Here is a 55,814-nt window from a genome sequence, read left to right on the forward strand (position 1 = left end):
CGTTCGCGCTGGACCAACTGGCCACGGACGCCGCCGCGCGGGCCCACGCCCTGCTCACCACGGGCCGTGACCCGGTCGGGCGGCTGACGCTCTGGGAGGACGCGGTCCGCCTGGCCGCGGCCCGCCCCGGCTCGGGGCTCACCGCGGGCACCCGGGCGCTCTACTCCTCCCTCGCCTCCGCGGCGGGACGTACCCCGTCCGAGCTGGCCCGTGCGGTCGCCGCCTGGCGCCAGGGCGGACCGGAGGGCCTCGCCGTACTGGAGGAGCCGTGGGACCCGCCGGCCGGCCGGTTCGACCGGGCCCGGCCGCTGCTCCTCGCCGCCGACCTGCCCGCCTTCCGCCCCTGGCGCAACCACCTCACCCACCCCCACGGCCACGTCCAGCTCCGCCTGGGCCGAGACGGCCTGTGGTACGCCTACGAGTCCGAGCCGGGCCACGAGGACTGGTGGCCCAGAGGCACCCCCGACCTGGACCCGGTCGGGGCCCTGACGGGCCTGGGCATGGCGAACGATCTCTGAGGGGCCGCTGAGATCTCGCAGCAGCCGCGGCTGTCGGAGTGGACCGTGGTCAACCACGGCCGACAGGTCATGCGCCGCTTGGACGTGCCCTCCCGCATCCATGTCGCGCAGTGGGTCATGGACCGCCAACGCCGCAACGACCTGGGAAGGGCGCGAACCGAACGGCGGCCGCACCCCAGTCACGAACGCCGGCCGCGGCCCGGCACACACGAGGCCGGGCGCCGACAGACCGTCCAGCGCGCTCGGAGCCGACCGCCGACCCCCGTTCGACAGACGCGGCGGGGCACCGGCTGCCACTGAGCACGCGCGGGGCCCAGGTGCGGGGGGCCGGGGGTACCAGCCGCTGCCGTCCGGCGGGCGGTCTCGGCCCGGCTCGGCTTGTCGCCCACCGGTGCGGCCGGACATAAGCGCACAGTGCCTTGACCGTCTCTCGGGGGACAAGGAGTTCTCATCCGTCGTCGGGGCGGATGCGGTTCACGACATTCCTTTCTTCTGCAGTCTGCCGGGCACCGCACGACGAAGGCGCCGACCGCGGTGTGTCATGCCTTCAAGCCTGGAAGGGCGGCCGCCTCGCGCCCATCCGGCAACTGTCGGGTCCACCCCCGCCTAGTGGCTGAAGAAGATCGTCGTCCGGTCGCGCCGGACCGGCCTCGCCCTGCCCTGGTGCGACTGGGCGCCAGGACGCTCGCCATCACCGCGGCCGCCCTCGCCCTCGTCACACCGTGGCTGGCCTTCGCCCTGAACTCGCTGCTGACCCAGCCGATCCAGCAGAGCATCAACGCCTACGACCCGCTCCACCGGCTCAGCGACATGGGAGTGCTCGATCTGCTGCTCGCCGGCTTCTACCCGACGATCACGTGGATGTCGTTCGTGATCACCGGTATGGCGCTGGCCCGCCTCGACCTGTCCCAGGCCGCCGTTCAGCGGCGCCTGGCCGCACTCGGCGCCGCCCGCCGCCAGTGCCACGGAGACTCATCATGTGGAGTGCGTTGCCACCCCGGCCTCCGGGGGTGGCAACGACTCCCGTGCCCGGCCTCGATGCCGGCGAGACCCCGACCGGAACCAGGGCGTGCTGCCGGGCTGTGGTTCAGGCGTCGATGATGACGGGGATGATGAGGGGCTTGCGGCGGTGGGTGCGGAACGCCCAGTTCGCCACGGCGCGGGCGAGGAGTTGTTCGAGTTGGCGGGCGTCCCCGACGCCTTCCTCGGCCGCGGTGGCCAGGGTCTTCTCGATGACGGGGATGACCGGCTCGAAGGTGGTGTCGTCGTGGACGAAGCCGCGGGCCAGGAAGTCGGGGGCCTCGGCCAGGGCGCCGGTGTCCGCGTCGACGATCGCCACCACCGTGACCACGCCCTCCTCGGCGAGGGTGAGGCGGTCCTTGAGGGACGCTTCGGTGGCGCCTCCGACCTCCATGCCGTCCACGTACACGTTGCCGGCGGGGACCTTGCCGGTGATGGACGCGCGCCCGTCGACGAGGTCGACGACGACACCGTCCTCGGCGATGACGACCCGGTCGGGGTCGACGCCGGTACGGATGGCGAGGTCGGCATTGGCCCGCAGGTGGCGCCATTCGCCGTGCACGGGCATGACGTTGCGGGGCTTGACGACGTTGTAGCAGTAGACGAGCTCGCCGGCGCTGGCGTGCCCGGAGACGTGCACCTTGGCGTTGCCCTTGTGGACCACGTGGGCGCCCCACCGGGTGAGGCCGTTGATCACCCGGTAGATGGCGTTCTCGTTGCCGGGGATGAGGGAGCTGGCGAGCAGGACGGTGTCGCCCTTGCCGATGCGGATCATGTGGTCGCGGTTGGCCATCCGTGACAGCGCGGCCATCGGCTCGCCCTGGGAGCCGGTGCACACCAGAGTGATCTTGTGGTCCGGGAGCTTCTCCAGCTCTTTCGTGCTCACGACCAGACCGGACGGGACCTTCAGGTAGCCCAGGTCACGGGCGATGCCCATGTTGCGGACCATCGACCGGCCGACGAAGGCGACCTTGCGGCCGTGCTCGTGGGCGGCGTCCAGGACCTGCTGGATGCGGTGCACATGGCTGGCGAAGCTGGAGACGATGACCCGGCGCGGAGCGGTGCGCATCACCTGCTCGATCGCCGGGTTCAGCTCGCGTTCGGAGGTGGTGAAGCCGGGAACCTCGGCATTGGTGGAGTCGGTGAGGAACAGGTCCACGCCCTCCTCGCCGAGGCGGGCGAAGGCGCGCAGATCGGTGATGCGGTCGTCGAGAGGGAACTGGTCCATCTTGAAGTCGCCGGTGTGCAGCACCATCCCGGCTCCGGTGCGGATCGCGACCGCGAGGCTGTCCGGGATGGAGTGGTTGACCGCCACGAACTCGCAGTCGAAGGGACCGAAGCCGCGCCGGTCGCCCTCCCGCACCCGCACCGTGCGCGGCCGGATGCCGTGTTCCTTGAGCTTGGCTTCCAGGAACGCCAGCGTCAGCTTGGAGCCGACGACGGGAATGTCGGACCGCTCGCGCAGCAGGTACGGCACGCCGCCGATGTGGTCCTCGTGGCCGTGGGTGAGTACCACGGCCACGATGTCGTCCAGACGGTCCCGGATCGACGTGAAGTCCGGCAGGATCACATCCACGCCGGGCTGGGTCTCCTCGGGGAACAGCACGCCGCAGTCGACGATGAGCAGCTTGCCGGCGTGCTCGAAGACGGTCATGTTGCGGCCGATCTCCCCCAGGCCGCCCAGGGCGACGACCCGCAGCCCTCCTGCGGGAAGGGGCGGGGCGGCTTTGAGCTCGGGGTGCGGATGACTCATACCTTGACGTTACCCCGAGAGCGGGACGGGGTGATCCAGTGCCTGTGGAAACCGTCCGGCGGCGTCCAGTAGATCCAGGACATCGGCGTAACGCCAGGTCAGGGCTTCATGGTCGGGGGGACTCCGCAGAGTCGGTGCTGTTTGTGTGCCCGGCTTCGTCAGTGTTCGGAAGGCCATCGAAACCGTGCGAAAGATCTACGTGATCTCTGCAACTCGTGGCTTGCCCAGTAGTACAGAGGGCGGCTGAGGCCGTGAGGTGCAACCACGCGCAGTCGGGGGGCTGCGCGTCGTGACGTGGAGGACACCGTCTTGCCGTGGGGGTCAGGGCGCGGCGACGGCGGCCGGTGCGACACCGAGCGCCTGGGCCGGCAGGGCGCGCGAGTGGGCGCGGGCCGCCGGGTCGGCGACGACCTCCTGGACCATGACCCCCTGGACGCCGGTCGCCTTGGTCATCTGCTCGATCTGGTCCCGGACGGTGGTGGGACCGCCCGCGAGCAGACGGGGCCGGCGTCCGTCGATGACCGTGAGGGTGTCCTTCTCGGCCTGGGTCGGCTCACGTGCGGCCACGTCCACGGTCGGCACGTCCGGGGCGGCGCCGGTGCGGGCCAGGCAGGCGAGCAGGGTCCGCGTCGACCAGCTCAGCCGCCGCGCCTCGGCGTCGGTGTCCGCCACGACGGCGTTGACCGCGAGGATCGACCGGTGTCCGGCCAGCCCCTCAGGGCCACCGGCGAAGGACGCACGGTGGCGCAGCAGGCCCGGGAGGCCATGTCCGGGTTGATGAAACCGGCGAACGCGTGCCCCAGACCGCACCTCCCGGCGAGCGTGGCGCTGCTGCCCGAGGAGCGAAGCAGCCACACCTCCGACCGGGTCGGGATGCCGGCACGCGGGTTCAGCCGCGCGAAGGGACGGTCTTCCGGGAAGTCGCCGTGCAGGCCCCGATCCCAGCCGAGCTGACACCTCGCCACATCGAGGATCTGCGCGGCCCGGCCGGCCTCTACCTGCTTCCCGGCCCGTCGTCTTCCGGCTGCTCACCGCCCGCCGGGCGTGGGGCTCCACCGTGCATTCCGTGCATGCGGATCACCGCGTACGTCTCTCCGTTCCCGGGCGGCCGCGTCCACGAGCGGGTGACGAACGTGTGCAGCCGCCCCTCAACGAGGGCATGACGCGGCAGACAGGCACTGAACTCCCCGGCCACCGCTGCCAGCAGCGACCGTTCCGTCCCGACGCCGTCCACCACGTCACCGAAGAACCGGCTCGGATCCAGCGCCCGCGGTATCTCCCCGCTTGAACGGACCTCTCCGTCCGCGTACGTGAACGCGTACTGCTCGGTGCCGTCTCGCGCTACCGAAAGGTGGAAGAACGGTTCCCCGTGCCATGTCCTCAGGCCGCTCCACACCACCACCGCGCGGGTGCCCGTGCTGGCAGCCTCGGCCGGCGAGACGAACCGCTGCCGGTGGAACGGGGCGGGGTCGCCGTCGAAGGCGAAGCTCCAGCCGGTGCCGGCCCGGCCGATCGCCATGAGAGCCCTGTCGTCGTAGGACGAGAACTCTCTTCGGTCGCGCAGCGAGTGGTGGCGTGCCTCCCAGAAGGTCATGGGTTCGTTCAGTACCGTGCCGTCCCCGTCCGCGAGCCGTCCGGGCAGCTCCTCCGGACCCACCCCCTCCACCAGGACGAACCGATACGACGTGCGGTTGTTGCCCGGGTCCGGCTCCGCGAGCCACGCCAGGCCGCCCGGGTCGAGCCCGGCCGTCGGTGTCGGTGCCTCACCCGCCTGCCCGCCCCTCGGCGTGGACAGTAACTCGCGGCCCCGCTCCGGGGTCAGCAGCGGCCCGAGGACGGGGTCGGCAACCCACCCGAGCGGCGCCAGGTGGTCAGGTCCCAGCGGCTCCCACAGGGGCACAGCGTCCTTCAGCGTCCGCCACGCCCTGTCGGTGTCTCCCCACCGCGCCAATTCCCGCGCCCGCTCGACCGCTTCCCCGAAGGGTCCCGCCGCCGCGTACCGGTACGTGCCGTTCCTGACCTGATCCAGCGTCGCGTGAGCCAGTGACACCACGTCGTCGCCGGCGCCCCGCAGATGGAACGTCAGCGTGGAGTCGTCCCGGTACGAGTGCGCCGCGTGCTCGGCGACCAGCGGCGGCAGCAGATCGGGCGCGTACCGCGGATCCGTCACCAAGTCCTCGAAGTAGACCATGTAGGTCTGTCCGAGCAGGCGGCGTATCTGGTCGCCCAGCCCGGCGGCCCGCGGTCTGCCGTACCCCTTGGCCTCGTCCAGCGCCTTCCCGGCCCGCTCCCAGCCGCCGCGCAGCGCCTCCAGCCGGGCCTCCGCCACGAGGGAGTCCAGCTTTTGCGTCGTGTCGTTGACGAACACCGGCTCCTCATCGCTCCGTTGGGCGCGCAGGCTGTGGAACTCCCGGTGCATGTCCCGCATGAACTCGAGGAAATTCGCGTGCCGCTCGGGTGGCTCGGCCAGCCAGCTCGCCCACGTGTAGACAGCCCACTCGCCGTCCTCGTCCACGTCCTCGGGATCCATGAGGACGTGGGTGGCGTCGGACTCGACGTCGAGCTGCAGCCCGCGCCGCCAGATGTCCGCCTCCCGCCGCTCCTCGGGCCCGGCGTCCTCGTCCAGGTACTCCTCGAACGTGTCCGCGAGTCCCGACTCGTTGTTGTGCCAGTGCGCGTCCTCGGTCCCCGCCAGCAGCCACACGAACCCGCCCGCGTGCCGCCACCCGTCGCTGACCTTGAGGAACTCCCGGTACGACGGCGGCATCCGCCGGCCGAGGCGTTCTTCCATGGCTGCGATCCGCTCTTCGGAGGCGGGTGGGAACCCCAGCCACCGCGCCCGCCGGGCGGACTCGTCGTCCTCGCCCCGCGTCTCGCCGTCCGGCAGGGAATCCGCCCACTCCCCGCTCCACCTGAGCAGGAAGGACCGCCAGTCGAATGCCGTGGTGTCCGTCATACGTCCGATGTTGCCACCCGCCACTGACAGCGCCCCGCCGCTCGCTGCGGCGAGCGGGACCCTCTCGGAGTGTGTGTCACGTCACGCACTCCGGGGCTGTCTAAGTTGCGTGCATCACAGCGGAAATGTCCATTTGGCGTCCATGCTCGACGCGGATTCGACGCCCGAAATGCAGCGAACCGGCATCGACTTGGATCCGAAGTGCCGAAGTGATCCATGACACAGCACTCGTGATGTTCCCCCTTGATTCCCCTTAGAAAGGTGCCCATTATGGCCGCTTACCTCTGCCCTCCTGCCGTGATACACGGCGAACACGCCGTGCAGACCAGCCAGATCGTGGCGGAAGTGAGCGGCCGGCACCCGGACGCCGCGTGGGCGCCGCGGATCGAAGGCATCGCTGCCGGCACGGGCATCGAAACCCGCGGGTGGATGCTGCCGCTGGAGACCGCCGTCGCGCCTGGCGACGGGAGCGGCCTGCGGGCTGCCGGCATCGTGCCGGCCCGCGAGGCGCTGGCCCGCGACGGGTTCACCGAACAGGACGTGGACCGCGTGATCGCCGCCCTCGAGGCGATACCCGCGCCGCAGACCGTCCAGGAGCGCACCGCGCCGGCCTGGGCGGCCGTGCAGTCCTACGGGGAGCGCGCGGCACGCGGGGCCCTGCAGATCGCCGGGCTGGACGCCGCAGACGTCGACTGCTTGATCACCAGCCACTCCACCACTCCGGCGCTGCCGGGGCTGGACGTCGCCCTGGCCAACCAACTCCCGCTGCGCAACGACGTGATGCTGCTGCCGGCCACGCAGTGGGCCTGCGTCGCCGGGACCCGCTCCCTGGCCCTGGCGGCGGATCTCGTGGCCGCGGACCCCGACCGGGTGGTCCTGGTCGTGATCGCGGAGGCGCTGAGCACGACCTACCAGCCCGCGGACGACACTCTGGAGTCCCTGATCGTCCGGTTGCTGTTCGCGGACACCGCGGTCGCCGCGGTGGTCACGGGCCGCCCGAGGCCTGAGTCGGTGCTGCGGCTGGACGCCGCCTGGCACCACACTCTGCCCGGCACCCGGGACCTGCACCGCCTGGAGACCAGGGCGGACGGCGCCCACTTCGTGATGGACCGGCGCGGGCCGCGCGCCGTACAGGAGACGGTCACCGCGATGTGGGAGTGGTTGCACCTCCGCTACCAGGACGACCCCGACTCCTGGCACCCCGACGTTCTGCTCGCGCACCCCGGCGGGACCCGGGTGCTGGAGTACATGGAGCAGACGATGCCCGACGGGTGGCCGTCGGGGCTGCTGGACTACAGCCGGGACAGCTACACCAGCGGCAACCGCGGAGGCGCCGCCGTGTTCGACATCCTGCGCAGGGCGCACGACGCCGGGCAGAAACCGGGCGATCGTGCCGTCCTGTACGCGGCGGCCCCGGGCCTCACGGCCACCGCCCTGCAGGGGGAGTGGCTGTAGCGCGAGCTCGCGCCACCGGCACCAGCGGATGGGCGGTCCGTACCAGCGGACGGGCGGCCCGTACCAGCGGTTAGACCGCCGGCCGCATGCACCACCGGGTGTACCGCCGCTGACCCCGCTTGCCGAACGCACGCCGCCCGACCCACCCGCGGCCCCGTTACGTCCCGACTGCCGCCCAGACCACTTTGCCGGTGTCCGTCCACCGCACCCCCCACCGGGTGGTGAGTCTGTGCACGACGTGCAAGCCACGACCACCGTCGTCGAGGAGCCCGCCCGGGCCCAGCCGCGGCCTGCCGTTGCCGGTGTCGCCCACCTCGCACAGCAGCCCGTGACCGGCCCTGATCAGCCGTACCGTGATGGGGCCGCCGGCGAAGCGGACCGCGTTGGCGACCAGTTCGTCGACCACCAGCACCACCCTGTCCCGGGTGTCGGCTCTGGTGTGCCATCGCTCCAGCAGTGCGGAGACCAGGGCGCGGGCCCGGGGGGCGGCATCGTCGCGGGCGGGCAGCCGCCAGGTCGCGGTGTCTCCCTTGCGGTAGCCGAGCATGCGCGCGAGCAGCAGGGTCACGTCGTCGCGCCGGCGCACAGGCGCCAGCTCGGAGACCACACGCCGGGCGGCCTGCTCCAGGGCGTCCCAGGGGTGCACCGTGGACACGGCGTCCGCCAGCCTGCCGATGCCCTCGTCGATCGATGCGGCGGGATCCTCCACCAGGCCGTCGGTGTAGAGGGCGAGCAGCGAGCCCGGGGGTGCGGCGAACGCCTGCACGTCGAACGGCTCCCGCAGCGCGAACTCGGTGCCCAGGCCGGGGTGGGTGCGGACTGCGAGCGGGCCGGCGGGCCCGTCCGGGGGCACCAGGACCGGGGGGAGGTGGCCGGCGCTGGACAGCGCCACGCGGTGGCTGACCGGGTCGTATACGGCGATGCAGCATGTCGATCCGAGGGCGCTGTAGCCGGCCGCCAGCCCGGACTCCGCGTCGTCCAGCAGCGACACGGTCTCGTCCAGGTGCTCCAGTACCTCGTCGGGCGCCAGCCCCGCGGACAGCAGCGCACGGGCCTCCATACTCAGCTGTCCCATGGTCGCCGCGGCTCCCAGACCGTGGCCGACGACGTCCCCGACCATCAGCGCGGTACGGCCGTCCGGCAGCGGAAAGCTGTTCACCCAGTCACCGCCGACGCCCGCGCTGTCGGGGGTGGCCGGCTGGTAGACGCTGGCGGTCTCGATGGTGTCGCCGCCGGTCCGTGGCAGCAGCCGGCGCTGCAACGCGAGCACCTGCGTGTGCTCGCGCTGGTGCTGACGGGCCAGGTCGACGTGATGAGAGGTCCTGGCCACCAGTTCCTGCAGGTCGAGCAGCTCGCTGTCACCGAAGGGGCGGCCCGCCCTCCGCCAGACCTCCGCCACCCCCAGGACGACGGGCGGCGTGCCGTCCAGCACCAGCGGTATGCACGCCACGGCCGCCGCCCGGTCACCGGGCACCAGGGTACGGACCAGCCGCGGACTGCCGAGGACCCGTTCGATCGCCTCCCGGTCGGGTATGACGATGGCCTGAGCCGCATCGTCACGCCGTATCGCTTGCGACAGCAGGCGACTCGCATCGCTGGGAAGATCGTCGCCCGGAGTCACGTAGCCGTCGGGCCACGCCCGGTCCGGCACCAGGGCCGCCCGCCGCAGCCGGACGCGCCCCTGCTGCTGCCCGGTGACCCCCTCGCCCGTCCACACGGCGAAGTCGAGGTCGATGGCGGCCACGTCTCCCCAGGCCAGCAAAGACTCCGCCAACGACTGCGCGGTCTCGCCGATGTCCAGCGAGGTGCCGATCGCGGTCTCGGCGGCGTACAGGTGCAGCCTCCTGGCCATGGCGATCAGGGAGACGGTCAGGCCCTCCTGAGGCGCCGCGGCGGTCAGGATGCTCATCGAGACCACCAGCTCCGACCCGTCGCCGCGCCGCAGGCGCTGGACCCGGGCGACGTGCGGCTCACCGGTCTCGAGGACCTGCCGCAACCGCCGTGTGACCGTCGGTACGTCCCCGGGGGGCAGAAGATCGACGAAAAAGCTCCCGGTCGCGGCGTCCAGCCCTGTGAAAACGGGGGCGTCCAGGTTGCAGCGGATGATCCTCAGATCCCGGTCCAGGTTGACCGCACCGAGAATCTGCTCCTGACGGCCGGGCGCCGGGTTGGCCGGCACGCGTGGGCGGGCGGCGCGGTCGCCCTGCGCGCCGGCGGCCTCCGCCGCTCCGCAGCGCGGGATGTACTGCCCCAAGGCGCTGCTGACCATGTCGAACGGCGACGAAGACGAGGGTGAGGATGTGGCGTCCATGCGGCTCTCTCAGCTCGCTCGCCAACCCCGGCACGGCGCCGGGGCCCGACCAGAATCCGTGCGACAGGGTCCTCGGATTCCTGACCGCACACCTCATTCAATAACACCCGGGGCCCCTTCGCCCACGCCGGCGGATCTGGGGCCGTCCGGCCACGGCACCGTCTCCTACCAGGGAGCCGTCAGGTTCGGACCGGCCGTGCGAGATCCCGTGAGAGATGAGAGGGACTGACGGGGGAGCGAGACACCACCGAACACCCTGCACTACCGCTCGCCCGGCGGCACCTGCCCGCCGAACTCGGTTCGTTCAAGACCGCCCACAGGCGCTTGATCAGATGACTGCGCGGGTGGCCAGGTCGAGCCAGCCAGCCAGCCTGCCAGCAGCCTGTCGGCCAGCCGGCGAGGCAGAGCCAGCCCGCGCCGGTCGGGATGTACGTGATGTCGCCGGCGATCTTCGTGCCGGTGCGGTCGACGTGGAAGTCACGCCCGATCAGCTCAAGGCGAGGTGGATGACGGTGATCTCGTGCGCGAGCGCCTCATCGGCCCGGTAACGGGCCTCGCGCCCGGCAGCGGCCGCGACCCGGCGCGTCCGCGCTCAACCCGCCCGCCGTCGGCGTGGACCACCTGGCTGGGCCTCCCTGGCCTTGTTCACTCAACCGCGCACGCTCTGGGCGCACCATCGTGCCCGAGCAAGTCCCCACCTGTGGTGATTTACGCGTCGGAGTCGAGCTCAGCGAGGCACCGGATCTTCCGAGGCGGGCAGCGGTTCTGCGGTCTTCGGGACCAGCGCGCGGATGGAGGGGGTGGCGACCATGGCGAGGGTGGCGAGCAGGATGAGCGCGGCGGCCGCGTAGAGGGTGGCATGGAGGCCGAGGAAGAGTACGGCGGGTCCGGCGGCGAACTGGGCGAGCGGGAGCGCGAGGTAGGAGCCGAGGTCGTCGTAGGCGTAGACGCGGGCCAGGCGGCCCTCGGAGATCTGCTCGTTGAGGGTCGAGTACCAGGCGACGCCGGCCTGCTCGACACCCACGCCGGCCACGAAGTTGGCCACGACCAGCACCCAGGTGTACGGGGCGAGCGCGAGCAGCAGCGGGGTCATCGCCGTCAGGCCCATCAGCGCGCAGCCGACCAGGATCGCCCGCCGGGGCCGCCAGTGCAGCGACAGCACGCCGCCGGCGACCGCGCCGAGCGAGGACGCGGCGACGGCCAGGCCCCAGCCGGTGCGGCCGATCCCGGTGGTGTCGGCGACGGCCGGGCCGAGGACGGTGAACGAGGCGGTGATGCCGGCGTTGAGGAAGCAGAAGGCCACCACGATCACCCACACCCAACTGCGGGAGGTGAACTCCTGCCAGCCGACGCGCAGTTCATGCACCAGGCCGGGGCTGGGCGCGGGCGGCGCGACCTGGACTCGGACGAGTGCGAAGGACGCGGCGGCGAGCGCGAAGCTGAGCGCGTCGACGGCCAGGCCCCAGCCGGGGCCGACCGCGGCGACCAGTACGCCGCCCAGCGAGGCGCCCACGATCATCGCACTGCTGCCCGCGATCCGGGAGAGCGCGAGGGCGGCCGGCGGGACTCGGCCGGCACGGACTGGGGCAGCAGGGCCTGGGCGGCGGGCTGGTAGCAGGAACTTGACGCCCCGTTGACCGCGGCGAGCACCATGAGCAGCGGGATGGCGGCGCTGTGGGTGAGGACCAGGCCGGCGACCACCGCCTGGCTCACGGCGCTGACCACGCTGCTGCCGACCAGCAGCGGGCCACGCGGCAGCCGGTCCGCCAACACCCCGCCGAACAGCAGGAACAGGATGCTGGTGARGGAGTGGGCGCCGACCACCAACCCGAGCGAGCCGACCGAGCCAGTGGCGTCGAGCACGGCGAAGGCCAAGGCGATCGGCGCCACGGCGTTGCCGAGCAGGTTGGCCGTCGTACCGATGAAGAGGTGACGGAATGGGTGGTGACGCAGAGGCGCCAGGGCGGCAGACACGCGCCTGATCGTTGGGGCTGGGCGGCGCGCCCGTCAACGGATTATGGAACGGGCACCGGCCTTGCACCCCGAGCACCGCGCCCCTCGCGCCAAGCCGGGGGGTGTGTCCGGTGTCGGTGGACGTCTCAGAACATCGCCTGGATGATCCCCACGGTGCGCGTCAGGTGCGGCTCGGCGCGGTCGGCGCGGTGGGCGACGGCCAGCTCCACGCGTGCGTCGGGCCCGGCCAGCGGCAGGTAGGCGACGCCGTCGAGCGCCAACGCGGTCACGGGCTCGGGCACGACCGCGACGCCGAGGCCGCCGGCCACGAGCGTGACCAGCGTCGAGGTCTCGCCGACCTCGTGGCGGATGTGCGGCTCGACGCCGGCGTCGCGCAGGAGGCCCAGGACGACGTCGTACATCACCGACCGGCGGCCGGCGGAGTGCACGATCAGGTCAGCGCCCGCCAGGTCCGCTGCCCGCAGCCGTTTCCGGCGGGCGAGCGGGTGGTCGACCGGTGCGGCGACGACGAGCCGGTCCCGGCGCAGGGTGTGCACGGTGAGGGAGAGGTCGGCCGCCGGAGGGCGCAGCAGCGCGACGTCGATCGCGCCGGTGCGCAGCGCCTCGACCTGGTCGGGCGCGAGCATCTCGCCCCGGAAGGAGAAGTCGACGCCGGGAAGCTCCTCCGTGAGCCGCCGCGAGAGCGCGGGCAGGAGGCTGTACGTCGCCGAGCCCACGCACCCGATCGCGAGGTGGCCCACCGCGCCGGCGGCGACGAGCCGTGCGTGGTGGGCGGCCTCGTCGACGTCGGCGAGGATCGCGCGCGCCCGCTCGAGGTAGGCCCGGCCGGCCTCGGTGAGGTCGACTCGGCGTGTGGTGCGGTGCAGCAGTGCGACGCCGAGTTCGGCCTCGAGCCGGCGGATCTGCGTGGAGAGCGGCGGCTGGGCCATGTGGAGCCGCTCGGCGGCGCGACCGAAGTGGCGCTCCTCGGCCACCGCCACGAAGTACCGCAGGTGGCGCAGATCCATATGCTGTCCGTATCAATAGGCTCGGATATGCGTACTTCAGAATATCGTGGCCCGGGATTAGCGTCGCTGCCATGAGTGCTTTCATCTACGCCGCGACGCGGACGCCGTTCGGCCGCTTCAACGGTGCGCTGGCCGGCGTCCGCCCCGACGACCTCGCCGCCGCCGCGATCACCTCGACGCTCGCCCGGGTGCCGGGCCTCGACCCTGCCGCGATCGACGACGTGGTGTGGGGCAACGCCAACGGCGCCGGCGAGGAGAACCGCAACGTGGGCCGCATGGCGGCGCTGCTCGCCGGACTTCCGGTGAGCGTGCCCGGCACCACGGTCAACCGGCTGTGCGGCTCCAGCCTCGACGCGGCGATGACGGCCGGCCGGACCATCGAGTCCGGCGATGCCGAGGTGGTGCTGACCGGCGGCGTGGAATCGATGACGCGTGCGCCGTGGGTGCTGCCCAAGGCGGCGAAGCCGTTCCCGGCCGGCGATGTCACCGCGGTCTCGACCACGCTCGGCTGGCGGCTGGTCAACCCGCGCATGCCGAAGGAGTGGACGGTCAGCCTCGGCGAGGCCAACGAGCAGCTCCGGGAGCGCTTCGGGATCTCCCGCGAGCGGCAGGACGAGTTCGCCGCCCGCTCCCACCAACTCGCCCAGGCGGCATGGGAGTCGGGCTTCTACGACGACTTGGTGGTGCCGGTCGAAGGCGTCGACCTGACCCGGGACGAAGGCATCCGAGCCGGATCGACACCGGAGGTCCTGGCCGGTCTCAAGCCGGTCTTCCGCACGCCGGAGCAGGGCGGCACCATCACCGCGGGCAACGCCAGCCCGCTCAACGACGGCGCCTCCGCGGTGCTGCTGGGCAGCGAGAAGGCCTCGGCCACGATCGGCGCCGACCCGATCGCCCGCATCGCCGGCCGAGGCGTGATGGCGCTGGAGCCCCAGGCCTTCGGATACGCCCCCGTCGAGGCCGCCAACCGTGCGCTGGCCCGGGCCGGCATCGGCTGGGACCAGGTGGGCGCGGTCGAACTCAACGAGGCCTTCGCCGTGCAGTCGCTCGCCTGCCTCGACGCGTGGAAGGTCGACCCCGGCATCGTCAACCAGAAGGGCGGCGCCATCGCGATCGGGCATCCGCTGGGCGCCTCGGGCGGCCGCATCCTCGCCACGCTGGCCAAGGTGCTGCGCGAGACGAAGCAGCGCTACGGCGTCGCCGCGATCTGCATCGGGGTCGGTCAGGGGCTGGCCGTCGTACTCGAGAACTGCGACGTCACGGAGTCGGCCCAGTGAGCCGGGCGGAGATCGTCGAGAGCGCGGATGCGGCGGTCGCCGGGATCGAGGACGGCTCCACCGTTCTGGTCGGCGGCTTCGGCCTGGCGGGCATGCCGTTCGATCTGATCGACGCGCTCATCCGGCAGGGTGCGAAGGACCTCACGATCGTGTCCAACAACGCCGGTAACGGCGATGTCGGGCTGGCCGCGCTGCTGGCCGCCGGCCGGGTGCGCAAGGTGCTCTGCTCCTTTCCGCGCCAGGCCGACTCCTGGGTCTTCGACGGCCTCTACCGCGAGGGGAAGATCGAGCTGGAGGTGGTGCCGCAGGGCAACCTCGCCGAGCGGATGCGCGCGGCCGGTGCCGGCATCGGCGCGTTCTACTGCCCGACCGCGGTCGGCACACCGCTCGCCGAGGGCAAGGAGGAGCGTGAGATCGACGGTCGCAAGTACCTGCTGGAGTACCCCATCAGGGGCGACTACGCGCTGATCGGCGCGCACCTCGCGGACGCGATGGGCAACCTCGTCTACCGAAAGACCGCCCGCAACTTCGGACCGGTCATGGCCACGGCCGCGACGACGACCATCGTCCAGGTCGACGAGGTCGTCGAGCCCGGAACGCTCGACCCCGAGGCCGTCGTCACCCCGTCCATCTACGTCGACCGGGTCGTCCAGGTGGCGGCCCGTCACTACACCGTGCAGGGGGCCCGATGACCACCACGTCAACCGCCACGTCATCCGCCACGTCGAGCGGCCAGGCGTATGCCGGAGCGCCGAGGAGCGCCGAACACCGGCTCTCGATGGACGAGCTGGCCGCCGTCATCGCACGCGACATCCCGGCCGGTTCCTTCGTCAACCTCGGTATCGGGCAGCCCACCAAGATCGCAGACCATCTGCCGGCCGACTCCGGGGTGGTGCTGCACACCGAGAACGGCATGCTCAACATGGGCCCCAAGGCCGAGGGCGACGCGGTCGACCCCGACCTGACCAACGCCGGCAAGGTCCCGGTGACCGAGCTGCCGGGGGCGGCGTACTTCCACCACGCCGACTCCTTCGCGATGATGCGCGGCGGGCACCTCGATGTCTGCGTCCTCGGGGCCTACCAGGTCGCCTTCAACGGCGACCTCGCCAACTGGCACACCGGCAGGCCCGACGACATCCCCGCCGTCGGCGGCGCCATGGACCTCGCCATCGGCGCCAAGGACGTCTACGTGATGATGACGCTCTTCACCCGCTCCGGTGAGCCGAAGCTCGTGCCGCAGTGCGCCTACCCGCTCACCGGCGTCGGCTGCGTCAGCCGCGTCTACACCGACTGCGGCGTCTTCGACGTCGGCCCCGACGGCGTACGGATCAGGGAGACGTACGGCGTCAGCGCCCACGAGCTCGCGGAGGGACTCGGCATCACGCTGTCTTAGGGGGCCTTGCTTCGAGGGCGCCGAGCGCCGAGCCGAGGGCGTCGCGGTCGCCGTCGGTGAGGGTACGCAGCGCGGACGCGAGCTGCGCCGCGGCGATGTTCCCGACCTCGCTGGCGACGTACTGAAGTACTGCCGCTCGGAGAGCTTGGGGCGCACGACTCACCGGGCTGGACCCACAGGACATCGTCCTGGCCGTCGGCGACTGATTCCCCTGCCGTGGCTGCTGCGGCGGTGGTACGGGCGTGGAGCCGGTGATGCTCGCACGGGCCACGCAGCGCCCCACGGTCGCGGGAGGTGGAAAGCCGGAACCGGATCTGATCGGTATTCACACCCCAGGGCGACTGCTTGTGCGCCGACTCTTCGGGTACAGCGTGTGCACGAGCGCGATATCCGTACTCCGTGCTTACTGAAAGTGACATGTTCGTGACCTATCTCAACGGCCCCCGAGACCAGGCGGAGGGCCCGGGCGACGGCGTGGAAGCTGTCGCACTGGAGATCGCTGGTGCCGTGGAGAGTCTGACGAACCTGTGGTCACTGGCCGTGCAGGAGGCGCCCCTGCGGTTGTCCGTGTCTCAGCTGCGGGCACTGCGTGCCCTGCAGACCGCGCCGGGCCTGAACCTCACGGCTCTGGCGGAGCGGTTGGACGTGGGGCTGCCCACTGCGAGCAGGCTGTGTGACCGGCTGGAGGCGGCGGGACTGCTGGAGCGGACGTTGCATCCGCTCAACCGTCGTGAGGTGCAGCTGTGTCTCACGGCGAGTGGTCTGCGTGTTTTCACTGACGTGGCCGAGCGGCAGCGGCGGGCTCTGGCCGCTGTGCTGGAGGTCATGGATCCTGCTGAGCGCACGGCGTTGAGCCGTGGCATGAGGGCCTTTCTCGCGGCTCAGGACGCGGCGCTGCCGCAGACCGGGGACCCGAGTAAATTGTCGCCGCCGATGGCATAGGCGAGCTCCAGGTGGGCTCCGATGACGTACTCCTCCCGGGGCGCAGCCGCGCCCTGGGAGGAGCTGCCACTGCATCTCGGCGGCCAGGGTGAGGCGCCGGGTGCGGCGGGCCTGCACATACAGGTCGGTGTCGCGGCCGGCAGGACGGTCAGTCCGTAGTCGGCCAGGAGCAGGACCATCTCCTGGGCTGCGAAGCGGTCGGCCAGGAGGCGGCGGGCGGTGGCCTGGAGCGCGTGGGGCGGGACCGCGCGCAGTTGGCTTTCGGCGGACCGCACCGGTTCAGCGGACCGCACCGGTTCAGAGGCATTCACGAACATCCACCCTCTCCCCCTGTGGCCTTCACGCGATCGCCGTGAAGTCCTGTCCGGAGGGATCAGGACGAACGGCCGAGGGATTTCGCCCCGGCCCCGGATGCGGGGGAGCAGGGGCGCGGCACACGGCGCTGGACGTCCTGGGCGGGCGGTGGCGGCGGCGACGCGCTGGTGCGGCACAACAGCAGACAGACGTCGTCGTCCCCAGCGGAGTCGTACAGCATGGGCGTGAGCAGTGCTTCGGCCGCCACGTCAAGGTCGTGTTCCAGTTGCCGCGTGCTCAGCGCGGCCAGCGCCCGGGCGAGACGATCGATCCCCGTGTCGATGCCCAGGGCCCGGCGCTCCACGAGGCCGTCGGTGTAGAGGGCGATGGTCGAGCCGGGTGTCAGCTCAATGGTGTGCTCCTCGTAGGTGTACGGCAGGGGGACGCCCAGCATGATCCCGGGTTTGGTGTCCAGGACGGTCACGGCTCCCTCGGGTGTGCGTACCGCGGGCGGCGGGTGTCCCGCGGACGCCCAGGTGGCGGTGGGCTCGCCCGGTCGGAAGCGGACGATGGCGGCGGTCGCGTACAGGTCGGGCTGCTGGTGGCGCAGCAGCCGGTGCAGACGGGTGAGGATGCGGCCGGGCCCGTCCTCCTCGGCGGCGTAGGCGCGCAGCGCGGTGCGCAGTTGGCCCATCATCACGGCCGCGTGCAGACCGTGCCCGGTGACGTCTCCTATGACGGCGAGCAGGCTGCCGTCGCGCTGTTCGAAGGCGTCGTACCAGTCGCCGCCGATGTTGAGCCCGTGCGTGGCGGGCAGGTAGCGGGCGGCCAGGTGCAGCCCTTCGGTGGTGGGCAGGTCGGTGAGCTGGGCGCGTTGGAGGGCTTCGGCGGTGTCCCGGTGCTGTTCGTAGCGCAGGGCGTTGTCGAGGGCGATACCGATGCGGCGGGCCAGTTCGATCAGCATGACGCAGGTGTCCGGGGCGAACCGGTCACCGGGGGCGCGGAGCGTGAGGACGCCTATGACGTGGCGGGCGGTCAGGGGGATGCACAGCAGTGGCTGCGTCGGCGCCAGTGCGGAGGGGGGCAGGTCGTCGATGCCGGGCAGACCACTGGGGTGGGCGGCGGCGTGCTGTGGGCGTCCGGTGCGGGCTGCGGCGGCGGCTGCGGCCGGGCGATGGCCGATGCGGGAGGTCTCCTCGTCGTGCAGGAGCCAGACGCCGGCTTGACTGGCGTACTCGGGAACCAGCAGGCCGGGCAGGCGGCGCAGGATGTCCTCGTGGTCGAGGGAGGCGGTGACGGCGGCGCTGGCATCGGCCAGGAAGGTCAGCAGACGCCGGGCGTTCTCCGCCTCGGTGCGAGCGGCCCGTTCGGCGTCGAGCAACTGGCGCTGCAGGAGCGCGGCGGCTTCGAGTTCGGCGTGGAGGGCCAGTACGCCCTGGTTGGTCTGGTGCAGCTCTTCGCGGTGGAAGCGGACCAGCTCTTCCTGCTCGTCCAGCCTGCTCAGCACCGCTGCGGTGTCATCGTCGGCTGCGAGAAGCATCTCGGCGAGGGCCGCGTCGCCGGCGTCGGCGGCACGGGGACCGGGCGGCTGGGCCGGCGGGGAGCAGGTGAGGGTGCGAAGCCACGGCGGCGGGTCCTGCGGCGGATGTCCGGCCGGGCGCACAGCGGCGCCGACGTGTCCGGGTGCCTCATCGGTGGCCGGCCGGGTGGTGATGAGCAGTTCCCAGACTCCGCTCCGGTCGAGGCATGCGCGAAGCCGCGCCGTCAGAGAGGTCAGGAAGCGGGTGCGTTGAACGAGCGGCACGTCGGCGTCGGCCAGGAGACGGGCAACCGTCGTCCGGGCTCGGGCCGCGTCGGAGACCGAGCCGATCTTCCACAGGTCAGAGGTGACGGTCATGAGCTGGGGCCCAGTGCTGTGAGGACAGTACGGCCACGTGTCGTTCGGTGGCGTCCATCGGTGGCGTCCCTCGGCCGGGGAGCCCGTCGCCGTGCATGACCAGGAGGCTGTCCGGCTGCCAGGGCGCCTGCTGGACGGGCACGGTGGCCGGGAATGCGGCGACGACGATGCCTGGGTGGGAGACGATGCCTGGGTGGGAGACGAGCGGCTGCCATCCGTCGGTGGTGTGCAGGCGTGCGCCGACGTTGCCGGCCCCGGCGAGATACAGCTGCCCGGTTGGCCGCGGTCGAGGCGTGTGCGGCCTCGGGCCCGTGGTCGAGTCCGTCGGCGAGCATCAGGGTCACCCGCCTGTCGCCGATGCCCTGGTCCAGGCATCGCCTGAGTCCTCGGCCTGGACGTAGGAGACGGTGATTCCTCCTGTGCGTGCTTCCGGCTCCGGCGGGTGAGGCGGGTCCTGCCGGGCTGCGGGTTGGTGGTCGATGCGGGCCACCGCGACCGTTCCGCGTCCTGGGGTGCTGTGGAGGGCGAAGCCGTTGGAGAGGTGCAGGCACGTGTTTGACGAGGTTGGTCGCCGGCTCGGTGGACACCAGGGCGGCGGCGGTGCGCTGAGGGGGGAGCCCGGCGTGGCCCGAGGCCGTGTCGGCCGCCACGCGGACATCCCTGACCCGGGTCGAGTCGTTCACCGGGATGTCCCCCACCCGGCTCATCCCGCCCCCGCGCGGGGGGAGGGCAGGCCGGACACCCATGCGGCGATGGTGACGGTGGTGCCTTCGCCGGGCCGGCTGTCGAAGTCGAATTCGTTGACCAGCCGTTTGGCTCCGCTCAACCCCAGTCCCAGGCCGCCACCGGTGGTGAAGCCGTCGGTCATGGCCTGCTCGATGTCACGGATGCCGGGGCCGGTGTCCAGGAAGGTCAGCCGCAGCCCGCGGTTCGGCCCTGTGGTCAGGGGAGTGATCTCGAGGTGGCCACCACCGCCGTGCACGAGGGTGTTGCGGGCCAGCTCACTGGCCGCGGTGACCAGCTTCGTCTGCTGCACCAGGCCGAACCCGAGCTCCGCCGCAGTCTGCCGCACCCGCTGTCTGACCCAGGCGAGGTCGGCGTCCGAGCCGATCGGCAGGCTGGTCGTGGCGGTGTCGGGGGAGACCTGCATCATGTGCCCTTCTGAACTGGGCTGCGTGGGGAGGCGAGCAGGTCCATCGCGCGTTCGGTGTTCAGGGCGGTGTGCAGACCGGGAAGCGTGAGCCCCAGCTCCGCGAGCGTGATCGCCACGGCCGGCCGCATCCCGGCCACGACCGTTCGTGCGGCCAGCAGGCGGGCGGTGGAGGCGATCTCGGCCAGGATCCGACCCAGGAACGAGTCGATGATCTCGACGCCGGAGATGTCGATCACCACACCGGAGGCGTTTCCTTGCGCGATGCGGTGGGTGATGTCCTCTTGCAGCTGCTCTGCCGTGCCGTCGTGCAACTCGCCCTGCAGCGTGACCAGAAGAATGTCTCCCAGCGCCAGGACCGGCACGGGTGTCAGTCCGCCGAAGGGCCCGCCGTTCATAGTCGGCCCGCACCGGCAGTTGCACGTGGGCTCACTTCGATGCCCTGCCGTTCCAGCGCGTAAGCCAGGGCGTCGGCCAGTCCGGCGTGAGTGAGAACCGTTCCCAGGTCGATGCCGAGGTGGACGATGGTCTGGGCGATGGCGGGGCGGATGCCGGAGACGATGCACTCGGCGCCCATCAGCCGGGCAGCGGCCACCGTCTTCATCAGGTGCTGGGCGACCAGGGTGTCGACCGTGGGTACGCCCGTGATGTCCAGAATGGCGTACCGAGCCTGCTCGCTGACCACCGCGTTCAGCAGGCTCTCCATCACCACCTGGCTGCGGGCGCTGTCCAGGGTGCCGATCAGGGGTACGGCGACGACACCCTCCCACAGTTTGATGACCGGGGTGGCCACCTCCAGCAGCTGCTGGCGCTGCCGGGCGATCAGCTCCTCGCCCGCGCTCAGCGCCGTCTCCATCACCACGAGGCGAAGGGTGCCCATCAGCAGGGCCAGCGAGAGCACACAGTCCTTGGCGTCGGGAGCGGCCGGGTCCGGGAACTCGCCACGCATCAGTTCGGTGACCGACCCGCGCAGGCCGGCGACCTCATCGGCGATCTGTGCGGACGTGAACCCGCTGCGGGCCCGAGAGGCGACCATGCGGCCCAACTGGTCGCGCACCGCGCGGAATCCGGGCGCCTCGATGTCCTCCAGCCGGCCGGTGACGGCCACCGCGGACAGCGCGTCCACCACGGCCTTGGACGCCTCCACGGCCTCGTCCCGGGAGACGGTGAACACCGTGCGGAACAGCGGTTCATCCGCCCAGCGCTGGGCGATCTGCTCCCGTCGGCGCTCCAGGAAGGACCCCACCAGCCGTGCTGCCGCCGAGTCGGCAGCCGCGTCCTGCTCCACCTGAGCTTCTCCTTCTGCACGGGCCCATTGGCCGTCGAGCGACAGACAATCAGCAGATTGTTGCCATGTGACAAACATTAGCGCCGGCGGTGTGGCGCAAACAACACGTGCCAGCCGATTCCTCGCCAGCCATCGATGACGGCTCGTCACCGTGGCCGGCCGCGCCAGTCCAGACACACCACCAGGGCGTCGTCGTCCGGGGCGGGTCTGCCGCGATGCCCGGTCAGTTCACGCAAGAGGGCACGCGGAACCTCCGCGGCGGGCAGCAGACGGGTCGACATGATCGCCCGGGTCAGAGCGGCATCCCCGTACGCCTCGCCGCCGGGTGAGGCGACGGCGTAGACTCCGTCGCTGACGAAGACCAGCCGGTCGCCGGGCTCGACCTGGAACCTCTGTGCCACATAGTCGGTCTCCTCGAACATCCCCAGAGGCAGCTGGGCTTCGAAGGCGATCCGCTCCACCACGCCGCCCCGCAGCCGCAGCAGTTGCGGTGAGCCGGCGTCCACCACCCAGGCGCGCCCCGTGCCGAGCTCGAAGTCGAACATGAGCACGGACAGGTAGCAGCGGCCCCGGTAGTGGGCGTACACCGCTTGGTCGGCCAGGGCCGCCTGGTCGGCGAGGGGGAGACCGGCCCGGCGCGCGTTGCGCAGGGCGTTGATCGCCAGGTTCGTCAGCAGGGAGGCCTCTATTCCCTCGCCCATGCCGTTGGTGACGTACAGCATCAGGTGGTCGGCCGTCGCGGACCAGTCGAAGTTGTCACCGAAGATCGCGTACGCGGGCTCCAACTGCGCGCCGAGTTCATACTCAGGGCGCGCGCAGGAACGACCGGGCAGCAGCTGCCACTGCATCTCCGCGGCCAGGGTGAGCCGGTCTTTGCGCCGCGCCTGCAGGTACAGGTCCGTATCCCGCTCCGCCACGATCACCTCGTGCCCGAGTACTTGGGCGACCTCCGTCAGCTCTGCAACGCAACTGCGCAGATGATCCCCGCCCGGCAGGGTCACCGACAGCACGCCCAGCCGGTCCCCGCGCACGGTGACCGGCAGGTGCACGCGTGCCAGACCGCCGTCGGCGGTCTCCACGAACGGTTCCTGGGCACCGAAGGCCCGGCCCGCCGGGCTGTTGTGCACGGGCAGCGGTTCCAGCGTGTGCGGCAGCACGGACACCGGCTGCAGCACCGTCAGGCCGTAGTCGGCCATGAACAGGTCGACGGAGTCCGCCGCGTACTGCTCCCTGAGCACACCACGGACCGCGTCGAGCAACTGATGGGGCGCCGCCGTCCGCAGAGCGCGCTCAGCGACCACGAATCTGTTCACGATGGTTGATGCACCATTCCCTCGCCGGGCGCCCGCCGACCTCGCACTCGCAAGAGAGCCGGTCAACGGGACCGCTCCGGTTGCTCGATTCATCTCTGGACAGGCCGCGCGCCTAGTACGCTGGCCGGCATCCCAGTGCCTGCGAGAGTGTGATGGTGACTTCCTTCAGCCCCCGCCCGGAGCCGTACGAGGTGGCGCGCGTGACCTCGACGGCCGCGGAGTTGCTGGAAGTCCTCTGGGGGCGGGCCTCGACCGCGCCGGTATCCGCGTCCCAGCTGCGCGTGCTGCTTGTCCTCGAACACGACGAGGGCATCAACCTGCGCACCCTCGCCGACCTCCTCGCCTCCACGCCACCCTCGACCAGCCGGCTGTGCGACCGGCTGCAGGCCGCCGGTTTCGTCGAGCGCGTGGGGAGCGCGGCCGACAGACGCGAGGTGCGCCTGCACCTCAGCAGCCATGGCAGCGCGTTCCTCGCCGATCTTCGCGCCCGCCGGGAGAAGGCACTGCAGGCCGTCCTCGAGCAGATGCCCACTGCCGAGCGGACCGCGCTGCTGGACGGGCTGGAAGCTTTCTGCGACGCGGCAGACGCGCAGATACACGACGATTGCCAGGAGTTCGAGAGCCGGACGGCCTGAGCAGCCCGCATCGGAGCCCGGCCCGACGACACCGCTGGGGGGCGGCAAGCAGCGCACGGAGTGGTCTGCGCCCACCGGAACATTCCAGGTCCTTCCCCGTGCACGTACGACACGGCTTACTTTGTTGCCTCACGTCTATAGTTGTCAAACGGCAACTGTCTCGGTGCGGCTCGGTCAACCACCGTCTTCAGAACGACTCGGGTGGGTCCAGGGCGATCGCAGCGCAGCCCCGAGCCCGGACATGCGCAGCCGCCCAGTCACGATGCGATAACGGGCTCGAGCGGACGATGGGTGGGACCGAACCCGGGTCGGGGTCGGCGCGTCACAGGGACGGAACGGCCTGCACCCGCCCGTCACAGCCTCCACCGGTCACCGACCAGCCCCTGGGAGACCCATGCGTACCGACATCAGGCGCACCGTCCGCCTTCTCGCCGTGCTCGCCCTGTGCACCGTTGGAGCCGGTGCCGCCGCAGGGTGCGGCAACGCGGAAGACGGCAACGGTGGCGCAGGGGACCGCGGCACCGAGTCGGCGCCCCAGTTGGGGGCTCGCGCCCGCCAGGTAGCCGATGCGTGGGACGGCTCCGAGGCAGCCGAGGAGTGGCACGAGGGCTACTACCCCATGGAGGCAGTCGTCCAGCTGCCCGAGAACGGCCTCCGCAGCGAAGCAGACAGGCGCGCCTATGAGACCGGGAACTTCGACCTGCGCGGGAAGCTCCCGGCGGCCCCGCACAAGAGCGGACAGGTGACGTGGAAGAGCGGGAGCTCGCTCACGACACCACTGATGGAGGCCGAGAAGGCCTACACGACCCTGGACCGTGACAGCAGCCCCGGACCGCGCCTGACAGTCACCGGGGCGAGGCTGGGCGAAATGACCGTGGTCACCACTCGTGGGCCGGCGACCGTCCCGGCCTGGCTGTTCACCGTAGAGGGCTACGCCACTCCCCTCAAACGGGCCGCGGTCAGCCCGTCCAAGCTCCCCGCGCCACCGATCAAGCCGCTCCGGCAGGAAGAAGTACCCACTGACGTGCTGGCGCCACTCGGTGGCCTGACGGAGGTAGCGACGGACAGCCGGTCCATCACCGTGGTCGCCACCCACGGTTCCTGCGACGACGGCCCTACCGTGGCGGTGCTGGAGACGAGCGGCAGCGTGGTGCTGTCCGCATCCGTGGCCGGCTCCGAGGACGGTATCTGCACTGGTGAACTGCGCGGCAAGAAGGTGCCGTTGAAGCTGGACCGGCCGGTCGGCAAGCGCATTGTCCTGGACGCGTTCACGGGCCGCCCGGTGCCGTACAGCGAGTGGCCCAGGACCTCGCGGAGCTGGAGCTGAGCCGCCTCTGTTTCTCGTTCATGTCCGGTCGCCTCGCGGCGCCAGGGGACGGCCCTCTGATCGCCCGGAGCGTTCCGTTCAGCCGTGGTCGGGCTGGTCGACCAGCCGGGCGGCTCAGGCCGCCTACGGCAAGCACCTGCCCGCATCGGGAACTGGGCCCCCGTTCCCGCTGCCGGGTCTGGAGCCGGGGGGTACGGGCATGATGCGTATGTGTCGAATGAATCTTCCGGACCACAAGGCCCGCCCTTGCTGTGGGAGCAGCACTGCTGCCTGCCGTTGGAGCGGCGCGCGGACGTCGGCGAGCTGGCCCGCTACCGCAGGCCGGGAGGCAGCTTCGTCTCGGTGAACGTGGGCTATACGCCCCACAGCGCCGATGACGTCACCGGTCTGATCTCCGACTGGCGGGAGCGGATCACCGCGGACGATCGTTTGCGGTTGGCTGCGGGCATCGACGACATCGAGGCCGCCGGGCGTGCGGGGGATGTGGCGATCGCCTTCGATCTGGAGGATTCCGGTCCGCTGGAGGGGCGGTTGGACCGGGTGGGCCAGTTCTACGACCTCGGTGTCCGCACGCTGCTGCCCAGCTACAACAACCGGAACGCGGCGGGCGGCGGTTGCCTGGACGAGGCCGACGAGGGACTCACCGCCTACGGTCGGGCGCTGGTGCGGGAGATGAACGCCGTCGGCATGGTGGCGGACGGATCGCACTGCGGTGCCCGTACCGGGCTGGACATGTGCGAGATCTCCGAGCAGCCGATGATCTACAGCCACTCCTGCATGCGCGCGGTGTGGGACCACCCCCGCAACATCACCGACGAGCAGGCCAAGGCGTGCGCCGCCACGGGCGGGGTCATCGGCATCACCGGCGTCGGGATCTTCCTGGGCCCCAACGACGCCACCGTCGACGCGCTGGTGCGGCACATCGACTACGCCGTGGACCTCGTCGGCCCGGAACACGTCGGAGTCTCGACCGACTACCCGTTCGACCACGAGGACTTCAACGCGATGCTCGCACAGAGCCCGGAGCTGTTCCCCGACTGCTACACCCGCTGGGGACCGATCAATTTCATGCCGCCGGAAGGACTGTTGACGGTCGAAGGCGCGCTTCTGGCTCGTGGGTACCCCAACGACGCCGTGGCCGCGATCCTGGGAGGCAACTTCTGCCGCGTCGCCGCGCTGGTGTGGCAGTAGCTCGAACCGCACCCTTGCTCGATCCGGCCCGCCGCCGCTGCCGCCACCCGAGGTGCCAGCCAATGTCTTAGGGGACACCGAGCGGCTGTTCCCCCTCTTCAACCTGCACCCGCACATCGGCGAACAGAAGGTGTGACGCAGCACACCTTCATCGACCGATGACTCCGTCCGTGCCCCTCGGTCGTACCAGCGACGAGACCGAAGCAACGCAACGGACAGACAGGATGGCTGACATGACCGCCACCGTGAAGGGCCCTGCCGGCTACTTCCCTTCCATCGAGAAGAAGTACGGTCGCCCGATCGCGGAGTGGAAGGACCTGATCCGCTCCTCGCCTCTGACCAAGCACATGGAGCTCGTGAACTGGCTCAAGGCCGAGCACGGGCTGGGCCACGGTCACGCCAATGCCCTCGTCGCGCACACCCTCGCCGAGCGGTCCGGCAACTGAGCTGCCACGCAGGGAAACGCATGGGGAGGCCCGAGCGCACCCTCGTCAACGACGGGGTGCTGATGGCCCGGACGACGACGCGGATCCCGACGGCAAGGTCCCGGCGTAGTTTCAGATAGCCAGGACCGCGCGCACTCTCTTGCCGCCGCCCCTGACCGGAGCGACGTCGAACCGCTGTGCCAAACAGCGCACCAGGGCCAGGCCCCGCCCGCCTTCGCTGTCGGTCGTCACCGACCGCATGCGGGGCTGACCGGGGTTGTCGTCGTAGACCTCGACTGTCACCTGTTCGTCGGACCTCTGCAGGCGCAGGCGGCAGGCGCTGCGGCCATGTCGGGTGGCGTTGGTGACCAGCTCGGACACGATGAGCGCGGCGTCGTCGATGTGCCCGGCACCGACCCGATTCATCCGGTGGCGAGGCCGGCCGAGGAACTCCGAGGTCAGCCTCCGGGCCCTCCCCGCCGATGCGGCCTCCTCGGGCAGCACGTACTCCACTCGTACGGAACGCCGATGGGTACGCCGATGCGTACGCATGGCGGATCACTTCCCCTCCTGGATAACCCGGCATTCCCGCGGTCCGGCCGCTCGCCGGGGCCGCGGCATGTCTTGCGCGACCGGTCCCCCCGACTCCTGATGCCCCGTGCCGGTGATCGCCAACCCCCGGCAGGCGAGCGGACGGAGGTGGCGACACCCGCTCGCAGTTGACCGCGCTGAACGACTTCGCCCACCTGATGATCGCCCATGGCGAGGCCGAGGAAGGGGGTGCACCCCGGTCAAAGGCCCGCAGGATGGCGCCGGATGACCCACCCGCGCGAGGAGCACATGCTGCCGGTGCGGCACCCGGCGGACCTACCGTGTGACCGCCCCGACACGCTGTGGGGCACCGCTCTCGGAGGTGGCATCCTCGGCTTCAGTGATCGGGCCATCGCACTCACGGGCCGCGGCCTGCGAGCGCAGGCAGGTGATCACCTCGACAAGCTGATCACGCAGCAACGTGTAGGCGCCGGGGCTGATACTCAAGGGCAACCCGGTCTCCTCGGCGCGTCGTTCGACTCCACACACTGCACAACGCGCAAGCAAGACGTACGACAGCGCCACCACACCGTCATCACACCAATGGCCCAGTTCACCCCCCGCGCCTTCCGTCGCAAAAGGACTGCCTCGGTCATACGAGGTCGACCATCTCACCGGTCTGCTGTGTTGACGGCGCGTGCGCTGTCCGTCGCGGCCTGGACCGGTTCAGGATGCGGCTGCGCGTTTCGGCACCACCGCGACCGGGCAGTCGGCGTGCTGGAGCGCGGCGTGCGCCACGCGGCCGAGGGGCAGTGAGAGCGGCCCCTGGCGTCGAGGGGCGCCGAGGACGAGCAAGTCGGCCGTGACCGAGTGCGTGAGCAGGACGTGGTGGGCCGGGCCCTCGGCGGTGACGCGGTGCACCGGTACGTCCGGGTGTTCGTGTTCCGGGGCGCGCAGGGCGTCGTCGAGCAGGGTCGCTGCCTGATCCTCGTAGTGGTGTGCGGGGTTCCCGGTGAACAGTGGATGCGCCAGGGGCCGGTGGGCGGCGCGACGCCAGGCGCGCACCGCGTCCAGCGCGCAGCGCCGTGCTTCGGCCTCGCGGAACGCGAACCGGATCGCGGCCGTGCCGGTCGTGGCATCGCCCACGCCGAGCACGATGCGGCCGTTGGCTCCTTGCCGATTCTGTGAGGTGCCCCGTACGACGACCACCGGGCTAGGGGCATGCGTCGCCAGGGAGCGGCTGACCGAGCCCAGCAGCGCGCCCGTGATCGGTCCTCGGCCCCGGCATCCGGTCACGACGGCGGCGGCGTGGCGCGCCTCCCTCAGCAGCGCCGCCTCGGCGTCCTCCGGAAGGATGTCGACGGTGATCTTCAGGTCCGGGTTGCGCTGCCGAGCCCGTTCGGCCGCCCGGTCGACGATGCCCTGGGCCAGGGCGTGCTCGGAGGGCACCTCGGCGGAATGCGGGAAGACGGGGCCTTCATAGCGTTCCCACAGGGAGGCGTGCACGATGCGCAGCTCCAGTCCGTGCAGGGCTGCCTCATCCGCCGCCCAGTCGGCCGCCCAGAGGCCGGCCTCTGACCCGTCGACGCCCACGACCAGCGGCAGCGTCATCGTTCCCACCACCTCAGCACGTGCCAGGACGATGCCCCCATTTTCTCGCGCCTTTCAGAAGTCCGGCAAAGGCCGTCGCCTGCTCGACGCGCGCACGGCCTGATCCGGGCGGACCGTGATCGGTGTAGCCGAGCCAGCCCGTACCTGCAGGGATCGTCAGAGCGAGCGCGGTCGCCGTCCTTAGGGGCCCAAGCGCGGGGCCCCTGGAAGGCGAGTGAGGAACGGCCCCGCGATGGCGAGGATGAAGACGTAGGCGGTGACCCAGGGCGCGAGGTCACCGTGCAGCGTGCCGGCCAGTCCGAGGATGACGATGGAGAACTCGCCGCGCACGATGAGCGTCGTTCCGGCCCGCAGCCGACGTCCTGCCCGCCGCGCCGCTGGACGGCGGACGGCTGTGCGCGCCGTGGTGAGGTGGCGTACCGGCAACCACCTGCGCGCCACCGCGGTCGCCACTGCGGTCGCCACCGGGGCCGGCCGCCTGCTCGGATGGCCGCTCATCGCCATCGGGCTGTACCTGGTCCTTGCCGGTGCCGCAGTCGACGGGTCTGGCGGCTGCTGCTCGGCTGGTTCATGACCGCCATGGCGACCGCCGAGGAAGGCCAGGCCAAACTGCGCGAACTCCTCGGCACCATGCCGGTGCGCCAGGTGATGACTCCGGATCCGATCACCGTGGCTGCCGCTACGACCGTCCGGGAGTTCCTGAGCGGTCCGCCCTGGCGCTACCGGCACTCGGCCTTCCCGGTCATCGGCCCCGACGGGCGGCCCGTGGGAGCGGTGAGCATCAACCAGGCGGGGCAGAACAGTCTGGCCGAGCGCGGCTCCACCACGGTCGCCGCGATGATGGCGCCGATCGAGGACATCCCGACGGCCGCCCCCGACGATCCGCTGGTCCACCTCCTGCCCGCCATCGAGGCCAGACCCGTACGGCGGGCCCTCGTCCTGGCGGAGGGCCGGCTCGTCGGCATCGTCACCCACTCCGACGTCAGCCGCGTCTCCACCTGGCTCGCCTCGGCGTCCACGGCGGGCTCAGGCCGCGCACAGGACGCATGCTGAGCCGCTCCGATCTTCTTGCCCGCGTCCTGTCGCGCGGTCTTCCTGCACCAATCGCTGCGGGACCAATCGCTGCGGGACCAATTGCTGCGGGCCGGCCGAAGACGTGACCGTGGTCAGGCCGAATGCCGTTCCCTGGTCAGGTGGGAGGCGAACCAGTCCCGAGCCGCAGTCGCGACTTCCTCCAGGAGCCGTGGGTCCAGGAAGAGGTGTGTCGCACCGCGGACGACATGGATCTCGCTCGGTGCCTTCAGCTTTCTCGCTGCCTCCTGGCCGAGCCGCATGTCCGTCTCGTCGTCGCCACCGACGATGAACAGCACCGGCGCCTGGATCCGGCCCAGGTCGTCGTGTACCAGGTCAGGCCGCCCGCCCCGGGACACCACGGCCGAGACCCGCTCCGGTCGTTCGGCGGCGACCAGCAAAACCGCCGCCGCGGCCGTCTCGGCGCCGAACAGGGACACCGGGACGTTCGCCGTCTCCGGCCGCTGCTGCAGCCAGTCGATGGCGGACACCAGCCGCCGGGCAAGGAACGGGATGTCGAAGCGGTGCCGGGCCGAGCGCGCGTCTTCCCGCTTCTCGCGTTCTGTGAGGAGGTCCAGGAGCAGCGTGCCCATGCCCGCGCGGTGGAACACGCCGGCGATGGCGCGGTCGCGCGTGCTGTTACGGGAGTTGCCGCTGCCCTCGGCGATGAGGACGACCGACCGTACCGGTCCGGGCACGACCAGGTCACCGGCGAGCGGAGCCCTCTCGGCGGGCACCAACACCAAGTCGGAGATCATCTGTTTCCTCCACATGGCGCTCGTTGAACTACCGCATGCTCTGGGTACCCGGGGCGCCGCATCCTGCACGCCCTGGGACCGACAGACGGCGGGGCGGACGGAGTAGGAGTTACGTGTTTCTGGTCCCCGGATCTGCGTAGCCCTGGGTTCTTGGCCGGCGTGGTGTCCAAGGGCACCGGGCGGGCCGGGGACCCGTAACGGCCGCTAGGCGAGCCGAGCCCGCCCCGGTGGGCGGGCCCGGGGCTATGAACGGGGCGTGGGTCAGCTGGTGATCTCGATGCGCCGGGGCTTGGCCTTCTCGGCCTTGGGGACCTTGACGGTGAGTACGCCCTCGGTGAGTTCGGCGGTGATGTGCTCTTCGTCGGTGTCCTGCGGCAGCGTCACCCGGTAGTCGAACTGGCCGGTGCGCCGGGTGCGGCTGCGCAGCACGCCGGTGTGTTCCTTTTCCTTGATCTCGCCGTGCACGGCGAGCTCGCCGGCGTTCAGCTCGACGGTGATGTCGTCCTTCTTCACCCCGGGCAGGTCGACCTCGACTACGTAGGCGTCGTCGGTCTCCTCCAGGTCGGCCAGCGGCGCCCAGGTCTCACCGAGCAGGCCGCCGCCACCCGGAACGGTGGACTGCCACAGCTGCCCCATCCGCTGATACAGGTCCTGGAACTCCCTCAAGGGGTCCCATACCGGGCTGCTCTGCTCACGTCGCACGGGAAGCGGCATCTCCGATCGTCTCCTTCCGAAAGGCCCGTCGGTCGTGGCACGCCACGACCGTCTCGCGTTCCGGAAGTCCCCCTGACCGGGACCTCCACTATCCATAATCGCCGCATTGCGGCACATATTCCACGCCCCCTGCGGGTCTGTGGGCACCGGACGGCCGACGAACGGGCACGATCCACGGCCGCGCCATTAGCGGCTGCCGACGGTGCGGTGTAGCGTCGTAATTCAGCAGTCGTGGTTCCGAAGTCCCGTTCGCCCGTGATCACGATCATGGGCGTTCTTGCTGTTCAGCGCCTCTCCGGACCAGGGCGATCACCTCCCGGGCCGCAAGGTGCGAGCCCGGTCTTCCTCGAAGGAGCAGGTCATGGCCAAGGGCACCGTGAAGTGGTTCAACAGCGAAAAGGGATTCGGCTTCATCGAGCAGGAGGGCGGCGGACCTGACGTCTTCGCCCACTACTCCAACATTGCCGCTCAGGGCTTCCGCGAGCTGCAGGAGGGGCAGAAAGTCGAGTTCGACGTCACGCAGGGCCAGAAGGGACCGCAGGCGGAGAACATCCGACCGGCGTGACCACAGCGCCCTGCAAGGACGGATCGGCGCTGGGGGTGTGACACACTCCCGGTCGCCGGTGCGCTGTCACCGGTGAGCCGTGAATGCGGCTCCGCAAGGCCCGCGTCCCCCGTTTGTGCGGGTCGTTGCCCCGGGGCGGGCAGGCGTTCCCCCGTCGCCTGCCCGCCCCGTCCTCCTCGGGGATGGTCAGGGGGATGCTGCCCGGCGGGGTCCGGCCGATCGGCGGCGGGTGATGAGGAACGCGGAGGACGAATACGCGGCTGCGGCGCGTGCACTGGCTGCCCCTGCCAGGCGGGGAGGCCCTCGCCGGACAGGTGGACGCTCAGGCACCGCGGACGCGCTCGGCTGCGGCGGCAGGACGAGCACGAACAGCTTCGGCCCCCGCGAAGGCGGGAACGGCGGTGTGACCGACGCAGTGGCCCAGCGCCGCCGCCCTGTTCCCTGTTCCTCCTGACATCCCCGCTCTTGGGACTCAGCGGATCCACCGGCAAAGGGACCCGTCGCCGCGCACAAGTGACATCAAGAGTCGCTGACATTGATCACGCCGATCGTCGCGCAACGACTCCCGAAGTCGCGTCGAAAACGACTAGCTCGGAAACTGACACAGCCATCCCACTCAAGACTTCGTGGATGCCATATCGGCCTGAAAGACGTCCATGCACGGGAAACAGTGCCTGTCCGTCGTCGGCGCCCGCCCTCCGGGCTCCTCGTGCTTGTCCACCCCGCACAGCGTCCGGATCTTGTCAGCCGTCAGCACATGCCACATCGGCTCGCCTGAGGCTCCTGTACCGCACCACATTTCGTGCATGGTCATCTCCTCCGAGAGAATGGAGGTCACTCCCCATACCAACACGGCCATCACAGGTCGACGCTTCGTGGCGGGCATGCGGGTGAGGAGGGAGGCACGCAGCTGGCCCCCGCTGCCGGGTGGCGCCGGGCGCACGCCCCGCGAGAGGCCCGTCCAGGCCCACGGCGTCGCAGGCGATGACGCCGGACCGGCCGCCCTCTCAGCGCCGGCCTGGCAGGCCGGCGGATGCAGCGATCCTGTCAGCAGCAGTCCCGTGCACGGCTCCCGTCGAGACGACCCCGCCGCGCCGGCGCAGAAGTCGCCCCGGGCGCTTGCGCCGCACATGCGGGTGCCAGGGGCGTACATGCGTGTGGGAACTCCTGGTGGTTGCTGGGCTGTGGTCGGCCGGTCAGCTCGCGTGGACGCGCTGGACGAACTTTGCGAGCTGGTCGTCGGAGAGGTGACGTGCCATGTCCGTCTCGCTGATCATTCCGACCATCCGCTTGTTCTCGATCACGGGCAGGCAGGGAGTCCACCTCGTGGTCCCTCATCATCTGCGCGGCGCGGTCCGGCGTCTCGGTCCGCGGGATCCACTGGGCGCTCGGGCTCATGATGTCCTTGGCGGTCGTCATGGCTCGGGTCCCTTCATGTGCCAGGAGTCGGAAATTTCGTCGTGATGTGTCGAGGGACATCGAGTTAGGCGCTGTTCAGACCGGGAAGTCGCAGGTCATGAGATTGCTGGCGGATCTTCATGAGGGTGATCACCGGCTGACGCGGTGGGTGGCGTCGTGGCGATCGGACTGCGCCCGGCGGGTCCTGCCGGCGGTGGAGGAGACGGCCGAGCACACCAAACTGTGGTGGGGCGCGGCCGTGGTCCTGTCCACCGCCGGGTGGCGGGGACGCAGGGCCGCGATGGCCGGCCTGGCGAGCATGGCCGTGGCGGAACTGGCCTCGAACTGTGTCCTCAAGCCTGTGTGGAATCGGCGTCGGCCGCCGAAGGAATGGATCTCGCACGAGGAGGTCGATGACCGCCCCGACTCGTCGTCCTTCCCTTCCGGGCACACGGCCGCGGGGGTGGGGTTCAGCGCCGCAGTGGCGGCGGTGTGGCCGTGGGCGGGCGCGGTGTGTGCGGTGCCTGCCGTCGCGGTGGCCGCCGAACGCGTGCACACGGGAGCCCACTACTCCTCCGATGTCGCCGTCGGTGCGGCGATCGGTATCACCGCGGCCGCCCTGGTCCGTCGTGCTCCCCGCCTGGCGGTGCGACTGCTGCGCTGACGTGCGGAAGCCACCTCATCACCGAAGGCCCGCTGGATGGCGTACTCGCATCGGCCAGCCACCCGGCCGCCCTGCACCGGCCCGCTCCGCCGGTGCGGTGGCAGGAGCCCGTTGGGAGAAATGAGTGACCTGATCTTTTCCCGCACCAACGCCGCCGCCCTGCCACCCGGGCGGCCCTGAGCGGGCCGTATGCTCCAGGCGCCCGGACGTTCACGGGGTTCACTCGAACCAGTGGGTCCGGGGGCGGTCACGCGTACACGCCGGAGAACTCGTACCTGGATCCCCGAGGGTTCCGGCAGTGCCGGACGTATCGCGTCGAGCGGGGCAAGAGCCGCCGGCTTCCCCCGGCCGTGTGTGATTTCGTGATACGTGAGAGGGTCTGAGGCGTGAGTGAGACACCGTCGAACACCCTGCAATACCGCTTTGACGGGCCAGAAGAGGCTCCGGTCCTGATCCTGGGCCCGTCCCTCGGTACCACGTGGCACAGGTTGTAGAGACCGTCCGGGGGCGTCTACGCCAGCCCAGCACGGTCATGAAACAGCAGGTCAGGGCCCCTTGGTCTGTGAGGGGCCGCCCAGTTGGTGATGGCTGTGTGATAGGCGGGTGATACGGCGAGGCGCCAGCGGGGTCCGGTCTGTCCTGACGGGGCCTCTACGCGGAGCCGTGAGACGGCGAAGCCGCACCGGAGCGCTGCGTTGTGACTTCACTGTGAGATCGGCTGCGCTTGCGCGCACGAAGCGGTTGCCTCGCGCGGTTGGTGTTCCGCTCATCCTTTCAGGCCGTGCCTACTTCGCAATTGCACTTGCGGGAGGAACCCATACATTCCGGGAGTGCGCTGTCAGTGCCCCTTTGTACCGTCTGGAAGTGTCACGTACCCCAGTGCCCCAACGCTCCTGCTCGACTATGGAGGTGACCGGCAGGCGAACGTGACCCTGCACCGCATTGTGTTCACCCGCCTGTGTCACGCCCCGCGCATCCTGGTGTACTACGAGCGCCGCACCCAGGAGGGCGAAGACCCGACCTGAGATCATCCGATGTCTCAAACGGTATGCCGCCCGCGAGGTCTTCAACCTGGTCAGACTGGTGTCCAGCGTTCCCGCACCAAAGGGGCGTCGGTGACCGGTGCGGCCCGGCCAGCCCTGCCGGGGCGTGATCTGGCCGAGTGGTAAGGTTCCGGCCGCTTTGAGTGCCTAGTGGTGCGGAACCCGGCATTCCCCACTTGAGCGATGTGCCCTGCCCTTAGCGTGATCGCATGAGCGAAGATCGCACTCCTTTGGTGCTGCCGTTTCGCGCGCTGGTGTCGCGCGCAGAGTGGGACAGACTGACGGCGTACCGATTGCAGACCTACCTGCCAGGCGCCGCCCTGCTGACTCAGGGAGATCCGGGAACTCATGTACTCGCCCTCGAAAGTGGGTTGGTCAAAGTCGTCCGGGTCGATCGTGACGGGCGCCGGCGGCTGCTCGCCTTCCGAGGGGCGGGCGACATCGTCGGTGAAATGGCGGTCCAGTGCGGCGGCACCCGGACGGCCAGTGTATGGGCTATGAGCATGTGCAAAGCAGCCGTGGTCTTCGCGGAGGATTTCCGGAGGCTTTTGCAATGCTCCGAACTGGCCGGCCGTCTTGCCGTGATGGCCTCCCATCGTCTGTGGGAGCAGACGGAGATTCATGACGGAGCCGTGCACGAACGCCTCGCTCTTACCCTGCTCCGCCTCGTGGACAGCTCCGACAAGCGAGACCCTTCGGGCAGGCGGGCACCTACCTTTTCCCTCACGCGGGACGACTTGGCGCAGCACCTGAATGTGGGCCGCAAGGCCGTCAGCAAGGCACTGGAGGAGCTGGGCGCGGACACGGTTGAGGCCGGCAAGTGTCGGATCACGGTGGTGAATGAGGACAATCTGCGGCGGCTGGTCCGGGGACGGGACAGCGCGTGACCGCCATGTGACTCACGCCACCCTCCGTTCGGGCCCGCGGAACGGAACGGCCGCTCCCTCCCTGTGAAGCTCCCTCGTGCACGTCATCGCACGCATCACCGTCCCCGCCCGGCCCCTCGCGGAATGGGCGGGCTTCACCGAGGAGCGACATGCGCGAGTTCAGCAGTGACCTGCCCGAGCGGCCCACCGGCCCCAACGCCCACAGCCATCCACTGCCGCCCTACCGGGGCATCCTGGCCGTGGACGCGAAAGACTTCACTGGGCGCCCCGCGATCGAGCACGAAGGCGTCAGCCGTGCCGTACCCGCACTCCTCAAGACGGCCCTGGCCAGGGCGGAGCTGCGGGACCTCTGGGATGACCGCAGGTTTCCCGCATCGACTGGCGACGGCTACGTCTTCGGATTCGATCCGGCGCGGATGCCGTTCGTGATTCACCCCCTGATGTTCACGCTGCAGGAGGTACTGACCGACTACAACATGCTGTCCCACGGAGCGCTGCCCATCAGGCTGCGGGCCAGTCTGCACATCGGACCGTTGCCCGATACCGCAGACGAGTTCGGCGGCAACGGCACAGCACGCAACGACACGCACCGCCTGCTGGACTCCCGCCCGGTCAAGGCTGTGCTCGCCTCCCACAAGGAGAACGTCACGCGAGTGGCAGCCATCCTCTCCGACCGCTGCTACGAGGACGCAGTCGCCGGCGGCTACACCGGGCGCCACCTTGACCACTTCGTCGAGGTGGCCGCGACCGTCGACGGCAAACCGTTCTCCCAGCGGGCGTGGATCTACGTACCGCAGCCCTCCGGGCCCCTGTACGAGGAGCCCGCGAACGCCGGGGCCACCGTGCCCGTGGAGCCCGACGCCGCGCCCGCACCGGTGAACGAGGGCGGGAAGGTCCGGCAGGTGAGGAACAGTGCCCCCAACGGGAACATCAACACCGGCACCGTCCACGGTGGGCAGAGCGTGGGCAACTACCACGTCGCCGGCGATCACGTCGAAGGCAACAAGGCCGGCCGGGTCCGGGGCTTCCAGGGGGACCAGGTCCGCGGCGACAAGTACCAGGGGCGGCGGTGACCCCCGGAGAGGACATCCCGCCGGTCGGGACGACAGGCCATGCGCCCGGCGTCCCCAGCCTCCCGCCGCAGGGCTCGCCCCACGGCGACGAGGCCGAACGGGAGCTGTCCGAGCTGATCGATGCCATCGGAGGCGCCGCGCGGGTGGGCGGTCCGTTCGTGTACGCCCCGAACGGAAACGTCAACGCCGGTTCCGTGCACGGTGGGCAGCGCATCCACAACGGATCCGTGAACGGTGGACACGCGCCGCGGCAAGGGAGGGTGCGTGAAGGGCCCATTCCGGAAGCGGAGGTGCGGGCGGCCGAGTTCGGGTTCGCACGACCTGACTGGTTCGATGAAGCGCTGCGGATGCTGGAACGGGGGCCGCTCTTCCTCGCCGGACGCGCAGGGACCGGCCGCCGCACCACAGCGCTGAATCTGCTGCGCGCGAGCTGCGGGAAGGAGGCCCCGCTGCGGGCGCTGGACAGCGTCGTCGAACTGGACCGCTGGCAGCCCACCGACGCGTTGGCACGCGGTTACCTCATGGACGGACTGTTCCCGTCCCGGCCACTGCGCCCCGGTGTGCTCGGGCATGTGCGCGAGCTGCTGGAAGGCGTCCGGGCGCGCATGGTGATCGTCCTACCCGATGACGTGGACCTGCTGCGCCGGCTGGAACAGGACCTGCACGTCACGCCCATGATGTGCGTACCGCCGCCGCCCGCCATGGTGTTCGGCAGTTACTTCGAGGCGGTGGTGGAGGACCGGTGGGAGAGGGAACGTCTGCTGTCGGCGCTGGAGGGACGCCACGATCTGGGCGATCTGCTGGCTCCCGAGCTGGTTCCAGCCGATGTGGTGGAACTGGTGACGGCCATCGTGGCGGCGGACGGGGACCCGGAGGCTCTCGGTGACCTGGAGGCGCGGTTGGGTTACCGGGCCGAGCAGGAGGTCCCGGATCTCGTGGCAAGGCTGCGCGGTGATCCGGACGCCCTGGCGTTCCTGCTGGCCGCCTGTGTCTTCGAGGGGCTGGACCACCGGCTCGTCCGGGAAGAAGCCGACAGGCTGCTGACGCTGTCGCAGGGCCGTCTGGCCGCGATGCTGCCGGGAACGGGTGTCGAAGGGGACGGGAAGACCGAACGCCCCAACCCGGAGTTCGCCTTCCGGCACTCCCTCACCGAGCTGCTGCACGCCGTCCGCGCGGTCCGGCAGGAGCGCCGGATCCACACGGCGGGGGTGTACGCGCACAGCGTGGAAGCGATCGCGTTCGTCAGGCACCGGCAGGCGGAGGCTGTACTCAGGTACGTGTGGCGCGAGTACGGACGGCTGTCGGAGCTGCTCGTCGAGTGGCTGCGGCAGGTGGACCGGACCGACGAACTCGCCGCCGCGGCAGGCAGGTTCATGGGCAACGCGGCGAAGTGGGGAGGCGGGCGGCGTGCGCTGCGCCACATTGAGGCGCTCGCCGGGTCGGAACGCGTGAACAGCCGTCTCATCGCGGCGAACGCGCTGGGCATCGCGGCTCAAGACCCCGTTCTCGTCGCCGAGGTGCGCTATCGCCTCGACGGCTGGAGCCGGGCCGCTGGCTCTCAGCGCCGAACGACCGTGGCCTACGCGTGCGGCTCGGAGTTCGGCATCTCACGTCCGGACCTCGCGCTGCGGCTCCTCCGCACCCTCCTCCTCAGCGTCCGGGACCGGTCGACGGGCGAAGGAGTGGACGGAGACGATCAGGTCCTGGCCGCTGTGCGGGTCGCGATCATGAGCCTGTTCCAGGCCGGTCACGAGGCCCAGGTGTTCGGCCGGCTCGTTGCATGGCTGGAAGAGGGACGATGCGACACGGACCAGGTGCTCGCCCTGTTCGCCCATGTGCTTCGGTCGCCGCAGTGGTTCTTACGCCGGCTCGCTGCGTGGGATCCTGACGCGACCGCCATCGTCGACATGACACGCCGCTCCTTGAATTCCGACGAGGTGTTCGAAACGACGTGTCCGGAATTGCTCGGTTGGGCCGAACGGGGTCAATGGGACGACCTGGCGCGCCGGGCCGTGGAAAAACTGTTCGCGGCACTGGCCGGTGCTATGCGCAGGGGTGAGTTCCGTCTCTTCGTCGAATTGCAGGAAAGAGGGACGGACGGCTGGGCCGGGCAGTATGCGGCACGGACCGCGCTGGACAGGTGGCGCTCCGGCGAACGGTGGGAGGCAGCGTGAGCGACGAATCGACCGAACCCCTCTACCACAGGGTCACCAGGCCGCCCTGGCGGGAGATCCTCAGCCATCGTTGGTCCACGGCACAGGAGTGGTCGCTGGTGCTGAGGGACACGGATGGGAGCTATTACTTCCTCGGACGCCGTGGCGATCCCGACGGTGGCGGGGCCGATCTGCCCGTGCCGGACGAGGCGGCGGCGCCCTCGCTGGGCGGTGACTACACGGAAGCGTTCCGGGTGGACACCACCGAACACGTCGACACCAGAGCGGTCGGCCTTCCCACGGTCTACGGCACGGAATCGGTCGACCTGTGGGTGTCCTGGTGGGTCCACGACCCCGTGCGGCTGGTCCGCACGAGGACCGTGCACGGCTGGCATGTGGTGCGCGGCCACCTCACCGGCGCACTGCACCGGCTGGCCGACATGCAGGCGGCCGCCGGCAGCGGACTCGGAGCCCCCGAGATCATGCAGCACCTGGGAATCCCGCAGCGTCTTGCGGACACGGGCCTGAGCTTCCGGGTGTTCGACGTCCGGCTCCGGGAAACGGGTGAGGAACTGCTCCTCGGCCAGGAGGAAGGCGCGGGCGTCCGCTACTCCTGGACCACCAGCCGGCGGGGTGAGTACGAGTTCTGTCTCCAGGCGCTCCACGCCGGACCGGTGTCCTTGGCGGCGCTCTGGCTCCTGAGGCACCCGGACCAGGTACGCCAGGTACTCGACTGGGCAGTCGACCACCAAGAGCTGCTCAGCCCTCCGMGCACGGACTGGCAGGAGGAACTGGCCGCACTGCTGGGCGCGCTGACCGAGCAGGAGCGGAAGGAACTCTCCTGCCTCCTGCGCGATCGGATCGCCTCGCTCGGCTGCCCCGTCCCCGGCGGGGAATTCTGACCCCGCGACCGCCGAGTCAACCGGAAAGGCGAGGCGCTGCTGTCAAAGCAGCGCCTCGCCCTTTTGGTGCGCTTTCCGAAACGCTTCAAGAATGTGACTGCGCTCACTCGTTTTCCGGTCCTCGGGAACCGATCTGCGGACCGTTGTGCGGGAATCTCGACGTGTCCACAAGGCGAACGCCCGATCACCAAGGGCGCTCAGTTCACCGAAGGTCGACATGCGAGCAGAAGAAGACCGCAATACGAACAATGTCGTTGATTTTCGTGCACCAGGAAAAGCCGTCGCGCCTGCGGTGCCCCGTCCGACGGCGCCGGGGGCCCGCCGCGCGACGGAGACCGAGCCCGCGACGGTCCTGAACGCCGAACGCGGAATCATCAACACGGGCGTCGTCCACGGCGGCCAGCACGTCACCACCGTCGAGTTCACCGGCCCGTCGGACGCCGGAGCGGACGATGAGTGAACCGTTCCGGAGCGACGATCTGACCGCCGTCCTCGCGGCCCTGGCCGGTCGGGAGATGGTCGTGGTGGCTCCCCACGGCACCGTCAACACGGGTGTGGTGGCGGGCGGTCAGCGGCAGACCACCGTCGGCGGCCCGGCCGAAGACGGGGGGAGCGCGGCACCGATGCGCCAGGGACCCGTCCGATCCGGCCGTCTGAAGTCGGCCCGACGGTGCTTCGTGCCGCCTCCCGGCTTCGAGGAGGCCCTGACCGCGCTCGACTCGGGCATCGTGGTACTCGTCGGGGAGCAGGGGAGCGGGCGGGAGACACACGCTCTCAACCTGCTGGCGCACGGCAGCGAGGAGCCCGTTCTCGTCCAGGTGGACGGCGCGGTCAACATCTCCCGATGGGGACCGCGGGGGCACGGTGTGCACGGATACCTCGTGATGGAGCCCCCGGACCCCCTCGCGCTCCGGGCATGGGACATGTCCCGCCTCGAAGGGCGCTTGGCCGAGGTGGGGGCCCGCCTGGTCCTCGTCCTGGCGGAAGCTCCGGGGCTGGTCGCCGCCCTGGAGGACAACCTGAGCATGCCCGTCGTCCGCCATCTGCCGCCGGACCCGCGGCAGATCTTCAGCGCCCATCTGTCGGACGGCTGTTCCGATGCCGGGGCGTGCGCCGCGTGGCTGCGGTCGCTGGAGCCGGGGCACCACGGCGAACTGCTACCGGACGGGCTGCCGCCGCGCCAGGCCGCGCAGGCGGCCCGGACGGTACTGCGTCTGGGCGTCGCGAGCGGAGTCTCCGGCTCCGAGGTCGCGCGGCACCTGGCCCGGACCGAGGGGCCCGAGATCCTCGCACGGGCCCAGGCGGATCCCGCCCTCCTCGCCCACCTGCTGTCCCTCTGCGTCTACGGAGGAATGTCCCCAGGTGTGGTGCAGGAGCGGGCAGAGGACCTGCTGCGGCTGCTGGCACCGTCGGAGAAGCGGGAACCCGACACGCACAGCCCGCGCGGCCTTGCGGCAGGCGACCCCGTCCGTCCCTCGCCCTCCGAGACGCTGCGCGCTCTCGGAGCGCACCGCGTCCGGCGCCCCGGTGCGGAGAGCGCGGACACGGTCTCCTTCTTCTGGCCCGCGGTGACGGAGACCGTCTGGGAGGCCCTGTGCCGCGACCGCCCGGACCTTATGCCCCTGCTGCACCTCTGGCTCGCGCACCCCGGCCACGAAGCGGAGCAGGTCGAACGGGCGGGCCGGGGTGCCGCGGCCATGGCGGCGGCCACCGCGGGACGATCACTGGAGCACCTGCCCGACCTGGCATCGGCCTCGTCGCCGGCGGCGCCCTTCGTGGCGGCGTGGTGCCTGGGGACGGCCGTCGGCGACCCGGTGGCCGGGCAGCAGGCCGGCGAATTGCTGGATCGGTGGAGCGTCGCGGCCGAAGAACCGTTGCGCAGCGTGGCCGCGCACGCCTGCCACCCCGACTGCGGACGGGTCCCGGAATCGCAGGCCCTGCCTTTGCTGCGACACCTCGTTGAAACGCAGCGCCACGACGCGGACATGTCCCTCATCGGTGTCGTGATGGCAGCGCTGGTACGGCATTTCGAGGTCGGTGACTCCGCGGCCAGGGCAGACGTGCTGCGCCGGATGCTTGAGTGGGCTCGGTCCGACGGCCTCCTCGGATTGGTGGCCGGCCTCGTCTGTCCCAACATCGCGGGCACGGACCTCACGTGGTGGTGCGAACAGGTGCTCTCCGGCGCCGAGCTGGCGTCGTGTGCCGTCGAGCTGGTGGGGCACGCCCTCGACGAACCGGCCGCCTTCCCCGCCATGCGCGACGCGCTCATCGACTGGGCCTCCGAAGCGGACGGTGCGGAGGACCGCGCACGGGCGCTGAGCCGACTGCTCGACGCGCTGGTCGCGGCCCGGCAGCCCGGATTCCTTCGCTGGCTGCTGGCCATGGGGCGGGGTCCCGAAGGTCTGCCCGGCAAGGACTTGGCGGCCCGTGCCCTGACGGAACTGCGCGGCGACGCCGCGGCCACGAACACCGACTGATCAGGAGGACCGATGACCTTTCCGTCTCCCGGCGGCATCTTCGCCGCCGTCGAACGCCGGTGTGCGGACGGCGACCCGACACCCCCGCTGTGCCTGTTCGACGGATCCCAGCCGTCCGGCACTCCCCTGACTCCGGCACAGGCCCGGCGCCTGCTCTACGACCGCTCTGCCTGCCCTGAGACGCGGACGGCCCTGTGGCGTCAGATCGCCGAGCGCGTCCACATGGACTCCGACGGGCGGCACGACTGGCCCACCGCTGTGCTGTGGCTGGGGCTGCCAGGACTTCGCCGCACCGCCTTCAAAATCACCTCGCGCTTCGGTGCCGAACGAGAAGATGTCGAAGCCGAACTCGCAACCTGCTACCTCGAGGCGCTGGCGGCAGTCGACCCGCACGACGCCGATCCCGGCCGTACGGTGCTGCGCTCGGCGTGCACACGGGCCTGGTCCGTGTGGCGCACCGCGTACCTCGAGAGGGCCGTCGATGACGTGGACGGTGCAGGAGGCACGCCCGTCGCGGCGGACTGCGAGGACTTGTGGCAGGCGGACTACGACCCGCCGCCCGGCACCCACGGCCTGTCGGCGACCCTGCGGATCACCGTCCCCGCCCACCGGGTCGAGGGCGTACGGCTCGGCGCGCTGGCGCGGGCTTGGGGCCTGGCCGACACGGCTGCCAGCGTCGGATACTCGGGCCGGGGCCGCCAGGTCGCCACGCTCTCCCTGCGCCGCGCCGGGAGGACTTGATGACCGGTCGGGACGACACCACCCTCACCTTCCGTGAGATCTTCGACCTTCCCGTGAGCGTCGATCTGCGCACGGCGGCCAGGGCCTTCGGGATGTGCCTGGCCACTGCCTACCGACTCGTCGGCGAAGAGGCGTTCCCTTGCCACACGATCCGGATCGGACGGCGCCATCGAGTCCGCACCGTGGACCTCCTCGCCGCCCTGGGAATCGAGGAGCGACCGGTCTTCGCCGACGAGGTCGCCGACGGAGTGGCGCTCACGCTCTTCGACTGATCTCTTCCCCTGCCGGCACCCCGTCCGCCGGCAGGGCCACCCCCGTACCGCTCTCCGCGAAGGAGCCTGCGATGCCCACCTGCCTCGCCGTCTGTACCACCGTGATTAGCGCCGACCCTCCCGGCACATCCCTCCCTGATCAACGGCACCGTTCCACCGTCATCTACGAGGACATCGTCCGCCCCGCGTGTGAGCAGCTCGGTCTCGACTTCCTGCGAGCAGACCGGCTCACCGACGCCGGTCTGCCAAGGGACCAGTTGCTGCGGATGCTCACCGAGGTGGACTTCGTCGTCGCGGACCTCGGCGGATCCGACGGCGACCTGTCCTTCGGGCTCGGCATGCGGCACGCGCTCGGCCGGCCCACCGTCCACGTCACCGAACGAGCCGACGAACTCCGGGCCGCCGGACCGGTGACGTGCGTTCCCTTTCCCCCGCACGACGGCGACCCCGTCGCCGCGCGGCAGCGTCTGACGGAGTTGCTGGCGGCGGAGAAGGGGACACCGAGGGAGAGCGGACCGCCGTCCTCGCCGGTGCCGTCACTTCTGCAGCCCCCCAGGCAGAGCACCGCCGACGACATGAAGGAGGGCCCCGGCTTCTTCGACCTGATCGTCGACGCCGAGGCCCATGTGGAGGCCCTCGCGGCCGATATGGCCGATGTGGAAGCCGCCATGGAGGAGCTGAAGGAGGTGACCGCGCTAATCCTGGCGGACGCGGACCGCACCAGTCGTCCGGGGGCGCCGCCGAGTACGCCTATGGCCGTGCTGAACCGCCTGGCCAAGGCCATCGACGGGCCCGCGAACGAACTCGGGGCCGCGACCGAGCGCCTCGCGGAGCACCTGGAGGCCGGCGTCGGGGCGCTCAGGGGGTTCCTGGAGTGGATCGCCGGCATGCCGCGCCCCGACTGGCCGGACGGGGCGAAGGACTTGCTGGACCAGATGGTGTCGGCCCACTGGGAGGCGGAGTCCTCGGCGGCCTCCTACCAGGAGGGCATCGCTCTGGTCGGCATGCTGGGTTCCGCCAGCCGCACGCTCCGCCGGCCCACCAGGCGCATCATTGCGTCGTTCCGGAAGCTCTTCCAGATCCTGGCCGTGCTGGAGGAATTGCAGAGGACGGCAGCGGCACTGAAGGAGTCCTGAGCCGTCAGGGCCGCTCACCGCACGGGGCCGCCAGGGTTGTCCGCACCTGGCGGCCCCCTTTCCACGTCGCCGTGGCCCGGCCGCCGTCCTCGACATCAGGGTGTCCATGTCGTCTCGACGGCGTGCCGGGCGGGTCGCGTCAGCCCGTCGTGAGGGACTGACGGACCCGGTTGCGGTCGACCTTGCCCGTCGATGTGGGACGGAGGGGACGGCGGCCGTACGGGCGCGTTCCGCGCAGTACGCACGCAGGGCGAGTACCCCCACCGCGCCGGACTCCGTAAGCCGTACCCGCGCGTGCAGGCGGTGGCCGGCCACCGGGTCGGGTAGCGCGACGACGGTCGCCTCGGCGACCGCCGGATGGTCCAGCAGGACGCCTTCCACCTGCTGGGTGCTGATCTGGGCGTCGCCCACCTTGACCATGAAGTTCCGTGCGCCCCAGGATCCGCAGCGAGCCGTCCTCGCCCCGTCGAGCGACGCCGCCGCTGCGGTAGTAACCCCCCGGCACGCCGGCCGCGGCGCGAACCGGTCGCAGCGGCGCACCGGCGAGCGCGTGCAGGCCGTCGCCGAGGACATCCGGATGCCCTGAGATCTCCTGACTGGCCTAACCGGGCCGGAGCAGGACGTCCGGCGCGCCGAACTGGCCGACGCCGACCGGCACCGCTGCTACGACCCCGCCTTCCCACCGCTGATGTGATGCACAGTGCTCGCCCTCGCCCGGCGACGCCTCGACGTCCTGTAGGCCCTCATACGCGACCAGCGGACCTTCACCCCCGAACGACCACAACGCGGCCTCTCAGCGGCATAGCACGGTCACCGTCCGCTCCCCGCAGCCCATGACAAACCTGATCGTGAATCATTGCCTCAGGGCGCGCGTGCACGCGGAAATGCTTTGGTCTCGATCGACGAGGCCGTCGGCGATGCCCGACGAGTCGGGCCGCTGGGTGCATCGAGCCGCCGGCTTCCCCCGGCCGTGTGTGATTTCGTGATACGTGAGAGGGTCTGAGGCGTGAGTGAGACACCGTCGAACACCCTGCAATACCGCTTTGACGGGCCAGAAGAGGCTCCGGTCCTGATCCTGGGCCCGTCCCTCGGTACCACATGGCACATGTGGGACCGCCAGATCCCCGAGCTGATCAAGCAGTGGCGCGTCTTCCGGTTCGACATGCCGGGACACGGCGGCGCTCCCGCGTACCCGGCGGGCTCGGTCGCCGACCTCACCACACGGCTGCTGACCACCCTCGAAGGGCTCGGCGTGCAGCGCTTCGGGTACGCGGGCTGCGCCCTCGGCGGCGCGGTCGGCATCGAGCTGGCCCTGCGCCATCCCGAGCGGCTCGCCTCCCTCGCGCTGATCGCCGCCTCGCCGCGCTTCGGCACGGCCGACGAGTTCCGGCAGAGAGGCGTGATCGTCCGGACGAACGGGCTCGACCCCATCGCCCGTACCGCGCCCGACCGCTGGTTCACCGGCGGGTTCGCCGCCGCGCAGCCCGCGATCACCGAGTGGGCCGTGCAGATGGTGCGCACCACCGACCCCGGCTGCTACATCGCCGCCTGCGAGGCGCTCGCCTCGTTCGACGTCCGGGCCGAGCTCGGGCGGGTCGGCGTGCCGACGCTGGTCCTCGTCGGATCGGACGACCAGGTCACCGGCCCCGCCGAGGCCCGCACCCTGGTCGCCGGCATCCCGGACGCCCGCCTCGCCGTCGTCCCCGGCGCCTCCCACCTGGTTCCGGTGGAGCAGCCCGCGGCCGTCACGGACCTCCTGGTGCGGCACTTCTCCACCGCCTGGCAGCCCGTCTTCGAGACCTCCACCGGCCAGACCGCCCTGCCCGCGGCCGCCGTCAAGCCGGTCCTGTCCGCCGCCCCCGCCCAGCCCGTCCAGACCGGGCCCGTCGCCGAGATCGCCCCGGTCGTGCCGCAGCAGCCCCAGGGACGGCCCGACCCCTACGACGCCGGGCTCAAGGTCCGCCGCGAAGTGCTGGGCGACGCGCACGTTGACCGGGCGCTGGCACAGGCCGACGAGTTCTCCGGGGACTTCCAGGAGTTCATCACCCGCTATGCCTGGGGCGAGATCTGGGACCGCCCCGGCCTCGACCGCCGCACGCGCAGTTGCGTCACCCTCACGGCCCTGGTCGCCGGCGGCCACCTGGACGAGCTGGCCTTCCACACCAGAGCGGCGCTGCGCAACGGCCTCACCCCGGGCGAGATCAAGGAGGTGCTGCTCCAGGCGGCCGTCTACTGCGGCGTACCGGCGGCGAACAGCGCCTTCAAGGTCGCCCAGCAGGTCATCCGCGAGGAGACCACGCCCCAGGAGTGAGCCCGCGGGGGAGCGCGGAGGCAGGATGGAATCATGAAGCTCACGAAGAAGTCGCACGCCTGCGTCCGCCTCGAGAAGGACGGCCGCACCCTCGTCCTCGACCCCGGCGGGTTCAGCGAGGAGGACGCCGCGCTCGGCGCGGACGCGATCCTCGTCACCCACGAGCACCCCGACCACTTCGACGAGTTCCGGCTGCGCGCCGCGATGGAGAACAACCCGGCCGCGCAGATCTGGACCCTGAAGTCCGTCGCGGAGAAGGTCTCCTCCGCGTTCCCCGGCCGGGTGCACACCGTCGGCCACGGCGACACCTTCACCGCCGCCGGCTTCGACATCCAGGTCCACGGCGAGCTCCACGCGGTGATCCACCCGGACATCCCGCGGATCACCAACGTCGGCTTCCTCGTCGACGGCGGCAAGGTCTTCCACCCCGGCGACGCCTTCACCGTCCCCGGCCACCGGGTCGAGACGCTGATGCTCCCGGTGATGGCCCCGTGGAGCAAGATCTCGGAGGTCATCGACTACGTCCGCGAGGTCAGGCCGCAGCGCGCCTACGACGTCCACGACGCCTACCTCACCGATCTCGCCCGCCCGATCTACGACCGCCAGATCGGGCAGCTCGGCGGCTCCGAACACCTGCGGCTGACCCCGGGGGACTCCGCCGAGGTCTGAGGCTCCAGGGCACCGGGCCGGGTTGTCAGACCCGCCGGGTAGGTTGTGGGGCATGCGCATCGCGACCTGGAACGTGAACTCGATCACCGCCCGCCTGCCGAGGCTCCTGGCCTGGCTGGAGAGCAGCGGCACGGACGTGCTGTGCCTCCAGGAGGCCAAGGTCGCCGAGGACCAGTTCCCGACGGAGCAGTTGCGCGAGCTGGGCTACGAGTCGGCGGTCCACGCGACCGGCCGGTGGAACGGCGTGGCGGTGCTCTCCCGCGTCGGCATCGAGGAGGTCGTCAAGGGCCTGCCCGGCGACCCCGGTTTCGACGGCTCGGTGGAGCCCCGCGCCATCTCGGCGACGTGCGGCCCGCTCCGCGTCTGGTCGGTCTACGTGCCGAACGGCCGTGAGGTGGACCACCCCCACTACGCCTACAAGCTCCAGTGGTTCGAGGCCCTCAAGGCCGCCGTCGCCGGTGACGCGTCCGGCAGCCGCCCCTTCGCGGTGATGGGCGACTACAACGTGGCGCCGACGGACGACGACGTCTATGACCGCGCGGCCTTCGAGGGCTCCACCCACGTCACCCCGGCCGAGCGCGCCGCCCTCGCCTCCCTGCGCGAGGCGGGTCTGTCCGACGTGGTCCCGCGGCCCCTCAAGTACGAGCACCCGTTCACGTACTGGGACTACCGCCAGCTCTGCTTCCCGAAGAACCGCGGCATGCGCATCGACCTCGTGTACGCCAACCAGCCGTTCACGAAGGCGGTCAAGGACGCGTACGTGGATCGCGAGGAGCGCAAGGGCAAGGGCGCGTCGGACCACGCCCCGGTCGTGGTGGACCTCGACGTCTAGGAACTGCCTGCGACCCGTCCCACCCGACACCCGCTAGAGCAGCCGCAGGTCGACCGAGTCCGCCAGGGCCGCCAGCCCCGCGTCGCCCGGATGCAGATGGTCCCCGCTGTCGTACGCGGGCAGCATCCGGGACGGCCGCTGCGGATCCCGGACCACCGCGTCGAAGTCGAGCACGCCGTCGAAGACCCCGCCGTCCCGGATCCACTCGTTCACCGCGACCCGCTCGGCGTCGACGGCGGCCGTGCAGCGCGCCTCGCCCTCGCAGGGCAGGATCGTCGCCGCGAGCATCCTGACGCCCCGGGCGTGCCCGCGTGCCGCCAGCTCGCGCAGCCCCGCGATCACCTGCTCCGCCGAGGTGTCCCAGCGCAGGTCGTTGACGCCTTCGAAGACGACGGCCGTACGAGCCGTCGGCTGGGCGAGGACGTCGCGGTCGAACCGGTGCAGGGCGCTCACCCCGGCCGCGTCCGTGGACACCCCGTCGCCGGGATACCGGTCGGTGACCACACGGTTGCCCGAGATGCCCTGATTCAGTACGCCGTAGCGCGGGACCGTGGTCTGTTTCAGCAGCCGGCCGGCCAGCACGTCCGGCCACCGCCGGTTCGCGTCCACCGTGGACCTGTCGCCGTCGGTGATCGAGTCCCCGAGCAGCACGACGGACCCGGGCCCGCCGCTCACGTCGACCCCGGCGAGCAGCGGCCAGCTGGTGATCACCGAGTCGTACGCGTCCGCGGAGACGTCCGCCGCGTGGTCGCCCGGCCCGCTGACGTACGACCGCTGCTGCGCCAGCCGGTGCACGGGCGCCGCCGCCACCGTGCCGGGCAGATGGAAGCTCACCAGCAGGTTGGCGCCCGCCGGGACGGCGAAGCCCAGCGGATCGCTGTACGCCTGGGCCCCGGCCGGGATCTCCACGTCCCCCGCACCGCCGAAGGACAGCGGCACCGGCGTCCCTCGTGCCGCCGCGCCCGACGCCTGCACGGCGACCGTCGCGCCGCCGATCCGTACCGGCGCCGCCGCGAAGGTGTTGTCGAACCGCACCCGCACCCGGGGCCCGCCGGCCGACGTGTGCACCACGAGCCGCAGCGTCCGGTCCGTCCACGGCCCCACGGCGGTGTAGCCGGAGGTCGACGTCGTCCAGCTGCCCGTCCAGCCCCGCGTCGCGGTCCGGACCGACACCGCGAAGACGTGCAGCCCGGGCGCTTGCGGCAGCCGGACCGAGGCGACCGGGCGCCCCGGCGCCAGCGGCACCGTCACGACGTACAGGCGGGCCCGCTCGGTGAGTTGCCCGCCGGGCGTGTTGATGTGAGGCAGGGCCACCGCCTTCGTGGCGAGCGGCCCGGTGCGCCAGTCGGGCGCGGTCAGCCGGTACCCGGAGCGGGTGCCGTTCGCGTACGTGATCACGCCCGGGCCGCCCACCTCGGTGCCGGCGGTGCCCGCCACCAGGAAGGCGAGGGCGTCCCCGCGCCCCGTGACGCGCACGTCCTGGCCGGCCGCGCGGACGTTGTCCGGCTCGCCGGGCTGCCGCCGCGGCCAGGTCAGCCGGGCCCCCTGGACGGTGAGGCGACGGCCGGGCGTCCAGCCCGCGGCCGCGAGGTCCCGCGCCGACAGGGAGGCACCGGCACCGTCGAAGTCGGCCTGCGCGGGCCGTCCTTCGTTGCTGACGGCGACGTTGTCGAACAGCCGCTCAAGCGGCACCGGTGCGGCCCGCCGCTCCTCGACGGCTTGCGCAGGCACCGCCGGCACCAGGGACCCGCACAGGGCCAGGACGATCAGGATCCCCCGGACACATCGGCGCACGGCCGACTCCTCCCGCTCATCGACACACGACGCAACAAGACGAAACGCAGGAACGGAACAGATGACACGGCAAAAGCCGAGGCGGACGAGGCGCGACGCACGGTGAAACTAGGGAGACGGCAGAGGCACGTCAACGAGCCCTGCACGAACTCGGCGTGAACTTGTCAGGTACCGGCGAGCCCGCGCGCCTGTGGTGCGTACGGCGGTACGAATGACACGCTGGGCTTATGAACATCCCTTTCCTGGGCAACCGGCGCCGGAAGCTCGGGGTTCCCGATCCGGCAGGCATCGCGGAACTCCTTGCCGAGTGTGAACTGCTGCGCTCCCAGGCGTCCCGGGCGGGTGTCCGGCTGGACGACTCGGCGGCCTCGCTGGAGGCGCTGGACCAGCTCGTGCCACTCTGGCGGGACGACGAGGAGACCCTGACCTGGCTCGGCAACGACGCAGGGCTCTACCTGGGCACCGTCATCGTGCGCAGCGTGCCCGGAGCGGCCTGGGAGATCCGGTCCGACGGGCAGCCCGTCGTGCGGCTCGCCTCCGGCCGGGAGTTCGACGTCGTGGACTCCGGTCACGAATGGGCCGCGAACGGCGTGCCCGAGCTGTCCCAGCTGTACGCGGAAGTCGCGGAGGCGTGAGACTGGTCTTCAGAACGCTTGATCCTCAGAACCGCTGAGCCTCAGAACCTTTGGCCCAAAGTCCGCCGTAAATACGGCTAATGATCGAAAAGTGCGTGTCGCCGTTCAAGTCCGATCTTGCCTGGATACGTTGCGGCAACCACCACACAGCTGAGAGTGAGTAGGGCTGAGCATGGCCGTCGATCCGCTGATCGAGCTGCGTGACGTCAACAAGCACTTCGGTGAGCTGCATGTCCTCCAGGACATCAACCTCACCGTCGGCCGGGGGGAGGTGGTCGTGGTCATCGGCCCGTCGGGGTCGGGAAAGTCGACACTGTGCCGGGCGATCAACCGTCTGGAGACCATCGAGTCCGGACAGATCATCCTCGACGGGCAGCCGCTGCCGGAGGAGGGCAAGCCCCTCGCGCGGCTGCGCGCCGACGTCGGGATGGTCTTCCAGGCGTTCAACCTCTTCGCCCACAAGACCGTCCTGCAGAACCTCTCCCTGGGGCAGGTCAAGGTGCGCGGGCGCAAGAAGGAGGACGCCGACAAGCGCTCCCGTGAACTGCTCGACCGGGTCGGCGTCGCCGACCAGGCGGACAAGTACCCGGCGCAGCTCTCCGGCGGCCAGCAGCAGCGCGTGGCCATCGCCCGCGCCCTGGCCATGGAGCCCAAGGCGATGCTCTTCGACGAGCCGACCTCGGCCCTCGACCCGGAGATGATCAACGAGGTGCTGGAGGTCATGAAGCAGTTGGCCCGCGACGGCATGACCATGATCGTCGTCACGCACGAGATGGGCTTCGCCCGCTCGGCCGCCAACCGCGTCGTCTTCATGGCCGACGGCCGGATCGTCGAGGACCGCACCCCCGACGAGTTCTTCACCAACCCCACCAGCGACCGCGCCAAGGACTTCCTCTCCAAGATCCTCAAGCACTGAACGGCGGGGCTCCGGACGGCTCGTCGCATCGGACCTCGACTACGATGTGCCCTTCATCCCTGTCGGAGAGGGGGACTTCGCCGAATTCCGCCGATCCCGCCCGGGGTGAGCAGACCGCCCGCCCGCTCCGCGGGCCACTCCCGCCGGGTGCGGCCCCCACGGCCCTGTCGGCCACGGGGGCGGCGGTTCACATCGGCCAGGCCCGTCCGGCGGCAGCCGGAGATCACTGCTCGCGCAGCGGAACCGACACGTACGACGGGTCGTTCTCCGGCGAGGAGAAGGTCAGCTGCGCGCCGGACGGGTTGTGCTCGATGTAGAGCGGGTCGACCGTGTCGACGACCAGGGCGAGGCGGTGCCCGGCCGGGACGTCGTAGGCCGTGGAGTACAGCTCCAGGTCGACGCCGAACGGCTTTCCGGGGGTGCGCCCGTGGAAGGTGTACGGCGCGTGGGAGACCAGCTTGCCGAGGCCGAGCGGCCCCACGTCGTACAGGTAGGCGACGAGGGTGCCGCTCTCCTTGGCCGGGGTGAGGGTCGTGTGCAACTTCGCCGTTCCGCGCACCTGTTGGGCCGTGGCGTACTTCTCCGACTGCCACACGGCGGCCCAGCGGCGGGGGAGCAGCGGGATGGAGGCGACCGGGGGCAGCTGGGCCACCTGGTCGAGGATGCTGGACAGGAAGACGACTCCGCCGTCGGCCCCCGAGTTCACGTTCGTGCGGATCGTGGTCGTGCCCGCGAGGTCGATCTTCCGGTTCCTCGCGGCGACCGACTTCCAGTCCGGGTAGCCCTCGTAGCCGCCCGCCGCACGGGACTTGAGCTGGACGGGCTGTTCCCGGTCGATGCCGTTGTCCTCGCCCCTGAGGTAGTGGTCGAACCAGCGCTCGGTGTCCTTCCACACGTCGTTGGGCAGCCCGAACAGGCCGGTCAGCTCGGCGGTGGCGTGGTCCCCGGGGCGCATTTCCAGCCGCTTCGGGCCGGTCAGCTTCTCGTAGAAGTCGGCGTACTGGTTGGGCGGGAAGACCGTGTCGCCCCAGGCGTTGGCGAGCATGATCGCCGCGCCGTTCTTGTTGATCTGGTCGACGTAGGTCGCAGCGGAACGTTTCTTCCCCCAGGCGATGAGCTCCGGCTCCTTCGCCAGGTTGGAGGAGTAGAAGTCGTCGAAGACCTGCCGGAGTTCGGCGCCCTGCCGGCCCGTGACCAGGCTCGCGCCGTCCAGCAGGGCGGCCGCCTGGACGTGCTGGGTGCGCCCGGAGTAGATCGAGCCGATCAGGTCGGCCCAGCCGCTCAGCGAGGCGACCGCGCGGACCCGCTTGTCGTGCGCGGCGGTGAGCAGGCTGATGCCGGCGCCGTAGGAGACGCCCGCCATGCCGATGTGCCCGGCGTCCGAGGGGGTGCTGGCGAGCGCCCAGTCGATGACTTTCGAGGCGTCGGCCACGTCGGGCGGGCCCGCGACTTCTATCTCGCCGCCCGACTGCCAGAAGCCGCGCACGTTGTAGGTGACGACGACGTACCCGGAGTCGGCGAGCTTCTGGGCCTGGGCCAGGTACTCGACCTGAGGCAGACCCCAGCTCGTGGGCATGACGAGCAGCGGGTAGCGGCGCGTGCCGTCGGCGCCGGCCGGGGTGACGACGTTGGCCTTGAGGACCGTGCCGCCGTCGCCGGTGATGTCGACGAACCGGATGGGGCTCGGCGCCGCCTGGGCGGTGGGGGCGAGTCCGAGGGCTGTACCGGCGACCAGGGTCGCCGAGACGGCGCCTACGGCGGTGGTGCGCAGGGCCTTGCGGTGATGTCCCACGGGTCACTCCTCACTCGTGTCAGTGCAAAGTGACCAGACGGTAACCTCGACCCCTTACCAGTGGTAACCCGTCGGTAAGTTACGTGCCAGTAACGATTGTTGAGAAGTGGAGGACTTCAGGAGGCCCGGTGGCTGCCCCGTGGAGCCGGGGCGGGGAGTGGCGTCTGTGCCACGCGCGTCACGTCCTCGACCATCTCCACGACGTCCGGCCCGTACGCCTGCGAGTTGATCACCTTCAGCAGCAGCACGAACGAGTTGTTGCCGTACTTGCGGGCCAGCCGCTCGTGGTTGCGGGCGAGATAGCGGGTGGTGGCCTGGTTGGTGATCGACGTCTGGCCGCAGAAGAGGAAGACGGGACGGGTGTGCTGGCTCCGCTCCGCGGTGAGCCGGGCGAGCAGCGCGTACTCCTCCCTGCCGTTCTCCACGCGGTAGCGCTCGGAGCCGATCAGGAACGAGCCCCGGTCCGGGCTCGGTTCGGCGTCGACGTTCACCCGCACACCGGGCAGCAGGGAGGACAGGTGGGCCGCCATACGGCGGTTGGACGCCGGTCCGCCCACACAGAACTCGGTGCGCTCGCCGAAGCCCTGACGTGCCGTGTCGTGCGGCAGGATCTGGGCGTGGGCGTTGCAGTCCTTGATCAGCGCGGCGAGTTCGAGCAGCGCGAACACGTCGTAGCGCATCACGGCGAACTCGGGCCCCGCGGCGCCCCGGTTCACCACCAGCAGGGATTCGGAGTTGTCGGGCAGTCCGAAGAAGGCCTGCTTCCGGCGGAGCTTGCGCCGGTACAGATAGGTGCGGGCCACCCAGCCGAGCGCGGCGCTGATACCCGCCGCGACCACGCCCAGGACGATGTTGCGCACGTCGTCATTCATGGGCGCGCATGGTAGCGGGCGTCGACACACCCGTGTTCGACACGTTCCTGACGCGGCCATGGCGATGAATTAAGCTGCGCGGACGGCCTTTCACTGGAGGTGCGGATGCGTCGCCCTGTCGCACGGAATCTGAGGGTCCTGGCGGTTTCGGCCGCTGTGGTGGTGTCGGCGGGAGCGGCGGCGCCGCCACCCGCCGCGCAGAGCACCGGCGGTGAGAAGTCCCCGCTGGCCGTCGGCTACGGCGGCGCCGTATCGAGCGTCGACCCCGACGCTTCCGCCGCCGGGATCGAGGTCCTCAGGAAGGGCGGCAACGCCGTCGACGCGGCCGTCGCCACGGCCGCCGCGCTCGGCGTCACCGAGCCCTACTCGGCCGGCGTCGGCGGAGGCGGCTACTTCGTCTACTACGACGCCAAGTCCCGTACGGTCCACACCATCGACGGCCGGGAGACCGCCCCGCTGACCGCCGACAAGAACCTGTTCGTCGAGAACGGCAAGCCCGTCCCCTTCGCCCAGGCCGTCAGCAGCGGCCTGAGCGTCGGCACCCCGGGCACGCCCGCCACCTGGCAGACGGCGCTCGACCATTGGGGCAGCAAGCGGCTCGGGAGCGTCCTGAAGCCGGCCGAGCGGCTCGCCCGTGACGGCTTCACGGTCGATGAGACCTTCCGCTCGCAGACGGCGTCCAACGAGACCCGCTTCCGCTACTTCCCGGACACCGCCGAGCTGTTCCTGCCCGGCGGACGGCTCCCCGTCGTCGGCTCCACCTTCAAGAACCCCGACCTCGCCCGCACCTACGCGGAGCTGGCCCGCAAGGGCGTCGGCGCGCTCTACCGCGGTGACATCGGCCGGGACATCGTCGACACGGTCAACAAGCCGCCCGTGGACCCGGCGTCCGGCTGGAACGCCCGCCCCGGCGACCTGTCCGAGAGGGACCTGGCCGCCTACCGCACCAAGCTCCAGGCGCCCACCAAATCCGCGTACCGCGGCCTCGGCGTCTACTCCATGGCGCCGTCCTCCTCCGGCGGTACGACGGTCGGCGAGGCGCTCAACATCCTGGAGCGGACCGACCTGTCGAAGGCGAGCCAGGCGCAGTATCTGCACCGCTACATCGAGGCCAGCCGGATCGCCTTCGCGGACCGGGGCCGCTGGGTGGGCGACCCGGCCTTCGAGGACGTACCGACGAAGGAGCTGCTGTCGCAGCGGTTCGCCGACTCGCGCGAGTGCCTGATCAAGGACGACGCGGTGCTGACGAGTCCTGTGGCGCCGGGCGACCCGCGCAATCCCGCGCGGTGTGGCTCCGGTGGTACCGCCGCCCCGACGACGTACGAGGGCGACAGCACGACGCACCTGACGGTGGCCGACAAGTGGGGGAACGTCGTCGCCTACACGCTCACCATCGAGCAGACGGGTGGCAGCGGGATCACCGTGCCGGGGCGGGGGTTCATCCTCAACAACGAGCTGACGGACTTCTCCTTCACCCCGGCGAACCCCGCCGTGCACGACCCGAACCTGCCGGGGCCGGGGAAGCGGCCGCGGTCGTCCATGTCGCCGACGATCGTTCTCGACCGGCACGACAAGCCGGTGGTGGCGCTGGGGTCGCCGGGTGGCGCGACGATCATCACGACCGTCCTGCAGACGCTCACCGGGTTCCTCGACCGGGGGTTGCCGCTCGTCGACGCGATCGCGGCGCCGCGCGCCAGTCAGCGGAACGCCGCGCAGACCGAGCTGGAACCCGGTCTCGACAGTGGCGTGCGCAAGCAGCTCGAAGCGATCGGGCACTCCTTCAAGGCCAATCCGGAGATCGGGGCGGCCACGGGGGTTCAGCGGTTGCCGGGTGGGAAGTGGCTCGCTGCGGCTGAGACCGTGCGGCGGGG

The 55,814-nt window shown here is 70.8% G+C and carries 48 protein-coding genes and 5 pseudogenes; 30 read left to right on the plus strand and 23 right to left on the minus strand.

Annotated features, from left to right (window positions below):
• A pseudogene (locus CA983_RS03685) lies at nucleotides 1-518 on the plus strand (SWIM zinc finger family protein); the annotation flags it as partial.
• A gap of 660 nt (nucleotides 519-1,178) precedes the next feature.
• Nucleotides 1,179-1,469: pseudogene (locus tag CA983_RS03695) on the plus strand (DUF418 domain-containing protein); the annotation flags it as partial.
• A gap of 136 nt (nucleotides 1,470-1,605) precedes the next feature.
• Here the strand turns inward: CA983_RS03695 and CA983_RS03700 are convergent.
• The 3 genes from CA983_RS03700 to CA983_RS03710 form a co-directional block, all read right to left on the minus strand.
• Entirely contained in the window at nucleotides 1,606-3,291 is a 1,686-nt protein-coding gene (locus CA983_RS03700; protein WP_086599432.1) for a ribonuclease J, read from the minus strand.
• A 321-nt stretch (nucleotides 3,292-3,612) separates the two neighbouring features.
• Entirely contained in the window at nucleotides 3,613-3,963 is a 351-nt protein-coding gene (locus CA983_RS03705) for a hypothetical protein (RefSeq protein ID WP_086599433.1), read from the minus strand.
• Between the two features lie 322 nt (nucleotides 3,964-4,285).
• A complete protein-coding gene (locus CA983_RS03710; protein ID WP_086599434.1) occupies nucleotides 4,286-6,247 on the minus strand; it encodes an SMI1/KNR4 family protein in 1,962 nt (653 codons plus the stop codon).
• Nucleotides 6,248-6,517: 270 nt separating this feature from the next.
• Between CA983_RS03710 and CA983_RS03715 the strand changes: the two genes are divergently transcribed.
• A complete protein-coding gene (locus CA983_RS03715) occupies nucleotides 6,518-7,702 on the plus strand; it encodes a beta-ketoacyl-[acyl-carrier-protein] synthase family protein (protein WP_086599435.1) in 1,185 nt (394 codons plus the stop codon).
• A gap of 157 nt (nucleotides 7,703-7,859) precedes the next feature.
• On the opposite strand, the gene CA983_RS03720 is transcribed toward CA983_RS03715, so the two are convergent.
• From CA983_RS03720 to CA983_RS03730, 4 genes are all read right to left on the minus strand, one after another.
• Nucleotides 7,860-10,013 (minus strand): ATP-binding SpoIIE family protein phosphatase, encoded by a 2,154-nt coding sequence (locus CA983_RS03720; RefSeq protein ID WP_086599436.1) that lies wholly within the window; start codon nucleotides 10,011-10,013, stop codon nucleotides 7,860-7,862.
• 727 nt (nucleotides 10,014-10,740) lie between these two features.
• A complete protein-coding gene (locus tag CA983_RS48840) occupies nucleotides 10,741-11,532 on the minus strand; it encodes an MFS transporter (RefSeq protein WP_208636880.1) in 792 nt (263 codons plus the stop codon).
• Nucleotides 11,529-11,987 carry an MFS transporter gene (locus CA983_RS48845; RefSeq protein ID WP_279628413.1) on the minus strand — a complete coding sequence of 153 codons (459 nt, stop codon included), beginning with the start codon at nucleotides 11,985-11,987 and terminating at the stop codon, nucleotides 11,529-11,531. The genes CA983_RS48840 and CA983_RS48845 overlap by 4 nt, the downstream gene beginning before the upstream one ends.
• Nucleotides 11,988-12,112: 125 nt before the next feature.
• A complete protein-coding gene (locus CA983_RS03730) occupies nucleotides 12,113-12,994 on the minus strand; it encodes a LysR substrate-binding domain-containing protein (protein ID WP_086599437.1) in 882 nt (293 codons plus the stop codon).
• Between the two features lie 71 nt (nucleotides 12,995-13,065).
• Here CA983_RS03730 and CA983_RS03735 point away from each other — a divergent pair, with 71 nt between their 5' ends.
• The 4 genes from CA983_RS03735 to CA983_RS03750 all read left to right on the plus strand — a co-directional run bounded on the left by CA983_RS03735 (nucleotide 13,066) and on the right by CA983_RS03750 (nucleotide 16,606).
• The gene (locus CA983_RS03735) at nucleotides 13,066-14,271 is read left to right on the plus strand and encodes a thiolase family protein (RefSeq protein ID WP_086599438.1); all 1,206 of its coding nucleotides are present in this window, start codon (nucleotides 13,066-13,068) and stop codon (nucleotides 14,269-14,271) included.
• Nucleotides 14,268-14,963: a 3-oxoacid CoA-transferase subunit A gene (locus tag CA983_RS03740; RefSeq protein WP_086599439.1), complete on the plus strand. Its 696-nt coding sequence runs from the start codon at nucleotides 14,268-14,270 to the stop codon at nucleotides 14,961-14,963. Before CA983_RS03735 ends, CA983_RS03740 begins: the two co-directional genes overlap by 4 nt.
• A complete protein-coding gene (locus CA983_RS03745; RefSeq protein ID WP_086599440.1) occupies nucleotides 14,960-15,664 on the plus strand; it encodes a 3-oxoacid CoA-transferase subunit B in 705 nt (234 codons plus the stop codon). Before CA983_RS03740 ends, CA983_RS03745 begins: the two co-directional genes overlap by 4 nt.
• Nucleotides 15,665-16,081: 417 nt before the next feature.
• Nucleotides 16,082-16,606 (plus strand): MarR family winged helix-turn-helix transcriptional regulator, encoded by a 525-nt coding sequence (locus tag CA983_RS03750; protein WP_086599441.1) that lies wholly within the window; start codon nucleotides 16,082-16,084, stop codon nucleotides 16,604-16,606.
• Here CA983_RS03750 and CA983_RS49800 read toward each other — a convergent pair.
• The 6 genes and pseudogenes from CA983_RS49800 to CA983_RS03780 all read right to left on the minus strand — a co-directional run.
• A pseudogene (locus CA983_RS49800) lies at nucleotides 16,585-16,747 on the minus strand (phosphatase); the annotation flags it as partial. The gene CA983_RS03750 and the pseudogene CA983_RS49800 overlap by 22 nt on opposite strands.
• Before the next feature lie 232 nt (nucleotides 16,748-16,979).
• Nucleotides 16,980-18,797 (minus strand): PP2C family protein-serine/threonine phosphatase, encoded by a 1,818-nt coding sequence (locus CA983_RS03760; RefSeq protein ID WP_086599442.1) that lies wholly within the window; start codon nucleotides 18,795-18,797, stop codon nucleotides 16,980-16,982.
• Nucleotides 18,798-19,500: 703 nt separating this feature from the next.
• Nucleotides 19,501-19,947, minus strand: a complete 447-nt coding sequence (locus CA983_RS03765; protein WP_086599468.1) for an ATP-binding protein — start codon at nucleotides 19,945-19,947, stop codon at nucleotides 19,501-19,503.
• On the minus strand, nucleotides 19,947-20,345 hold the full coding sequence (locus CA983_RS03770) for an STAS domain-containing protein (protein ID WP_086599443.1): 399 nt from the start codon (nucleotides 20,343-20,345) through the stop codon (nucleotides 19,947-19,949). The genes CA983_RS03765 and CA983_RS03770 overlap by 1 nt, the downstream gene beginning before the upstream one ends.
• Nucleotides 20,342-21,235, minus strand: a complete 894-nt coding sequence (locus CA983_RS03775) for an STAS domain-containing protein (RefSeq protein WP_244206617.1) — start codon at nucleotides 21,233-21,235, stop codon at nucleotides 20,342-20,344. The genes CA983_RS03770 and CA983_RS03775 overlap by 4 nt, the downstream gene beginning before the upstream one ends.
• 146 nt (nucleotides 21,236-21,381) lie before the next feature.
• Nucleotides 21,382-22,548 carry a PP2C family protein-serine/threonine phosphatase gene (locus CA983_RS03780; protein ID WP_167407319.1) on the minus strand — a complete coding sequence of 389 codons (1,167 nt, stop codon included), beginning with the start codon at nucleotides 22,546-22,548 and terminating at the stop codon, nucleotides 21,382-21,384.
• 149 nt (nucleotides 22,549-22,697) lie between these two features.
• Between CA983_RS03780 and CA983_RS03785 the strand changes: the two genes are divergently transcribed.
• The 4 genes from CA983_RS03785 (at nucleotide 22,698) to CA983_RS03800 (ending at nucleotide 26,147) form a co-directional block, all read left to right on the plus strand.
• Nucleotides 22,698-23,183: a MarR family winged helix-turn-helix transcriptional regulator gene (locus CA983_RS03785; RefSeq protein ID WP_208636875.1), complete on the plus strand. Its 486-nt coding sequence runs from the start codon at nucleotides 22,698-22,700 to the stop codon at nucleotides 23,181-23,183.
• A 394-nt stretch (nucleotides 23,184-23,577) separates the two neighbouring features.
• Nucleotides 23,578-24,510, plus strand: coding sequence for a hypothetical protein (locus CA983_RS03790; RefSeq protein ID WP_086599446.1), 933 nt, complete (start codon nucleotides 23,578-23,580; stop codon nucleotides 24,508-24,510).
• A gap of 210 nt (nucleotides 24,511-24,720) precedes the next feature.
• Nucleotides 24,721-25,701, plus strand: a complete 981-nt coding sequence (locus CA983_RS03795) for a dipeptidase (RefSeq protein WP_208636876.1) — start codon at nucleotides 24,721-24,723, stop codon at nucleotides 25,699-25,701.
• A 233-nt stretch (nucleotides 25,702-25,934) separates the two neighbouring features.
• Nucleotides 25,935-26,147, plus strand: coding sequence for a DUF4287 domain-containing protein (locus CA983_RS03800; protein WP_107500194.1), 213 nt, complete (start codon nucleotides 25,935-25,937; stop codon nucleotides 26,145-26,147).
• A 111-nt stretch (nucleotides 26,148-26,258) separates the two neighbouring features.
• On the opposite strand, the gene CA983_RS03805 is transcribed toward CA983_RS03800, so the two are convergent.
• From CA983_RS03805 to CA983_RS03815, 3 genes are all read right to left on the minus strand, one after another.
• Nucleotides 26,259-26,678, minus strand: a complete 420-nt coding sequence (locus tag CA983_RS03805; RefSeq protein ID WP_244206619.1) for an ATP-binding protein — start codon at nucleotides 26,676-26,678, stop codon at nucleotides 26,259-26,261.
• Nucleotides 26,679-27,383: 705 nt separating this feature from the next.
• Nucleotides 27,384-28,268: a universal stress protein gene (locus CA983_RS03810; RefSeq protein ID WP_086599449.1), complete on the minus strand. Its 885-nt coding sequence runs from the start codon at nucleotides 28,266-28,268 to the stop codon at nucleotides 27,384-27,386.
• A gap of 180 nt (nucleotides 28,269-28,448) precedes the next feature.
• Nucleotides 28,449-28,733: a hypothetical protein gene (locus CA983_RS03815; RefSeq protein ID WP_208636877.1), complete on the minus strand. Its 285-nt coding sequence runs from the start codon at nucleotides 28,731-28,733 to the stop codon at nucleotides 28,449-28,451.
• Between the two features lie 114 nt (nucleotides 28,734-28,847).
• Between CA983_RS03815 and CA983_RS03820 the strand changes: the two genes are divergently transcribed.
• A complete protein-coding gene (locus tag CA983_RS03820; protein WP_158101826.1) occupies nucleotides 28,848-29,321 on the plus strand; it encodes a CBS domain-containing protein in 474 nt (157 codons plus the stop codon).
• A 113-nt stretch (nucleotides 29,322-29,434) separates the two neighbouring features.
• Here CA983_RS03820 and CA983_RS03825 read toward each other — a convergent pair whose 3' ends face one another.
• Together CA983_RS03825 and CA983_RS03830 are read right to left on the minus strand one after the other, a co-directional pair.
• The gene (locus tag CA983_RS03825) at nucleotides 29,435-30,097 is read right to left on the minus strand and encodes a dienelactone hydrolase family protein (RefSeq protein WP_086599451.1); all 663 of its coding nucleotides are present in this window, start codon (nucleotides 30,095-30,097) and stop codon (nucleotides 29,435-29,437) included.
• A 261-nt stretch (nucleotides 30,098-30,358) separates the two neighbouring features.
• Nucleotides 30,359-30,811, minus strand: a complete 453-nt coding sequence (locus CA983_RS03830) for an Hsp20/alpha crystallin family protein (protein ID WP_086599452.1) — start codon at nucleotides 30,809-30,811, stop codon at nucleotides 30,359-30,361.
• Between the two features lie 361 nt (nucleotides 30,812-31,172).
• Between CA983_RS03830 and CA983_RS03835 the strand changes: the two genes are divergently transcribed.
• On the plus strand, nucleotides 31,173-31,376 hold the full coding sequence (locus tag CA983_RS03835; protein WP_007379522.1) for a cold-shock protein: 204 nt from the start codon (nucleotides 31,173-31,175) through the stop codon (nucleotides 31,374-31,376).
• Nucleotides 31,377-32,572: 1,196 nt separating this feature from the next.
• Here CA983_RS03835 and CA983_RS03845 read toward each other — a convergent pair.
• Nucleotides 32,573-32,795: pseudogene (locus tag CA983_RS03845) on the minus strand (CBS domain-containing protein).
• A gap of 97 nt (nucleotides 32,796-32,892) precedes the next feature.
• On the opposite strand from CA983_RS03845, the gene CA983_RS03850 reads away from it, so the two are divergent.
• The 10 genes from CA983_RS03850 to CA983_RS03900 all read left to right on the plus strand — a co-directional run bounded on the left by CA983_RS03850 (nucleotide 32,893) and on the right by CA983_RS03900 (nucleotide 44,122).
• Nucleotides 32,893-33,438 carry a phosphatase PAP2 family protein gene (locus CA983_RS03850; RefSeq protein WP_086599453.1) on the plus strand — a complete coding sequence of 182 codons (546 nt, stop codon included), beginning with the start codon at nucleotides 32,893-32,895 and terminating at the stop codon, nucleotides 33,436-33,438.
• Between the two features lie 1,252 nt (nucleotides 33,439-34,690).
• On the plus strand, nucleotides 34,691-35,368 hold the full coding sequence (locus tag CA983_RS03860) for a Crp/Fnr family transcriptional regulator (protein ID WP_086599454.1): 678 nt from the start codon (nucleotides 34,691-34,693) through the stop codon (nucleotides 35,366-35,368).
• Between the two features lie 149 nt (nucleotides 35,369-35,517).
• Entirely contained in the window at nucleotides 35,518-36,441 is a 924-nt protein-coding gene (locus CA983_RS03865; protein WP_086599455.1) for a hypothetical protein, read from the plus strand.
• Nucleotides 36,438-38,615, plus strand: a complete 2,178-nt coding sequence (locus CA983_RS03870) for a hypothetical protein (RefSeq protein ID WP_244206621.1) — start codon at nucleotides 36,438-36,440, stop codon at nucleotides 38,613-38,615. Before CA983_RS03865 ends, CA983_RS03870 begins: the two co-directional genes overlap by 4 nt.
• Entirely contained in the window at nucleotides 38,612-39,496 is an 885-nt protein-coding gene (locus CA983_RS03875; protein WP_086599472.1) for a hypothetical protein, read from the plus strand. Before CA983_RS03870 ends, CA983_RS03875 begins: the two co-directional genes overlap by 4 nt.
• A gap of 217 nt (nucleotides 39,497-39,713) precedes the next feature.
• Nucleotides 39,714-39,956, plus strand: a complete 243-nt coding sequence (locus tag CA983_RS03880; RefSeq protein WP_167407320.1) for an S-type pyocin domain-containing protein — start codon at nucleotides 39,714-39,716, stop codon at nucleotides 39,954-39,956.
• Complete coding sequence (locus CA983_RS48850; protein WP_279628414.1) at nucleotides 39,949-41,973, plus strand: hypothetical protein; 2,025 nt, start codon at nucleotides 39,949-39,951, stop codon at nucleotides 41,971-41,973. The genes CA983_RS03880 and CA983_RS48850 overlap by 8 nt, the downstream gene beginning before the upstream one ends.
• A 12-nt stretch (nucleotides 41,974-41,985) precedes the next feature.
• Nucleotides 41,986-42,714 carry a hypothetical protein gene (locus CA983_RS03890; RefSeq protein WP_086599457.1) on the plus strand — a complete coding sequence of 243 codons (729 nt, stop codon included), beginning with the start codon at nucleotides 41,986-41,988 and terminating at the stop codon, nucleotides 42,712-42,714.
• Nucleotides 42,714-42,986: a MerR family transcriptional regulator gene (locus CA983_RS03895; protein WP_086599458.1), complete on the plus strand. Its 273-nt coding sequence runs from the start codon at nucleotides 42,714-42,716 to the stop codon at nucleotides 42,984-42,986. Before CA983_RS03890 ends, CA983_RS03895 begins: the two co-directional genes overlap by 1 nt.
• 71 nt (nucleotides 42,987-43,057) lie before the next feature.
• Nucleotides 43,058-44,122, plus strand: coding sequence for a hypothetical protein (locus CA983_RS03900; RefSeq protein ID WP_086599459.1), 1,065 nt, complete (start codon nucleotides 43,058-43,060; stop codon nucleotides 44,120-44,122).
• 261 nt (nucleotides 44,123-44,383) lie between these two features.
• Here the strand turns inward: CA983_RS03900 and CA983_RS47585 are convergent.
• Nucleotides 44,384-44,542 (minus strand): annotated as a pseudogene (locus CA983_RS47585) (AMP-binding enzyme); the annotation flags it as partial.
• On the opposite strand from CA983_RS47585, the gene CA983_RS46115 reads away from it, so the two are divergent.
• The 4 genes from CA983_RS46115 (at nucleotide 44,541) to CA983_RS03920 (ending at nucleotide 47,934) form a co-directional block, all read left to right on the plus strand.
• Nucleotides 44,541-44,708, plus strand: coding sequence for a hypothetical protein (locus tag CA983_RS46115; RefSeq protein WP_158101827.1), 168 nt, complete (start codon nucleotides 44,541-44,543; stop codon nucleotides 44,706-44,708). The pseudogene CA983_RS47585 and the gene CA983_RS46115 overlap by 2 nt on opposite strands.
• A gap of 420 nt (nucleotides 44,709-45,128) precedes the next feature.
• The gene (gene pcaDC / locus CA983_RS03910) at nucleotides 45,129-46,433 is read left to right on the plus strand and encodes a bifunctional 3-oxoadipate enol-lactonase/4-carboxymuconolactone decarboxylase PcaDC (RefSeq protein WP_086599460.1); all 1,305 of its coding nucleotides are present in this window, start codon (nucleotides 45,129-45,131) and stop codon (nucleotides 46,431-46,433) included.
• A 33-nt stretch (nucleotides 46,434-46,466) separates the two neighbouring features.
• The gene (locus CA983_RS03915) at nucleotides 46,467-47,102 is read left to right on the plus strand and encodes an MBL fold metallo-hydrolase (RefSeq protein ID WP_086599461.1); all 636 of its coding nucleotides are present in this window, start codon (nucleotides 46,467-46,469) and stop codon (nucleotides 47,100-47,102) included.
• Nucleotides 47,103-47,154: 52 nt separating this feature from the next.
• Entirely contained in the window at nucleotides 47,155-47,934 is a 780-nt protein-coding gene (locus CA983_RS03920; protein WP_086599462.1) for an exodeoxyribonuclease III, read from the plus strand.
• A gap of 33 nt (nucleotides 47,935-47,967) precedes the next feature.
• Here CA983_RS03920 and CA983_RS03925 read toward each other — a convergent pair whose 3' ends face one another.
• On the minus strand, nucleotides 47,968-49,728 hold the full coding sequence (locus tag CA983_RS03925) for an SGNH/GDSL hydrolase family protein (RefSeq protein WP_086599463.1): 1,761 nt from the start codon (nucleotides 49,726-49,728) through the stop codon (nucleotides 47,968-47,970).
• A 227-nt stretch (nucleotides 49,729-49,955) separates the two neighbouring features.
• Between CA983_RS03925 and CA983_RS03930 the strand changes: the two genes are divergently transcribed.
• Together CA983_RS03930 and CA983_RS03935 are read left to right on the plus strand one after the other, a co-directional pair.
• Nucleotides 49,956-50,363 (plus strand): DUF6278 family protein, encoded by a 408-nt coding sequence (locus CA983_RS03930; RefSeq protein ID WP_086599464.1) that lies wholly within the window; start codon nucleotides 49,956-49,958, stop codon nucleotides 50,361-50,363.
• 172 nt (nucleotides 50,364-50,535) lie between these two features.
• Nucleotides 50,536-51,279, plus strand: coding sequence for an amino acid ABC transporter ATP-binding protein (locus tag CA983_RS03935; protein WP_086599465.1), 744 nt, complete (start codon nucleotides 50,536-50,538; stop codon nucleotides 51,277-51,279).
• A 223-nt stretch (nucleotides 51,280-51,502) separates the two neighbouring features.
• Here the strand turns inward: CA983_RS03935 and CA983_RS03940 are convergent, their stop codons facing one another.
• Nucleotides 51,503-53,071 (minus strand): alpha/beta fold hydrolase, encoded by a 1,569-nt coding sequence (locus tag CA983_RS03940; protein WP_086599466.1) that lies wholly within the window; start codon nucleotides 53,069-53,071, stop codon nucleotides 51,503-51,505.
• Nucleotides 53,072-53,187: 116 nt separating this feature from the next.
• Nucleotides 53,188-53,943, minus strand: a complete 756-nt coding sequence (locus CA983_RS03945) for a hypothetical protein (protein WP_086599467.1) — start codon at nucleotides 53,941-53,943, stop codon at nucleotides 53,188-53,190.
• Nucleotides 53,944-54,048: 105 nt separating this feature from the next.
• On the opposite strand from CA983_RS03945, the gene ggt reads away from it, so the two are divergent.
• On the plus strand, nucleotides 54,049-55,814 hold a 1,766-nt coding region (gene ggt, locus CA983_RS03950; protein ID WP_086599475.1), incomplete at its 3' end, for a gamma-glutamyltransferase.

The organism is Streptomyces swartbergensis (genome assembly GCF_002148965.1).
In the GTDB taxonomy this organism is placed as follows: Bacteria; Actinomycetota; Actinomycetes; order Streptomycetales; family Streptomycetaceae; genus Streptomyces; species Streptomyces swartbergensis.

Excerpts from the sequence above, each read along its gene's own strand:
- CA983_RS03700 (WP_086599432.1), bottom strand. The coding sequence starts at position 3,291 with ATGAGTCATCCGCACCCCGAGCTCAAAGCCGCCCCGCCCCTTCCCGCA.
- CA983_RS03710 (WP_086599434.1), bottom strand. The coding sequence starts at position 6,247 with ATGACGGACACCACGGCATTCGACTGGCGGTCCTTCCTGCTCAGGTGG.
- CA983_RS03715 (WP_086599435.1), top strand. The coding sequence starts at position 6,518 with ATGGCCGCTTACCTCTGCCCTCCTGCCGTGATACACGGCGAACACGCC.
- CA983_RS03720 (WP_086599436.1), bottom strand. The coding sequence starts at position 10,013 with ATGGACGCCACATCCTCACCCTCGTCTTCGTCGCCGTTCGACATGGTC.
- CA983_RS48840 (WP_208636880.1), bottom strand. The coding sequence starts at position 11,532 with ATGATCGTGGGCGCCTCGCTGGGCGGCGTACTGGTCGCCGCGGTCGGC.
- CA983_RS03730 (WP_086599437.1), bottom strand. The coding sequence starts at position 12,994 with ATGGATCTGCGCCACCTGCGGTACTTCGTGGCGGTGGCCGAGGAGCGC.
- CA983_RS03735 (WP_086599438.1), top strand. The coding sequence starts at position 13,066 with ATGAGTGCTTTCATCTACGCCGCGACGCGGACGCCGTTCGGCCGCTTC.
- CA983_RS03745 (WP_086599440.1), top strand. The coding sequence starts at position 14,960 with ATGACCACCACGTCAACCGCCACGTCATCCGCCACGTCGAGCGGCCAG.
- CA983_RS03750 (WP_086599441.1), top strand. The coding sequence starts at position 16,082 with ATGTTCGTGACCTATCTCAACGGCCCCCGAGACCAGGCGGAGGGCCCG.
- CA983_RS03760 (WP_086599442.1), bottom strand. The coding sequence starts at position 18,797 with ATGACCGTCACCTCTGACCTGTGGAAGATCGGCTCGGTCTCCGACGCG.
- CA983_RS03765 (WP_086599468.1), bottom strand. The coding sequence starts at position 19,947 with ATGCAGGTCTCCCCCGACACCGCCACGACCAGCCTGCCGATCGGCTCG.
- CA983_RS03770 (WP_086599443.1), bottom strand. The coding sequence starts at position 20,345 with ATGAACGGCGGGCCCTTCGGCGGACTGACACCCGTGCCGGTCCTGGCG.
- CA983_RS03790 (WP_086599446.1), top strand. The coding sequence starts at position 23,578 with ATGCGTACCGACATCAGGCGCACCGTCCGCCTTCTCGCCGTGCTCGCC.
- CA983_RS03800 (WP_107500194.1), top strand. The coding sequence starts at position 25,935 with ATGACCGCCACCGTGAAGGGCCCTGCCGGCTACTTCCCTTCCATCGAG.
- CA983_RS03805 (WP_244206619.1), bottom strand. The coding sequence starts at position 26,678 with ATGCGTACGCATCGGCGTACCCATCGGCGTTCCGTACGAGTGGAGTAC.
- CA983_RS03810 (WP_086599449.1), bottom strand. The coding sequence starts at position 28,268 with ATGACGCTGCCGCTGGTCGTGGGCGTCGACGGGTCAGAGGCCGGCCTC.
- CA983_RS03820 (WP_158101826.1), top strand. The coding sequence starts at position 28,848 with ATGGCGACCGCCGAGGAAGGCCAGGCCAAACTGCGCGAACTCCTCGGC.
- CA983_RS03825 (WP_086599451.1), bottom strand. The coding sequence starts at position 30,097 with ATGATCTCCGACTTGGTGTTGGTGCCCGCCGAGAGGGCTCCGCTCGCC.
- CA983_RS03830 (WP_086599452.1), bottom strand. The coding sequence starts at position 30,811 with ATGCCGCTTCCCGTGCGACGTGAGCAGAGCAGCCCGGTATGGGACCCC.
- CA983_RS03835 (WP_007379522.1), top strand. The coding sequence starts at position 31,173 with ATGGCCAAGGGCACCGTGAAGTGGTTCAACAGCGAAAAGGGATTCGGC.
- CA983_RS03850 (WP_086599453.1), top strand. The coding sequence starts at position 32,893 with ATGAGATTGCTGGCGGATCTTCATGAGGGTGATCACCGGCTGACGCGG.
- CA983_RS03860 (WP_086599454.1), top strand. The coding sequence starts at position 34,691 with ATGAGCGAAGATCGCACTCCTTTGGTGCTGCCGTTTCGCGCGCTGGTG.
- CA983_RS03865 (WP_086599455.1), top strand. The coding sequence starts at position 35,518 with ATGCGCGAGTTCAGCAGTGACCTGCCCGAGCGGCCCACCGGCCCCAAC.
- CA983_RS03880 (WP_167407320.1), top strand. The coding sequence starts at position 39,714 with ATGCGAGCAGAAGAAGACCGCAATACGAACAATGTCGTTGATTTTCGT.
- CA983_RS48850 (WP_279628414.1), top strand. The coding sequence starts at position 39,949 with ATGAGTGAACCGTTCCGGAGCGACGATCTGACCGCCGTCCTCGCGGCC.
- CA983_RS03890 (WP_086599457.1), top strand. The coding sequence starts at position 41,986 with ATGACCTTTCCGTCTCCCGGCGGCATCTTCGCCGCCGTCGAACGCCGG.
- CA983_RS03895 (WP_086599458.1), top strand. The coding sequence starts at position 42,714 with ATGACCGGTCGGGACGACACCACCCTCACCTTCCGTGAGATCTTCGAC.
- CA983_RS03900 (WP_086599459.1), top strand. The coding sequence starts at position 43,058 with ATGCCCACCTGCCTCGCCGTCTGTACCACCGTGATTAGCGCCGACCCT.
- CA983_RS46115 (WP_158101827.1), top strand. The coding sequence starts at position 44,541 with ATGAAGTTCCGTGCGCCCCAGGATCCGCAGCGAGCCGTCCTCGCCCCG.
- CA983_RS03915 (WP_086599461.1), top strand. The coding sequence starts at position 46,467 with ATGAAGCTCACGAAGAAGTCGCACGCCTGCGTCCGCCTCGAGAAGGAC.
- CA983_RS03920 (WP_086599462.1), top strand. The coding sequence starts at position 47,155 with ATGCGCATCGCGACCTGGAACGTGAACTCGATCACCGCCCGCCTGCCG.
- CA983_RS03930 (WP_086599464.1), top strand. The coding sequence starts at position 49,956 with ATGAACATCCCTTTCCTGGGCAACCGGCGCCGGAAGCTCGGGGTTCCC.
- CA983_RS03935 (WP_086599465.1), top strand. The coding sequence starts at position 50,536 with ATGGCCGTCGATCCGCTGATCGAGCTGCGTGACGTCAACAAGCACTTC.
- CA983_RS03945 (WP_086599467.1), bottom strand. The coding sequence starts at position 53,943 with ATGAATGACGACGTGCGCAACATCGTCCTGGGCGTGGTCGCGGCGGGT.